54 protein-coding genes and 2 tRNA genes (1 of these 56 only partly in view) are annotated in these 48,470 nt (G+C 74.3%); 34 read left to right on the forward strand and 22 right to left on the reverse strand.

Annotated elements, in window-relative coordinates; translation table 11 throughout:
- Both O2W20_RS13590 and O2W20_RS13595 read left to right on the forward strand, forming a co-directional pair.
- Nucleotides 1-709 carry the 3' portion of an ABC transporter ATP-binding protein gene (locus O2W20_RS13590; RefSeq protein ID WP_269172097.1) on the forward strand. The gene continues 200 nt to the left of window position 1, outside the view, so 709 of the gene's 909 nt are visible here — the last part of the coding sequence; its start codon lies beyond the left edge, outside the window; it ends in the stop codon at nucleotides 707-709.
- A complete protein-coding gene (locus tag O2W20_RS13595; protein WP_269172096.1) occupies nucleotides 706-1,908 on the forward strand; it encodes an ABC transporter permease in 1,203 nt (400 codons plus the stop codon). The genes O2W20_RS13590 and O2W20_RS13595 overlap by 4 nt, the downstream gene beginning before the upstream one ends.
- Nucleotides 1,909-1,960: 52 nt before the next feature.
- On the opposite strand, the gene O2W20_RS13600 is transcribed toward O2W20_RS13595, so the two are convergent.
- Nucleotides 1,961-2,878: an SMP-30/gluconolactonase/LRE family protein gene (locus O2W20_RS13600; protein WP_269172095.1), complete on the reverse strand. Its 918-nt coding sequence runs from the start codon at nucleotides 2,876-2,878 to the stop codon at nucleotides 1,961-1,963.
- Between the two features lie 55 nt (nucleotides 2,879-2,933).
- Between O2W20_RS13600 and ppc the strand changes: the two genes are divergently transcribed.
- Nucleotides 2,934-5,753: a phosphoenolpyruvate carboxylase gene (gene ppc, locus O2W20_RS13605; RefSeq protein WP_269172094.1), complete on the forward strand. Its 2,820-nt coding sequence runs from the start codon at nucleotides 2,934-2,936 to the stop codon at nucleotides 5,751-5,753.
- A 95-nt stretch (nucleotides 5,754-5,848) separates the two neighbouring features.
- Here ppc and O2W20_RS13610 read toward each other — a convergent pair whose 3' ends face one another.
- Nucleotides 5,849-6,979 carry an aminotransferase-like domain-containing protein gene (locus O2W20_RS13610; protein WP_269172093.1) on the reverse strand — a complete coding sequence of 377 codons (1,131 nt, stop codon included), beginning with the start codon at nucleotides 6,977-6,979 and terminating at the stop codon, nucleotides 5,849-5,851.
- Between the two features lie 34 nt (nucleotides 6,980-7,013).
- Complete coding sequence (locus O2W20_RS13615; RefSeq protein ID WP_269172092.1) at nucleotides 7,014-8,441, reverse strand: FAD-dependent oxidoreductase; 1,428 nt, start codon at nucleotides 8,439-8,441, stop codon at nucleotides 7,014-7,016.
- Nucleotides 8,442-8,522: 81 nt separating this feature from the next.
- On the opposite strand from O2W20_RS13615, the gene O2W20_RS13620 reads away from it, so the two are divergent.
- Nucleotides 8,523-8,834, forward strand: coding sequence for a putative quinol monooxygenase (locus tag O2W20_RS13620; protein WP_269172091.1), 312 nt, complete (start codon nucleotides 8,523-8,525; stop codon nucleotides 8,832-8,834).
- Between the two features lie 71 nt (nucleotides 8,835-8,905).
- On the opposite strand, the gene O2W20_RS13625 is transcribed toward O2W20_RS13620, so the two are convergent.
- The 3 genes from O2W20_RS13625 to O2W20_RS13635 form a co-directional block, all read right to left on the reverse strand.
- Nucleotides 8,906-9,715: an Fpg/Nei family DNA glycosylase gene (locus O2W20_RS13625; RefSeq protein ID WP_269172090.1), complete on the reverse strand. Its 810-nt coding sequence runs from the start codon at nucleotides 9,713-9,715 to the stop codon at nucleotides 8,906-8,908.
- 108 nt (nucleotides 9,716-9,823) lie between these two features.
- On the reverse strand, nucleotides 9,824-11,191 hold the full coding sequence (locus tag O2W20_RS13630) for a cryptochrome/photolyase family protein (RefSeq protein ID WP_269172089.1): 1,368 nt from the start codon (nucleotides 11,189-11,191) through the stop codon (nucleotides 9,824-9,826).
- Nucleotides 11,192-11,233: 42 nt separating this feature from the next.
- The gene (locus O2W20_RS13635) at nucleotides 11,234-11,554 is read right to left on the reverse strand and encodes a GNAT family N-acetyltransferase (RefSeq protein ID WP_269172088.1); all 321 of its coding nucleotides are present in this window, start codon (nucleotides 11,552-11,554) and stop codon (nucleotides 11,234-11,236) included.
- Between the two features lie 680 nt (nucleotides 11,555-12,234).
- Between O2W20_RS13635 and O2W20_RS13640 the strand changes: the two genes are divergently transcribed.
- From O2W20_RS13640 to O2W20_RS13660, 5 genes are all read left to right on the forward strand, one after another.
- Nucleotides 12,235-13,494, forward strand: a complete 1,260-nt coding sequence (locus O2W20_RS13640) for a quaternary amine ABC transporter ATP-binding protein (RefSeq protein ID WP_269172087.1) — start codon at nucleotides 12,235-12,237, stop codon at nucleotides 13,492-13,494.
- Nucleotides 13,487-14,485, forward strand: a complete 999-nt coding sequence (locus O2W20_RS13645; RefSeq protein WP_269172086.1) for an ABC transporter permease — start codon at nucleotides 13,487-13,489, stop codon at nucleotides 14,483-14,485. The genes O2W20_RS13640 and O2W20_RS13645 overlap by 8 nt, the downstream gene beginning before the upstream one ends.
- Nucleotides 14,486-14,584: 99 nt before the next feature.
- Nucleotides 14,585-15,511: a glycine betaine ABC transporter substrate-binding protein gene (locus tag O2W20_RS13650; protein ID WP_269172085.1), complete on the forward strand. Its 927-nt coding sequence runs from the start codon at nucleotides 14,585-14,587 to the stop codon at nucleotides 15,509-15,511.
- A gap of 149 nt (nucleotides 15,512-15,660) precedes the next feature.
- A tRNA-Arg gene (locus O2W20_RS13655) sits at nucleotides 15,661-15,736 on the forward strand.
- A 153-nt stretch (nucleotides 15,737-15,889) separates the two neighbouring features.
- Nucleotides 15,890-16,222 (forward strand): thioredoxin family protein, encoded by a 333-nt coding sequence (locus tag O2W20_RS13660; RefSeq protein WP_269172084.1) that lies wholly within the window; start codon nucleotides 15,890-15,892, stop codon nucleotides 16,220-16,222.
- A gap of 450 nt (nucleotides 16,223-16,672) precedes the next feature.
- Here the strand turns inward: O2W20_RS13660 and O2W20_RS13665 are convergent, their stop codons facing one another.
- Together O2W20_RS13665 and O2W20_RS13670 are read right to left on the reverse strand one after the other, a co-directional pair.
- Entirely contained in the window at nucleotides 16,673-17,335 is a 663-nt protein-coding gene (locus O2W20_RS13665) for a potassium channel family protein (protein WP_269172083.1), read from the reverse strand.
- Entirely contained in the window at nucleotides 17,328-18,698 is a 1,371-nt protein-coding gene (locus O2W20_RS13670) for a TrkH family potassium uptake protein (RefSeq protein ID WP_269172082.1), read from the reverse strand. The genes O2W20_RS13665 and O2W20_RS13670 overlap by 8 nt, the downstream gene beginning before the upstream one ends.
- 142 nt (nucleotides 18,699-18,840) lie before the next feature.
- Between O2W20_RS13670 and O2W20_RS13675 the strand changes: the two genes are divergently transcribed.
- The 11 genes from O2W20_RS13675 (at nucleotide 18,841) to O2W20_RS13725 (ending at nucleotide 26,185) form a co-directional block, all read left to right on the forward strand.
- Complete coding sequence (locus O2W20_RS13675) at nucleotides 18,841-19,284, forward strand: hypothetical protein (RefSeq protein WP_269172081.1); 444 nt, start codon at nucleotides 18,841-18,843, stop codon at nucleotides 19,282-19,284.
- A 54-nt stretch (nucleotides 19,285-19,338) separates the two neighbouring features.
- On the forward strand, nucleotides 19,339-19,635 hold the full coding sequence (locus tag O2W20_RS13680) for a hypothetical protein (RefSeq protein WP_269172080.1): 297 nt from the start codon (nucleotides 19,339-19,341) through the stop codon (nucleotides 19,633-19,635).
- Between the two features lie 44 nt (nucleotides 19,636-19,679).
- A complete protein-coding gene (locus tag O2W20_RS13685; RefSeq protein WP_269172079.1) occupies nucleotides 19,680-20,045 on the forward strand; it encodes an ArsR/SmtB family transcription factor in 366 nt (121 codons plus the stop codon).
- Nucleotides 20,042-20,524: an SRPBCC family protein gene (locus O2W20_RS13690; RefSeq protein WP_269172078.1), complete on the forward strand. Its 483-nt coding sequence runs from the start codon at nucleotides 20,042-20,044 to the stop codon at nucleotides 20,522-20,524. Before O2W20_RS13685 ends, O2W20_RS13690 begins: the two co-directional genes overlap by 4 nt.
- A 135-nt stretch (nucleotides 20,525-20,659) precedes the next feature.
- The gene (locus O2W20_RS13695) at nucleotides 20,660-21,709 is read left to right on the forward strand and encodes an ABC transporter substrate-binding protein (RefSeq protein WP_269172077.1); all 1,050 of its coding nucleotides are present in this window, start codon (nucleotides 20,660-20,662) and stop codon (nucleotides 21,707-21,709) included.
- Nucleotides 21,710-21,714: 5 nt separating this feature from the next.
- The gene (locus O2W20_RS13700; RefSeq protein ID WP_269172076.1) at nucleotides 21,715-22,782 is read left to right on the forward strand and encodes a FecCD family ABC transporter permease; all 1,068 of its coding nucleotides are present in this window, start codon (nucleotides 21,715-21,717) and stop codon (nucleotides 22,780-22,782) included.
- Nucleotides 22,779-23,594, forward strand: a complete 816-nt coding sequence (locus O2W20_RS13705) for an ABC transporter ATP-binding protein (RefSeq protein WP_269172075.1) — start codon at nucleotides 22,779-22,781, stop codon at nucleotides 23,592-23,594. Before O2W20_RS13700 ends, O2W20_RS13705 begins: the two co-directional genes overlap by 4 nt.
- 111 nt (nucleotides 23,595-23,705) lie before the next feature.
- Nucleotides 23,706-24,416: a response regulator transcription factor gene (locus O2W20_RS13710; RefSeq protein ID WP_269172074.1), complete on the forward strand. Its 711-nt coding sequence runs from the start codon at nucleotides 23,706-23,708 to the stop codon at nucleotides 24,414-24,416.
- Between the two features lie 57 nt (nucleotides 24,417-24,473).
- The gene (locus O2W20_RS13715) at nucleotides 24,474-25,295 is read left to right on the forward strand and encodes a sulfotransferase family protein (RefSeq protein WP_269172073.1); all 822 of its coding nucleotides are present in this window, start codon (nucleotides 24,474-24,476) and stop codon (nucleotides 25,293-25,295) included.
- A 39-nt stretch (nucleotides 25,296-25,334) separates the two neighbouring features.
- Entirely contained in the window at nucleotides 25,335-25,715 is a 381-nt protein-coding gene (locus O2W20_RS13720) for a hypothetical protein (RefSeq protein ID WP_269172072.1), read from the forward strand.
- A 23-nt stretch (nucleotides 25,716-25,738) separates the two neighbouring features.
- On the forward strand, nucleotides 25,739-26,185 hold the full coding sequence (locus tag O2W20_RS13725; RefSeq protein ID WP_269172071.1) for an SRPBCC family protein: 447 nt from the start codon (nucleotides 25,739-25,741) through the stop codon (nucleotides 26,183-26,185).
- Nucleotides 26,186-26,198: 13 nt separating this feature from the next.
- Here the strand turns inward: O2W20_RS13725 and O2W20_RS13730 are convergent, their stop codons facing one another.
- Nucleotides 26,199-27,206, reverse strand: a complete 1,008-nt coding sequence (locus tag O2W20_RS13730; protein WP_269172070.1) for an ion channel — start codon at nucleotides 27,204-27,206, stop codon at nucleotides 26,199-26,201.
- Nucleotides 27,207-27,390: 184 nt separating this feature from the next.
- Between O2W20_RS13730 and O2W20_RS13735 the strand changes: the two genes are divergently transcribed.
- The 4 genes from O2W20_RS13735 to O2W20_RS13750 all read left to right on the forward strand — a co-directional run bounded on the left by O2W20_RS13735 (nucleotide 27,391) and on the right by O2W20_RS13750 (nucleotide 29,984).
- On the forward strand, nucleotides 27,391-28,236 hold the full coding sequence (locus O2W20_RS13735) for an NAD-dependent protein deacetylase (RefSeq protein ID WP_269172069.1): 846 nt from the start codon (nucleotides 27,391-27,393) through the stop codon (nucleotides 28,234-28,236).
- Between the two features lie 112 nt (nucleotides 28,237-28,348).
- The gene (locus O2W20_RS13740) at nucleotides 28,349-29,299 is read left to right on the forward strand and encodes an MSMEG_6728 family protein (RefSeq protein ID WP_269172068.1); all 951 of its coding nucleotides are present in this window, start codon (nucleotides 28,349-28,351) and stop codon (nucleotides 29,297-29,299) included.
- An 11-nt stretch (nucleotides 29,300-29,310) separates the two neighbouring features.
- A complete protein-coding gene (locus O2W20_RS13745; protein ID WP_269172067.1) occupies nucleotides 29,311-29,598 on the forward strand; it encodes an ArsR/SmtB family transcription factor in 288 nt (95 codons plus the stop codon).
- On the forward strand, nucleotides 29,595-29,984 hold the full coding sequence (locus tag O2W20_RS13750) for a VOC family protein (protein ID WP_269172066.1): 390 nt from the start codon (nucleotides 29,595-29,597) through the stop codon (nucleotides 29,982-29,984). Before O2W20_RS13745 ends, O2W20_RS13750 begins: the two co-directional genes overlap by 4 nt.
- An 8-nt stretch (nucleotides 29,985-29,992) precedes the next feature.
- On the opposite strand, the gene O2W20_RS13755 is transcribed toward O2W20_RS13750, so the two are convergent.
- From O2W20_RS13755 to O2W20_RS13765, 3 genes are read right to left on the reverse strand one after another with little or no spacing between them, the layout of a single operon-like run.
- Entirely contained in the window at nucleotides 29,993-30,865 is an 873-nt protein-coding gene (locus O2W20_RS13755) for a phosphotransferase family protein (RefSeq protein ID WP_269172065.1), read from the reverse strand.
- Entirely contained in the window at nucleotides 30,862-31,263 is a 402-nt protein-coding gene (locus O2W20_RS13760) for a PaaI family thioesterase (protein ID WP_269172064.1), read from the reverse strand. The genes O2W20_RS13755 and O2W20_RS13760 overlap by 4 nt, the downstream gene beginning before the upstream one ends.
- Nucleotides 31,260-31,619 (reverse strand): VOC family protein, encoded by a 360-nt coding sequence (locus O2W20_RS13765; RefSeq protein WP_269172063.1) that lies wholly within the window; start codon nucleotides 31,617-31,619, stop codon nucleotides 31,260-31,262. Before O2W20_RS13765 ends, O2W20_RS13760 begins: the two co-directional genes overlap by 4 nt.
- 103 nt (nucleotides 31,620-31,722) lie before the next feature.
- On the opposite strand from O2W20_RS13765, the gene O2W20_RS13770 reads away from it, so the two are divergent.
- Together O2W20_RS13770 and O2W20_RS13775 are read left to right on the forward strand one after the other, a co-directional pair.
- On the forward strand, nucleotides 31,723-32,280 hold the full coding sequence (locus O2W20_RS13770; RefSeq protein WP_269172062.1) for a YbaK/EbsC family protein: 558 nt from the start codon (nucleotides 31,723-31,725) through the stop codon (nucleotides 32,278-32,280).
- A gap of 20 nt (nucleotides 32,281-32,300) precedes the next feature.
- Nucleotides 32,301-32,450, forward strand: coding sequence for a hypothetical protein (locus O2W20_RS13775; protein WP_269172061.1), 150 nt, complete (start codon nucleotides 32,301-32,303; stop codon nucleotides 32,448-32,450).
- A 7-nt stretch (nucleotides 32,451-32,457) separates the two neighbouring features.
- On the opposite strand, the gene mscL is transcribed toward O2W20_RS13775, so the two are convergent.
- The 4 genes from mscL to O2W20_RS13795 form a co-directional block, all read right to left on the reverse strand.
- Nucleotides 32,458-32,877: a large conductance mechanosensitive channel protein MscL gene (gene mscL, locus O2W20_RS13780; RefSeq protein WP_269172060.1), complete on the reverse strand. Its 420-nt coding sequence runs from the start codon at nucleotides 32,875-32,877 to the stop codon at nucleotides 32,458-32,460.
- Between the two features lie 46 nt (nucleotides 32,878-32,923).
- Nucleotides 32,924-33,550 carry a Flp pilus assembly protein CpaB gene (gene cpaB / locus O2W20_RS13785; RefSeq protein ID WP_269172059.1) on the reverse strand — a complete coding sequence of 209 codons (627 nt, stop codon included), beginning with the start codon at nucleotides 33,548-33,550 and terminating at the stop codon, nucleotides 32,924-32,926.
- A 140-nt stretch (nucleotides 33,551-33,690) separates the two neighbouring features.
- Nucleotides 33,691-34,077, reverse strand: a complete 387-nt coding sequence (locus tag O2W20_RS13790; RefSeq protein ID WP_269172058.1) for an FmdB family zinc ribbon protein — start codon at nucleotides 34,075-34,077, stop codon at nucleotides 33,691-33,693.
- 151 nt (nucleotides 34,078-34,228) lie between these two features.
- Complete coding sequence (locus O2W20_RS13795; RefSeq protein WP_269172057.1) at nucleotides 34,229-35,131, reverse strand: hypothetical protein; 903 nt, start codon at nucleotides 35,129-35,131, stop codon at nucleotides 34,229-34,231.
- 98 nt (nucleotides 35,132-35,229) lie between these two features.
- On the opposite strand from O2W20_RS13795, the gene O2W20_RS13800 reads away from it, so the two are divergent.
- Complete coding sequence (locus O2W20_RS13800; protein ID WP_269172056.1) at nucleotides 35,230-35,712, forward strand: MarR family winged helix-turn-helix transcriptional regulator; 483 nt, start codon at nucleotides 35,230-35,232, stop codon at nucleotides 35,710-35,712.
- 16 nt (nucleotides 35,713-35,728) lie between these two features.
- Here the strand turns inward: O2W20_RS13800 and O2W20_RS13805 are convergent, their stop codons facing one another.
- From O2W20_RS13805 to O2W20_RS13825, 5 genes are all read right to left on the reverse strand, one after another.
- Nucleotides 35,729-36,313: a hypothetical protein gene (locus tag O2W20_RS13805; protein WP_269172055.1), complete on the reverse strand. Its 585-nt coding sequence runs from the start codon at nucleotides 36,311-36,313 to the stop codon at nucleotides 35,729-35,731.
- Nucleotides 36,314-36,428: 115 nt separating this feature from the next.
- On the reverse strand, nucleotides 36,429-37,151 hold the full coding sequence (locus O2W20_RS13810) for an AAA family ATPase (RefSeq protein ID WP_269172054.1): 723 nt from the start codon (nucleotides 37,149-37,151) through the stop codon (nucleotides 36,429-36,431).
- 154 nt (nucleotides 37,152-37,305) lie between these two features.
- The gene (locus O2W20_RS13815) at nucleotides 37,306-38,823 is read right to left on the reverse strand and encodes a carboxyl transferase domain-containing protein (RefSeq protein ID WP_269172053.1); all 1,518 of its coding nucleotides are present in this window, start codon (nucleotides 38,821-38,823) and stop codon (nucleotides 37,306-37,308) included.
- A complete protein-coding gene (locus O2W20_RS13820) occupies nucleotides 38,820-40,061 on the reverse strand; it encodes a CaiB/BaiF CoA transferase family protein (protein WP_269172052.1) in 1,242 nt (413 codons plus the stop codon). The genes O2W20_RS13815 and O2W20_RS13820 overlap by 4 nt, the downstream gene beginning before the upstream one ends.
- Before the next feature lie 68 nt (nucleotides 40,062-40,129).
- Nucleotides 40,130-40,705, reverse strand: a complete 576-nt coding sequence (locus O2W20_RS13825; protein WP_269172051.1) for a 5-formyltetrahydrofolate cyclo-ligase — start codon at nucleotides 40,703-40,705, stop codon at nucleotides 40,130-40,132.
- A 27-nt stretch (nucleotides 40,706-40,732) separates the two neighbouring features.
- Between O2W20_RS13825 and O2W20_RS13830 the strand changes: the two genes are divergently transcribed.
- The 5 genes from O2W20_RS13830 to O2W20_RS13850 all read left to right on the forward strand — a co-directional run bounded on the left by O2W20_RS13830 (nucleotide 40,733) and on the right by O2W20_RS13850 (nucleotide 44,911).
- Nucleotides 40,733-41,677 carry a UTP--glucose-1-phosphate uridylyltransferase gene (locus tag O2W20_RS13830; RefSeq protein WP_269172050.1) on the forward strand — a complete coding sequence of 315 codons (945 nt, stop codon included), beginning with the start codon at nucleotides 40,733-40,735 and terminating at the stop codon, nucleotides 41,675-41,677.
- Between the two features lie 106 nt (nucleotides 41,678-41,783).
- The gene (glp, locus tag O2W20_RS13835) at nucleotides 41,784-43,271 is read left to right on the forward strand and encodes a molybdotransferase-like divisome protein Glp (RefSeq protein WP_269172049.1); all 1,488 of its coding nucleotides are present in this window, start codon (nucleotides 41,784-41,786) and stop codon (nucleotides 43,269-43,271) included.
- 67 nt (nucleotides 43,272-43,338) lie between these two features.
- Nucleotides 43,339-43,890, forward strand: coding sequence for a GNAT family N-acetyltransferase (locus tag O2W20_RS13840; protein WP_269185509.1), 552 nt, complete (start codon nucleotides 43,339-43,341; stop codon nucleotides 43,888-43,890).
- Between the two features lie 177 nt (nucleotides 43,891-44,067).
- Entirely contained in the window at nucleotides 44,068-44,772 is a 705-nt protein-coding gene (gene sepX / locus O2W20_RS13845; protein WP_269172048.1) for a divisome protein SepX/GlpR, read from the forward strand.
- Nucleotides 44,773-44,837: 65 nt separating this feature from the next.
- A tRNA-Ala gene (locus O2W20_RS13850) sits at nucleotides 44,838-44,911 on the forward strand.
- Nucleotides 44,912-45,009: 98 nt separating this feature from the next.
- On the opposite strand, the gene O2W20_RS13855 is transcribed toward O2W20_RS13850, so the two are convergent.
- On the reverse strand, nucleotides 45,010-46,533 hold the full coding sequence (locus O2W20_RS13855) for a dolichyl-phosphate-mannose--protein mannosyltransferase (protein WP_269172047.1): 1,524 nt from the start codon (nucleotides 46,531-46,533) through the stop codon (nucleotides 45,010-45,012).
- A 54-nt stretch (nucleotides 46,534-46,587) separates the two neighbouring features.
- On the opposite strand from O2W20_RS13855, the gene rsmI reads away from it, so the two are divergent.
- Both rsmI and O2W20_RS13865 read left to right on the forward strand, forming a co-directional pair.
- On the forward strand, nucleotides 46,588-47,427 hold the full coding sequence (gene rsmI / locus O2W20_RS13860) for a 16S rRNA (cytidine(1402)-2'-O)-methyltransferase (protein ID WP_269172046.1): 840 nt from the start codon (nucleotides 46,588-46,590) through the stop codon (nucleotides 47,425-47,427).
- A gap of 124 nt (nucleotides 47,428-47,551) precedes the next feature.
- Complete coding sequence (locus O2W20_RS13865; RefSeq protein WP_269172045.1) at nucleotides 47,552-48,436, forward strand: endonuclease domain-containing protein; 885 nt, start codon at nucleotides 47,552-47,554, stop codon at nucleotides 48,434-48,436.
- The last annotated feature ends 34 nt before the right edge of the window (nucleotides 48,437-48,470 follow it).

Raw genomic sequence — 48,470 nt, forward strand, 5'->3', positions numbered from 1 at the left:
GATCGTCCGTCGCAGGATCGGCTACATGCCCGAGGAGCGCGGCCTCTACCCGAAGATGAAGGTCGGTGAGCAGCTGAGCTACTTCGCCCGGCTGCACGGGCTGGACGCCCGCGCCGCCGGTCGCGCCGCCGAGCACTGGGCCGAGCGGCTCGGGCTGGGGGAGCGGCGCGGCGATCGGGTGGAGAAGCTGTCGCTGGGCAACCAGCAGCGCGTGCAGCTGGCCGCCGCCCTGGTCAGCGAGCCCGACGTGCTGATCCTCGACGAGCCGTTCTCCGGGCTGGACCCGGTGGGCGTGGACTCCCTCGCCGAGGCGCTGCTCGAGCAGTGCCGGCGCGGCGTGCCCGTCGTCTTCTCCAGCCACCAGCTGGACCTCGTGGAGCGGCTCTGCGACGCGGTCGGCATCCTCGCCCGCGGCAAGATCGTCGCCAGCGGCACGGTTGACGAGCTGCGCTCCGCGGCCACGGGTCGGCAGTTGCGCGTCGTCGCCCCGGACGCGCCGAACGGCTGGGCCGCCGCCGTCCCCGGCGTGCGAGTGGTCTCCGAGCAGCGCGGCGACACCGTGCTGGAGCTGGCCCCGGGCGCCGACGACCAGCAGGTGCTGGCCGCCGCCCTGGCCACCGGCCGGGTCGCCCACTTCGCCTGGCGCGAACCGACCCTGGTCGAGCTCTTCCGGCACGCCGTCACCGACACCCGGGAGGTGGCGGCGTGACCGCGCCCGCATCCACCGACATCAAGCCGCACAGCCCGACGCAGCTCGTCCGGCTCGTCGCCGGCCGGGAGGTCTCCACCCGGATCCGGGACAAGGGCTTCCTGATCAGCTCTGCGGTGCTGATCGTGCTGATCATCGGCCTGATGGTCTTCCAAGTGATCATCGGCGGCGGGGAGTCGACCAGCCGGATCGGCCTGGTGGGGGGCGACCAGGCCGTCGAGCAGGTGCTGCAGCAGCAGGGCCGGGCGCTGGACACCGAGGTGACGGTGGTCCAGCTGGCCGACGAGGACGCCGCCCGCACCGCCGTGGCCGAGGAGGACGTCGAGGCCGCGCTGCTGGACCCGACCGGCAGCCGCCCCGAGCTCCTGGTGCAGACCGCGGGCGGGAGCGCCGAGGACCTCGTGCAGAGCGCCCTGGCCGCCCTCTCCGTGGCCGACCAGCTCAGCGAGGCCGGGGTGCAGCTCGACCCCGCCCCGGAGGTCGACGTCGTCGCCCTGGAGGGCGCCGAGGACGACCGCTCGCAGGCCACGATCGTCGCCCTGCTCGGGGTGGGGCTGCTGTACTTCCTCTTCATCCTCTTCGGGCAGTTCGTCGCGCAGGGCGTCGTCGAGGAGAAGTCCAGCCGGGTGGTCGAGCTGCTGCTGGCCACCATGCGCCCGTGGCAGCTGCTCGCCGGGAAGATCATCGGCCTGGGGGCGCTCGGGCTGCTGCAGACCGCGGTGATCGCCGTGGTCGGGGTCGCCGGGGCGCTGGCCTTCGACGTCATCGACCTGCCGGGGCAGCTCATCGGCACCGTGCTCAACGTGCTGGCCTGGTTCGTGATCGGCTACGCCTTCTACGCCGCGGTCTTCGCGGTGGCCGCCTCGCTGGTCAGCCGGCAGGAGGACCTGGGCAGCGTGCTGACGCCGACGACCATCCTGCTGGTGGTCGGGTTCGTCATCGCCCTGCAGGCCGCCCAGGACCCGGGCAGCACCCTGGCCACGGTGACCTCCTACGTGCCGGGTCTGTCGCCGATGGTGATGCCGGTGCGGCAGGCCGCGGGCGAGGCTGCGTGGTGGGAGGTCGGGCTCGCCGTCCTGCTGATGGTCCTGGCGATCGCCGTCATCGTCCGGATCGGTGGGCGGATCTACGCCGGGGCGCTGCTCCGCACCGGTGGCCGGCTCAAGCTGCGCGAGGCCCTGGCAGCAGAGAAGGCCTGACGCCTGTCCGCCCCGGGGCAGCGCACTCGACCCGGGGCGGACGGCGGGGCGGTCAGCGCTGGCGCAGGCCGCTGAGCGGACCGCGGTAGGCGTGCGCCGGCGGGCCGCTCACCCCGGGCCGCACGGTGAACAGCCGGCCGGCGTCGGGCTGGGCGGCCCGGGTGGCGTCGTCCATCCCGTGCACCGACGTGCTGATCGCCAACAGGTCGCCGGCGAAGGCGCAGCTGGTGGTGTTCTGCGCGTCGACCTCGACGACCGCGAGCAGCTCACCCTCGGGGGACCAGCGCCGCACCTGGGCACCGCCCCACAGCGCCGTCCAGAGACATCCCTCGTCGTCGACGGTGAGGCCGTCGGCGACGCCGGCCGGGTCGTCGCTGAAGTCCAGCAGCACCCGGCGCTCGCCGAAGGCGCCGGTGTCCAGGTCGTAGTCGAAGGCCCAGACCACCTGCTGCCCGGAGTCGGAGAGGTAGACGGTGCGGTCGTCGGGCGACCAGCCCAGCCCGTTGGAGATCGTGAGGCCGTCGAGCACGGTGCTGACCGTGCCGTCGACGTCGAGCCGGTAGAGGCGGCCGGCCCCGGGCCGCTCGTCGAAGGCCATGGTGCCGGCGAAGAACCGGCCGGCCCGGTCGCAGGCGCCGTCGTTCATCCGGGTGCCGCCCGCGGACTCCGAGCCCCCCTCCCCGGCGAGCTCGATCAGCACCTCCGCCGTGCCGTCGGCGGCCAGCCGGGTGAAGCCCGCCCCGGCGCCCAGCAGCCAGCCGCCGGCGGCCGCCGGGGCGACGAAGCCCACCGTCTCACCGCCGCGGTGCTCGGCCACCGGGACGACGTCGTCACCGCTGACGGTGCCGCGCCGGACGAGCCCCGCGGTGATGTCCACCCAGAGCAGTTCCTGCGCGGCGGCGTCCCAGATCGGGCCCTCTCCGTGCTCGGCCGGGACGGGGCTGGTCGGTGTCGCCTGCAGTCGGATCACCCGCCCATCCTCCCCGGGACACCGGGCCGTCACACCGGTTGCGGATACTGCCCCCGTGTCCGAAGCCACCGTCGACGTTGCCGACCTGCGCCCCTCCGGGGGTCCCACCGACCCGGACGACCGCACCGACGAGCCCTTGCGGGCCGACATCCGACTGCTGGGCCGAGTGCTCGGGGAGGTGATCGGCGAGCAGGCCGGCGCCGACGTCCTGGAGCTGGTCGAGGCCACCCGGGTCGAGGCCTTCCGGATCCGACGCTCCGAGGTGGGCCGCTCCGAGCTCGCCGACCGACTGGCCCAGCTCGACCTGCACGAGGCCAACCACGTCGTCCGGGCGTTCAGCCACTTCTCGCTGCTGGCCAACATCGCCGAGGACGTGCACCACGAGCGCCGCCGCCGGCACCACCGGCGGGAGGGCTCGCCCCCGCAGAAGGGGAGCCTGGCGGCGTCGCTGGACCTGCTGGACGAAGCCGGTCTCGACGGCGACACGGTGGCCCGTGAGCTGGCGGGCGCGCTCGTCGTCCCGGTGGTCACCGCGCACCCGACCGAGGTGCGCCGCCGGACGATCTCCCAGGTGCAGCAGCAGGTGACCGACCTGATCCGGCAGCGGGACGACGCCGGGCCGTACGGGATCGACGAGCGGGCCTGGGCGGCGCACCTGTCCCGCGAGGTGCTCACCCTCTGGCAGACGGCGCTGCTCCGGCTGTCCCGGCTGCGGCTGGCCGACGAGATCGACGAGGCGCTGCGCTACTACGACCTGTCGCTGTTCGAGGTCGTCCCGGAGATCAACACCGAGCTCCGCCAGGCCCTGCGCGCGCGCTGGCCGGACGCCGACCTGCTGGCCACCCCGATGCTGCAGCCGGGTTCCTGGATCGGCGGTGACCGGGACGGCAACCCGTTCGTCACCGCCGACGCCGTCCGCCGGGCGACCACCCGGCAGGCCGAGACGGCGCTGCGGCACCACCTCGCCGAGCTGATCTGCCTGGCCGACGAGCTGTCGATGTCCGACCGGCTGGTGACGCCGACCGACGAGCTGTACGCCCTGGCCGAGGCCTCCGGTGACGACTCCCCGTTCCGCGGGGACGAGCCCTACCGGCGGGCGCTGCGCGGGGTCTACCGGCGGCTGGCCGCGACCGCGCGGCGGGTGCTCGGCTCGGTGCCGGGGGAGGAGCCGGACGTCGACCTGCTGCCCTACGAGCTGCCCGAGGAGCTGATCGCCGACCTCACGACGGTCGACGCCTCGCTGCGCAGCCACGGGGCGGGTGCGCTGGCCGACGACCGGCTGGCCCGGCTGCGCGACGCGGTGGAGGTCTTCGGCTTCCACCTGTGCGGGCTGGACATGCGGCAGAACTCCGCAGTGCACGAGGAGGTGCTGGGCGAGCTGCTGGCCTGGGCCGGGGTGTGCGAGGACTACGCCGCACTCGACGAGGCGGCCCGGGTCGAGCTGCTCACCGGCGAGCTGCAGCTGCGCCGGCCGCTGGTGCGCCCCGGCGCCGAGCTCTCCGAGCTGGCCCGCGGCGAGCTGGACCTCCTGGTGGCGGCCGCCGAGCAGGTGGCGCTGCTCGGCCCACGGGCGATCCCGAACTACGTGATCAGCATGTGCGAGTCGGTCAGCGACGTGCTGGAGGTCGCCGTCCTGCTCAAGGAGGTCGGGCTGCTCGACCCGGGCGCCCAGACTCCGGACGGTGGGGTCGGTCCCACCTGCTCGGTGGGCATCTCCCCGCTGTTCGAGACGATCGGCGACCTGCAGGCCGCCGGCACGATCCTGGCCGCGATGCTCGACCAGCCGCTGTACCGGGCGCTGGTGGCCAACCGCGGCGACGACCAGGAGGTGATGCTCGGCTACAGCGACAGCAACAAGGACGGCGGCTACCTGGCCGCCAACTGGGCGCTGTACCGGGCCGAGCTGGCGCTGGTCGAGGTCGCCCGCGCGAACGGCATCCGGCTGCGGCTGTTCCACGGCCGCGGCGGCACCGTCGGCCGGGGCGGCGGCCCCAGCTACGAGGCGATCCGGGCGCAGCCGCCGGGCTCGGTCGCCGGGGCGCTGCGGATCACCGAGCAGGGCGAGGTGATCGCGGCCAAGTACGCCTCACCCGACCTGGCCCGCCGCAACCTGGAGGCGCTGGTCGCGGCCACCCTGGAGTCGACGCTGCTGGACATCGAGGGCCTCGGCGCGGACGCCGAGGACGTCTACGCGCTGCTGGACGACCTGGCGGCGCGGGCCCAGGGCGCCTACCGGGCGCTGGTGCACGAGACACCTGGCTTCGTCGAGTGGTTCCGCGCCGCGACCCCGATCCGGGAGCTGGCCGAGCTGAACATCGGCAGCCGGCCGCCGTCCCGCAAGGCCGGGGACAAGATCGCCGACCTGCGGGCGATCCCGTGGGTGTTCAGCTGGTCGCAGGCCCGAATCATGCTGCCCGGCTGGTACGGCACCGGGACGGCCCTGGAGTCCTGGGTCGACGGCTCGCCGGAGCGGCTGGCCCAGTTGCAGGACCTGCACCGGCGCTGGCCGTTCTTCCGCACCGTGCTGTCCAACATGGGGATGGTGCTGGCGAAGACCGACCTGGAGCTGGCCGCCCGGTACGCCGAGCTGGTGCCCGACGCGGAGCTGCGCGACCGGGTGTTCAGCCAGATCACCGCCGAGCACGAGCGGACGGTGCGGATGCTGCTGGCGGTCACCGGCGATGAGCAGCTGCTGGCCGACAACCCGTCGCTGGCCCGGTCGATCCGCAACCGGTTCCCCTACCTGGAGCCGCTGCACCACCTGCAGGTGGAGATGCTGCGCCGCCGCCGTGAGGGGGACGACGACGAGCTGGTGCGTCGCTGCATCCAGCTGTCGGTCAACGGCGTCGCCACCGCCCTGCGCAACAGCGGCTGAGGGAGTCCGGGCACGCTTGTGCTCTGCTCACCACCAGTGAGCAGAGCACAAGCGTGCCGACGGGTGGACAGCCGCGCCGGATGGCGCAGCGGCGCTCAGCTGCGGGCGGCCTCGATGGCGGCGGCCAGCCGGCGGACGCCCTCGTCGACGTCGCCGGGCTGCACGGCCGAGTAGGCCAGCCGGAACGAGTTCTCCCCGCCCTCGAGCAGGAAGTCGGTGCCCGGCACGATCGCCACCCCACGGGCGGCGGCCTCGGCGGTGATCCGGGCGACGTCGTGGCCCTCACCCTCGGGCAGCGACACCCAGAGGAAGTACCCGCCCTCGGGACGGCGGAAGGTCGCCTGCGGCAGGTGCTCGCGCAGCGCGTCGTCCAGCAGCCCGACCCGCTCGGCCAGCGCCGACTTCACCCGCTCCAGCGCGGCCGGGAACCGCTCGCCCTGCAGGTAGGCGTACACCGTGCCCTGGGCGACCATGTTCGGCGCGATGTAGGTGTTGGTGGCCCGGACCTGGATCTTCTTGATCAGCGCCGGCGGCCCGACCAAGTAGCCCACCCGGATGCCCGGGCAGACCGTCTTGGAGAACGACGAGGCGTAGACGACGTGCTCGCTGGCCGCGCCGCCGTCCAGCTCCAGCATCCGCGGCAGCGGCTCCCCGCTGAACCGGATGTCGACGTACGGGTCGTCCTCGAACAGCACGAAGTCGTGCTCGCGGGCCAGCTCCAGCAGCCGCTCGCGCTTGGCCAGCGAGAGCGTGTAGCCGGCCGGGTTCTGGAAGTTGGGGATGACGTGCGCCAGCGTCGGCCGCAGCCCGCCGTCGAGCAGGGCGGCGAGCTCGTCGACGGAGATGCCGTCCTCCTCGAGCGTCACCAGGTGCACGTCGGCGCCGCGGTTGCGCAGCCCGAGCAGGGTGCGGTCGTAGGTGGGCCGCTCGGTCACCACCGCGGCGCCCGGCGTGGCCAGCTCGTCGAAGAGGAAGGCGTCGGCCTGCATCGAGCCGTTGGTCACCAACACGTGCTCGACCGGGACGCCGTGCTTCTCGGCGATCCACGTCCGCAGCGGCACGTAGCCGACCGCCGTCCCGTAGCCGGTCATCCCGGCCGGGTCGGAGTCGAACGCGGCGACCGCGGCCTGCTTGAGCCCCTCGACGTCGACGATGTCGGTCGACGGAGCGCCGCGGGCGAAGGAGATCATCGTGGTGGCGGGCGAGGTCTGTGCTGAGCCGGTCACGAGACCGAGTCTGCCGTACCGCGCCACCCCCGGCTCAGCCCTCCTGCGCTGCCGCGGCGGCTCGGACGGCGTCCAGCAACTGCTGTCGGTCGTGCAGCGTGGTGCGGGCCCGGCCGTGGACGGCACCGAGGGCGATCTCGGCGGCGTCGATGGCCCGCCAGTCGGCCAGCAGCACGGGGTGCCCGCCGCGGGCGAGCAGGGTGTCGACCCAGTCGTCGTCCCCGCCGGGCGCCAGCACCCCGGCGGCGACGTCGGCCAGCAGCGAGGCGACGGTCTCCCGGGCGTCGTGCTTGTTGGTGCCGACGACGCCGGTCGGCCCCCGCTTGATCCACCCGGCCACGTACTCGCCCCGGCTGGCCTCGCCGTCGCGGAGCACCCGGCCGGCGTCGTGCGGCACGGTGCCTGCGGTCAGCGGCAGCCCCGGCAGCGGGTGCCCGCGGTAGCCGACCGAGCGCACCACCAGGTCGGCCGGGACGACGTCGAGCTCGCCGGTGCCCACCGCCCGGCCGTCCGCGTCGACCCGCGTGCGCTCCACCTCCACCCCGATGACCCGGTCCGTGCCGAGCAGGCGGACCGGGCGGGCGTGGAAGCGCAGCCGCACGCTCACCGCGCCGGGGGCGGCCTCGTGCCCGGCGTAGTCGGCGAGTGCGGCGAGGTTGCGGGCGACGTGCCGGTCCTCGGCGGCCAGCGCCGCGTCCCCGGCGTCGGTGAGGTCGGCTGGGTCGACCAGCACCGTCGCGGCGGCCAGGTGGCCCAGCTCGCGCAGCTCCTGGGTGGTGAAGCTGGCCTGTGCCGGGCCGCGGCGGCCGAGCACGGTGATCCGCTCGACCGGGGCGGCGGCCAGCGTGTCGAGCACGTGGTGCGGCATGTCGGTGGGGTGCAGCTCGGCGGGGGAGCGGGCGAGCACCCGGGCCACGTCGAGGGCCACGTTGCCCACGCCGACCACCACGACGTCCCGGGCCCGGGACACCAGCTCCTGGACCCGCGCCCGGTCGGCGTCGGGGTGCCCGCAGTACCAGGCGACGACGTCGGTGGCGGCCAGGCTGCCGGGAAGGTCCTCACCGGGGATGCCCAGCGTGCGGTCACCGGCCGCGCCGTAGGTGTAGACGACGGCGTCGACGTGCCGGCGGAGCTCGTCCAGGGCCAGGTCGGTGCCGATCTCCACGTTGCCGACGAAGCGCACCCGCTCGTGGTCCAGGGTGTGGTGCAGCGTCTCGCGCAGTGCCCGCATCTTCAGGTGGTCGGGGGCGATGCCGTGCCGCACCAGGCCGAACGGGGTGGGCAGCCGGTCGATCAGGTCGACGGCGACCGGGACGTCGTCCTGCCCGGCGAGGGCGTCGGCGGCGTAGATGCCCGCCGGTCCGGCACCGACGACGGCGACACGCAGCGGCCGTCCGGGCAGCGATCGGTCGGGCAGCGATCGGTCGGGCAGCGATCGGTCGGGCACAGTGGGTTCGGCCACGCCCGCATCGTCGTCCCGATGGCGGGTAGGCGCCAGGGTGAACCCGGGCAGCCGTGCCCGACCACCGCTGAGGAGCCCTGCGTGTCCATCACGATCGTCGCCACCATCTCGCCCAAGCCCGGCCGCGCCGACGCCGTCCGGGAGGCGTTCACCGCCGCCGTCCCGAAGGTGCACGAGGAGCCCGGCTGTGAGCTGTACGCCCTGCACGAGGACGGCTACGGGTTCGTGATGATCGAGCGCTGGGCGACCCAGGACGACGTCAAGGCGCACGGGGCCGGCGAGACGTTCAACCAGCTCACCGAGAGCGTCAAGGACGACCTGACCGAGCCGATCGGCGTCCGGCTGCTGCAGGCGGTGCCCGCCGGCGACGAGGCCAAGGGCGCCCTCCGCTGAAGGGGGCATAGGAGGCTCTTCACCCGGTTTCGCGCCGCAGACCGGGTGAAGAGCCTCCTGTGCCTCGTCCCCTAGACGGCCTGGCAGGTGGGGCACCAGAAGAGGTTGCGGCCGACCATGACCTCGCTGCGCACCTCGGTGCCGCAGATCCGGCAGGGCAGGCCCTGGCGGCGGTAGACGTAGTGCGCGTCCTCCCGGAGCGCCGGGCCGCGCCGGCGTTCGCGGTCGGCGCGCTCGGTGGTGACGATCCGGCCGGCCTTGACCCCGGCCTTCATCAGCGTCACCAGGTCGGCCCACAGCCGGTCCCAGAGCTGGGCGTCGACGTCCCGGCCCAGCCGGAAGGGACTCAGCCGCTGCCGGAACAGGACCTCGGCCCGGTAGACGTTCCCCACGCCGGCGAGCACGGCCTGGTCCATGAGCAGCTGGCCGATGGTGGTCCGGCTGCGGGAGATGCGGGCGAACGCCTTCGCCGGGTCCGACCGCCGGCGCAGCGGGTCCGGGCCCAGCCGGTCGAGGATCAACTGCACCTCGCCGTCGGTGATCAGGTCGCAGGCGGTGGCGCCGCGCAGGTCGGTCCACACGCCCTCGCCGTCCTCGCCCGGTCCCTCCCAGCGCATCCGCAGGGCGCCGCGGGGCGCGGGCGGCAGGCCGGTGCCGGAGGTGAACTTCCCGTAGAGCCCCAGGTGGACGTGCACGACGTCCGGGCCGAAGAAGGCGAACAGGTGCTTGCCGTAGGAGGTCACCTCGTCGAGCACCCGGCCGTCGAGCAGCTCGGCCTGAGCGGCGAAGCGGCCCTGTGGGCTGGTGACGTGCACCTCGCGGCCGGCGAACGCGGCCTGCTGCTCGCGGGCCAGCCGGAACAGGGTGTGGCCCTCAGGCACCGACGATCACGCCGCCCAGCTTCACCCGCGCGGGCCTCGTCCGCCACGACGGGCCCAGTGACCCAGCCGACACTGCTGGGGCCAAAGTCGCGACTTTGGCCCCAGGGTCTAGCGGGCGCGGACGGCGGCGTAGCGGTCGAGGGACACCTGGCGCTCGTGGGCGTGGTCGACGACCGGCTCGGGGTAGCCGGCCGGGACGCCGCCGGGCGCCGTCCACGGCTCGTGCACGTGCCTGGGGTCCAGGTCACGCAGCTCGGGCACCCAGCGCTTCACGTAGGCGCCGTCCGGGTCGAACTTCTTGCCCTGGGTGATCGGGTTGAACACCCGGTAGTACGGCGAGGCGTCGGTGCCGGTGCCGGCGACCCACTGCCAGCCGTGGTTGTTGCTGGCCAGGTCGCCGTCGACGAGGTGCTGCATGAAGTACCGCGCGCCGCGGGTCCACTCCTGGTGCAGGTCCTTGACCAGGAACGAGGCGACGATCATCCGCACCCGGTTGTGCACGTAGGCCTCCCCGAGCAGCTGCCGCATCCCGGCGTCGACGATCGGGAAGCCGGTGCGGCCGGTCTCCCATGCGCGCACCAGCTCCTCGGCGTCCGGCCCGGAGTCGTAGCCCATGCCCTGCAGCTGCGGGTTCAGGTACTCCCGGGCCGAGTCGGGCTGGTGCCACAGGACGTCGGCGTAGAAGTCGCGCCAGGCCAGCTCGTCGGTGTAGCGGCGCACCGACTCCGAGCCCTGCTCGGCAGCCAGGTCGGCGAGCAGCGTCCGCGGGTGGATGCAGCCGTACTTCAGGTACGCCGACAGCCGGCTGGTCCCGTTGGTGCCGGGGCGGTCGCGGCCGGCGTCGTAGCCGAGCAGCCGTTCGTCCCGGAACCGGTGCCAGGCCTCCAGGGCCGCGGCCTCGCCGGCCGGGGGGAGCTGGACGTCGTCCAGGTCGGGCCGCGGCGGAGGCTCCTCGGAGCGCACGCCGTGCTGCCACGGGACCGGGTCGGGGCGGACGGCGGGGGAGTGCCAGCCGTGCTCGCGCCAGGCGCGGGCGAACGGGGTGAACACCCGGAACGGCGTGCCGTCCCGCTTGACCACCCGGCCTGGCGCCACCGCGTACGGCGAGCCGGTGCGCACCAGCGGGACGTCGCCGAGTGCCCGCTCCACCGCCTGGTCGCGCCGCCGTCCGTACGGGCCGGCGTCGGCGGTGACGTGCACGCTCACCGCGTCCAGTTCGGCGACCAGCCGAGGGAGGACGGCGGCCGGGTCGCCGGTGCGCGTGACCAGGGCGCCGCCGGTCGAGGCGCCGAGCTCGGCCAGGCAGTCGAGCAGGAACCGCCGGCGCGGCTCGCCGGAGGGGCCGTAGAGCCGGTCGTCGAAGACGAAGACCGGGACGACGGCGCCCCCGAGCCCGGCGGCGTCGACGGCGGCGAGCAGGGCCGGGTGGTCGTCGAGGCGCAGGTCGCGGCGGAACCAGAGCAGGGCGGTGGGCACCCGGTCGAGCCTAGGAAGCCCCCGCCGGCGCCGCTGGGTGGATCAGCTGTGGGCGGGCGCCAGGCCGAAGGTGGGCCGGTCGGCCTCGGCGACGAGGTCCAGCTGCTCGGGGTGGTCGACCAGGTACTTGCGGATGAAGGAGCAGTAGGGGAGCACGTGCAGGCCGCGGTCGCGGGCGGCGCTGAGGACGGTGCCGACCAGCTGCGTCCCGAGGCCTCGGCCGCCCATCGCCGGGTCGATCTCGGTGTGCGGCAGGGTCATCACACCCTGGTCGACGTGGTAGCTGGCCAGGCCGACGACTCGCTCGCCGTCCCGGATCTCGAAGCGGCCCCGCTCGGGGACGTCGACGACCGTGATCTCCATCTGTGTTCTCCACCTCCCGCGCCTCCGGCGCCGTTGCCGGGGCTCGTACGTGCTGACACAAGGTAACGGTTGCGACACGGTGCCGCCCGCATCTCCTCCCACGCGTCGGGGACCCCACAGGTTCCCGGTACCACGCCCACCACAGTCGTCGATGCGGCGATCGGCTCGGGCTGAATGGCACTCCGTCGGGTGCCACATGGAGATCTGATGACGATTCCATGACATTGCGGCAACACGATTCTCGGTTGCCTTCGGGTCGCGCTCCACTCCAAATACCCGCAGCTCAGGCTGGTGACACCTGCCTGACGGTGCCGATCGCGACCATGCGGCGGAATTGTCGTTGTGCTGTTCGACACCCCATGCGCGTCACGACCGCATAACGGTGTTGCCGGATGGCCTGGAAGTGTCATTTGTGTCCATCAATTGCTGTTAGCGTCCTGCTCTGAGATGGGAGCGGGCCTGCCCGCCCCACCCCGGCTCGCTGACCGGCGCACCGCGACGTGCGTGCCGACGCCCCAGCGTCGTGGCCGGCGAGCTGCACCCGCGCCGCATGGCGTCCGCCCGAGGGGTGGTTCGCCCGGTGGCACGACACGGACAGGTGACGAGCGCTCCGCGGAGCTGCGCGCCCCTGTTCGTCGTGCCGTCAGGCCGGGGTCCTGTCCGCCGACGAGAGGTTGCCCGTGCCCGCAGTACATGCCGAGGGGTTGTTCAAGGTCTTCGGCCGGCGGACCGCCGAGGCGGTCGACCGGCTCCGGGACGGCGCCTCCGTGGCGGACGTGCGGGAGCGCGGCGCGACGCCGGCTGTCATCGACGTCAGCCTCACCGTCGAGCCGGGCGAGATCTTCGTGGTCATGGGGCTGTCCGGTTCGGGCAAGTCGACGCTGCTGCGGATGCTCAACGGGCTGCTGGAGGTCACTGCCGGCACCGTGCGCGTGGGCGACGCCGAGCTGACCGCACTGGACGACAAGGCGCTGCGCCGGCTCCGGCAGGAGCAGATGAGCATGGTGTTCCAGCACTTCGCGCTCTTCCCGCACCGCAGCGTGCTGGACAACGCCGCCTACGCCCTCGAGGTGCGCGGCGTCGACCGCGCCACCCGCCGGGCCAAGGCACAGGAGGCCCTTGCGCTGGTCGGGCTCGACCAGTGGGCCGACCAGAAGCCCGGGCAGCTCTCCGGCGGCATGAAGCAGCGGGTCGGCCTGGCCCGCGCGCTCGCCGCCGACACCGACCTGCTGCTCATGGACGAGGCGTTCAGCGCGCTGGACCCGTTGATCCGCCGCGAGATGCAGGACCAGCTGCTGGAGCTGCAGGCCTCACTGGGCAAGACGATCGTCTTCATCACCCACGACCTCAACGAGGCCATGCGCCTCGGTGACCGGATCGCGATCATGCGCGACGGGCGGATCGTGCAGATCGGCACGCCCGACCAGATCCTCGAGGACCCCGCCGACGACTACGTGCGGCAGTTCCTCGCCGACGTCGACCGTGGGCGGGTGTTCACCGCGCGGCACGTGATGGTCGAGGCCCCCACTCTGGTCGCGCCGACGGCTGCCCCCGCACACGTGCTCCAGACGATGCAGGCACACCGCACCGGTTCCGTCCTCGTCGGGGACGGCGACGGACGGGTGGCCGGGGTGGCCACCGAGGACGCTGTCCGGACCGCCGTCGCGACCGGGGCACCGTCGCTGGCCGGGGTCGCCCTGCTGCCCCCGGTCGACGTCCGGGCGACCACGACGCTGAGCGACCTGCTCGCCCCCGCCGCCCAGGACGAGGTGCCGGTGACCGTCGTGGACGACGACGGCCGGCTGCTGGGGGTGGTGCCCCGCGGGGCGGTCCTGGCTGCCCTGGGGGGCGTCCCGCGCCCCGCGCCGTCCGCTGCACCCGCACCGGCCGACCCGGTGGGCGCCTCCGCCGTGGCGACGAAGGAGACCATCCGTGGCTGACACCGTGTTCCGGGCCGCCGAGGACGGCGCCCTGCCGCAGATCCCGGTGGGCGACTGGATCGACTCCGGCTTCGACTGGGTCACCGAGAACTTCTCCCCGGTCTTCGACGTGATCAGCGCCGGGACCGAGACCGGCGTGGAGGGCCTGCGTGACGCGCTGCTCTTCCCCCCGTCGATCCTGCTGGCCGTGGTGCTGGCCGTGCTCGGTGGCGTCGTGCGGTCGGTGCGCTTCGCCGTCGTCTCGCTGCTCGGCCTGCTGCTGCTGATCAGCATGCGGATGTGGGAGCCGGCCATGGCCACGCTGGCACTGGTCCTCGTGTCCGCGGTCATCGCGGTGGCGATCGGCATCCCGATCGGGGTGTCGGCCGCCAAGAGCGACCGGGTCAGCGCCGTCCTCCGACCGGTGCTCGACTTCATGCAGACGATGCCGGCCTTCGTCTACCTCGTGCCGGCGGTGACGTTCTTCGGCATCGGCCTCGTCCCGGGTGTCGTGACCACGATCATCTTCGCGATGCCGCCGGCCATCCGGCTCACCGAGCTGGGCATCCGGCAGGTCGACCCGGAGCTGGTGGAGGCCGGGCACGCCTTCGGCAGCCCGCCCGGGAAGATCCTGCGCGGCATCCAGCTGCCGCTCGCCCTGCCGACGATCATGGCCGGGGTCAACCAGGTGATCATGCTTGCGCTGTCCATGGCGGTCATCGCCGGGCTGATCGGCGCGGCCGGGCTGGGTGGCGTCGTCGTCACCAGCATCTCCCGGCTGGACGTCGGGCTGGGCTTCGAGGGCGGCCTGTCGGTCGTCATCCTCGCCATCTACCTCGACCGGTTGACCAGCGCGTTCGGCCAGCAGCGCGGTCGCCTCGGCGGGATCCCGAGCTTCCTCAGCCGCGGCGGCACGGTCGGCAAGGCCGGCCTGGGCGCCAGCAGCCGGTCCGCCGATGCGGTCACGCCCGTCGGGACCGACCAGAACTCACCGAACCGACCTGCCCGGTAGCCGACCGGCGCGGCCCTCCCGGGCCGTCGCCGCGGAGCCGGAGCACCAACGGTGCGCGGGGCAGTCGACCGCCACCAGATGTAGGAGAGGAACGACCGCATGAACAAGCACCTGACCACCCGAGGCGCACGCCTGGCCGCCGGCCTCGCCGCCGTCGCACTGACCGCCACCGCCTGCGGTGGGGACGCCGAGGAGGACACCACCGCCGCCGGTGGGACGTCGGCCGGCGGCGACTGCGAAACCGTCAACCTGGGCTTCATCCCGTCCTGGACCGACGGCCTGAGCATGGCCCACCTGTGGGACGGCGTCCTCGCCGAGAAGGGCGTCGAGGTCGAGATGACCGAGATCTCCGAGGCGGCTCCGCTGTACGCCGGCCTGGCCGGGGGCGACGTCGACGTCTACCCGTCCGCCTGGTCCGAGGTCACCCACGCGGCCTACATGGAGGAGTACGGCGACCAGCTCGAGGACCTCGGCGCCTGGTACGAGGGCGCCAAGCTGACCTTCGCCGTCCCGGAGTACACCGACATCGAGTCGATCGCCGACCTGGCCGGCAAGGCCGAGATGTTCGACGGCCGGATCGTCGGGATCGAGCCCGGTGCGGGCCTCACGGCCACCACCAAGGACAGCGTCATGCCGACCTACGGGCTGGAGGAGGACTACACGCTGGTCGAGTCCTCCACCACCGCGATGCTGGCCGAGCTGCAGGCGGCGACCGACGCCAACGAGGACATCGTCGTCACCCTGTGGCGCCCGTTCTGGGCCAACAGCGAGTTCCCGGTCAAGGACCTCGCCGACCCGGAAGGCGCCCTGGGCGACTCCGAGGGCCTGCACACGCTGGCTCGTGAGGGCTTCGCGGCCGACTGCGCCGACGTGGCGTCGATGATGGAGAACGCGACCCTCACCGACGAGCAGTACGGCTCGCTGGAGAACATGGTCGTCAACGAGTACGGCGAGGGCCGGTACGACGAGGCCGTCGACGCGTGGCTCGAGGCGAACCCGGACTTCATGGAGTCCCTGCAGAGCTGATCCGGCTCTGCGGCGCTCGCTGAGCGAGCGGCGCACCGACCCCAGGGGCCCGACGGCGCGTGCCGTCGGGCCCCTGGGTCGTCCGATACCCTCTCGTCGGCAACCGGGCCCGCGCAGCGGCCCGGTGGCGGTGCAGCCGCACCGCCGCGGCCCCCGTAGCTCAGGGGATAGAGCATCGGTTTCCTAAACCGTGTGCCGCAGGTTCGAATCCTGCCGGGGGCACCAAGAAGCACCTGCTCAGACCTGGTGTTCACGCCGAGTGATCGGAACGACGGCCGGATCTGGACTCGACTTGGGCACGCGAGTCCCGCGGGCGGCGGCATCGAGACGGTCGGCGACGGCTGCTTCGGTTGAGCGGTGCAGGCTAGGTTCCGCCGCATGGACGTCGCCCTGCTCTACTTCGACGGCTGCCCCAACTGGACGGTGGCGGACGCACGTCTCCGCGACGCGCTCGCGGAGATCGGGTGCGGCGAGGTCCAGGTCGAGCACCGCGTCGTCAGCACGCCCGAAGAAGCGGAAGCGGCAGAGTTCCGAGGTTCTCCGACCGTGCTGGTGAACGGGCAGGACCCCTTCCTGGACCGGGACAGCCCCGTCGGGCTGTCCTGCCGGGTGTACCGGACAGCGGACGGCCTCGCTGGCTCACCGACCGTCCGCCAACTGATCGGAGTGCTCCGTGAAGCTGTCAGGTCGTCGCTCGACTCCCGCGGCTGACGAAACGGTGACCTGTGGCTGCTGCCAACGGGAGCGCCCGTCGAGGGCAGCCCATGAGCTCGGTGGCACGCCCGGGGTGTACATCTGCCGGACGTGCGCCGCCTGGGTCGTCGGGAGAACGCTGCGCGGCAAGCGCCAACTCCACTGGCCGCTCGCGCCCGGGCGCGACCCCCTCCGGGGGCGGCGACGCCGGACGCCGGACGCCCGCCCCGGCTGACGGCGAGCCGACCGCCGTCTGGAGCTGGACGGCCCGGCTGCTCGGCCGTCTCGTTGCAGACCGACTCCGTGGGCGCGACCTTGGCGCGCGACGGCAAGCGCCGAGGACGACTGCCGACAGCCAGACGCCAGGTAGAGGCCCTGGCTGGCGCCTCCCTGCCGGTTGCGGAACCGCCTGCAGCGCTTTCCCCAACCGTGTGCCGCAGGTTCGGGTCCTGCCGGGGCACCAGCTGGTCACTGCAGTTCGACGAAGCGCTCCACGTGGGCCGGCCGGCCGGCGATGACGATCTCGGCGCCGTAGGTCAGCACGGTGTCGTAGTCGGCGTGGGTGTAGCTCGCCGTGTTCTCCGGCTTCACCGACACCACCGTGACGTGGTGCTTCTTCCGCAGGCCGGTCTGGCCGAGCGGGACGCCGACGATCTCCCTCGGCGGCTTGGTCTTGGCGAACACCCACTGCGGGTCCAGCTCCACCCAGTCCAGCAGCCGGCCGGCGACCAGGTGCGCGATGCGCTCGCCCATCTCCTGCTCGGGGAAGACCACGTGGTGGGCGCCGATGCGGCTCAGGATGGTCGCCTGCTGCCGGGTCACGGCCTTGGCCCAGATGGTGGGGATCTCGAGCTCGGACAGCAGCGCGGTGGTGAGGATGCTCGCCTCGAGGTGGCCGCCGATGGCCACGACGACGCGGCTGAAGTCGGCGATGCCGATCTCGCTCAGCGCGTCCGCGTCGGTGGTGTCGGCGATGACGACCTGGCCCAGCTGTCCGGACAGCCGCTGGACGATGTCGGGCCGGTTGTCCACGGCGAGCACCTCGGTGCCACCGCGGGCCAGTTCCAGGGCGAGTGCGGTGCCGAATCGGCCCAGGCCGAGCACGGCGACGGGGTCCTTGTGGCTAGCCAACGATGGTCCTCTCCTCGGGGAGCTGGTGCCGGCGGGCGCGGTCGCGGAGCGCGAGCCCGGACGCCAGGGTGAGCGGGCCGATCCGGCCGACGTACATGAGCAGCACGAGCAGGAGCTGCCCGGCTGCGGGGACGTCGGCGGTGATGCCGGTGGACAGGCCGACGGTGGAGAACGCGGAGACGACCTCGAACAGCACCTGGTCGAAGGTGAAGTCGGTCAGCGCCTCCAGCACGAAGGTGGAGACGGCGACAACGCCGATGCCGAGCAGTGCGACCGCCAGCGCCTGGCGCTGGTTGGTGCTCGGCACCCGGCGACGGCCGACCTCGACATCAGGGTCACCGCGCATCTCCGCCCACAGGACGTAGGCCAGCAGGCCGAAGGTGGTCACCTTGATGCCGCCGGCCGTGCCGGCGCTGCCGCCGCCGATGAACATCAGGGCGTCGGTGAGCAGCAGCGTCTCGGGCTGGTAGGCGGCGATGTCGAGGTTGTTGAACCCGGCCGTGCGCGGCATCACCGCCGCGGTGAACGCAGCCAGCACGGTCGCCCCGGCGCTCAGCGGACCCAGGGTGCCCGGGTTGCCGGCCTCGGCGAGCAGGAACAGCAGGGTCCCGCCGACGAGCAGGACGACGGTGACGATGACGGTGATCCGGGTGAGCACCGACCAGTTCTTCGGCGTCCGCCACTCGCGGACCAGCTCGAAGACCACCGGGAAGCCCAGGCCGCCGGTGATGACGGCGACGCAGATCGTCAAGCTGATCCACGGGTCGGCCACGTACGGGATCAGGTTGGCGGGGTCGAGCCCGAACCCGGCGTTGTTGAACGCCGAGATGGCGTGGAACACGCCCTGGTAGGCGGCCGTCGCCGGCGGCTGGTCGTAGCCGGTCGCGAACCGGATCCCGAGCACGACGGCGACCACGGCCTCGATGCCGAGGCTGAAGAGCACCACCCGACGGATGACCCGGCGGACGTCCGCGGCGGAGAGCGCCTTGGTCTCCGCCTGGGCGATCAGCCGGGCCCGCAACCCCAGCCGGCGCGACAGCACGAGCGCGACCAGGGTGGCCAGCGTCATGATCCCGAGGCCGCCGGCCTGGATGAGCAGCAGGATCACGCCCTGGCCGAACCCCGACCAGTAGGTGCCGGTGTCCACGGTGACCAGCCCGGTGACGCAGACCGCGGACGTGGCGTGGAAGAGCGCCGTGAGGAGGTCGGCGCGCCCGGGGCCGGCGACGGCCACGGGCAGCGACAGCAGCGCGGTGCCGATGGCGACCGCCACGGCGAAGGCACCGGCGATCACCCGCCCCGGGTGGTGGAACCCGCGGGCGGGGATCGAGCGGCCGGCCGGGTTGCGGATGCCCTGCGTCATCGCAGGTCCGTCGGGCGGACGCAGGCGCGGGCGGGCACCGCGACACCGTGCCACACCCGGTCGTCCCGGCAGCCCCGCTCCGTGCGGCCACGCCGACCCGCCGGTCGCATCGCTCGCCACCGCACCGGCGACACTGGGGGGCATGACCGCTGCTGATCCCGGGCCGCGGGCCGGCCGGACCCCCAGGCCCCTGAGCGGCGACGCGCGTGACCTGCTCGACGCGCTGCCCGCCCACGACTTCCTCGGCGTCGCCGAACTGCGTACCCAGGTGGGGAGGGCCACCGCCACGGCGGGCTGCCGCTGCGGGTGCGGGACCCTCGACCTGCAGGTGCCCGACGACGTGCCGGCCGCGCCGGCCAGCGGGCCGGCGCCGGTCGAGGGAACGGTCGTCGGTGCCGACGGGGCCCCCGTGGGCGGAGTGCTGCTGTTCGTCGAGGACGGCCGGCTGAGCCGGTTGGACGTCACCTCCCACGGTGACCCGCTCCCGCTGCCCTCCCCGGACCGGGTCACCTGGGGTCCCACCCGCTGGGCACGCGAGGACACGGTGCGGCGGCCCGCCCGGTTCCGTCGGGGCCAGCCGGGCTGACGACACGGCGAGCCGCCCGTGTCGCCCGCCTCTGCGACGGGTAGCGGGCGCCGCATGGGATCGCGCAGCGCGGCGGTCGCAGCCGCCGACCAGTGGACCGACCCTGACGACGGCGTCCGGTACCCCGCCGGCGAGGTGCACGCGTGGTCGCCGGGGCACAACGAGACCGTGTGCGGGCTCTCCCTCAGCAGGTCGCGGCTGACCCGGTTCCCGCACGTCACCTGGGGCGACGTGCAGCCCGAGTCCGGCCGGCACGCGGAGGGCGTGCAGGCCGTCTGCCGACGCTGCCGTGCGGCTCAGGGCGCCCGCCGGGACGAGCGCGGCTGGACCCGGACGAACCCCCGCCCCTGAGCGGAGGCCTTGACCGAGCCAACCGTAAGTCGTAGCTTACGTTCGTGGCTGCTCACCAAGAACGCGACGGGTGGGAGGCGCTGGGTGACCCCACCCGGCGCGCCATCGTCGCGTCGCTGGCCGAGCGGCCGCAGGCCGTGGGGGAGCTCGCCGACGAGCTGCCGATCAGCCGTCCGGCGGTCTCCCAGCACCTGAAGGTCCTCAAGGACGCCGGACTGGTCATCGACCGCGCAGCCGGCACGCGCCGGGTCTACCGGCTCAGCCCCGAGGGCCTCGGCGCCCTGCGGGACCAGCTCGACACGTTCTGGCGCCGCGCGCTGGACGGCTATCAGGACGTCGCTGAGCAGGGCGTCGCAGGACAGGACGTCGTGCACGACCCCGATGGACACCCGACGCAGGAGGACTCATGACCGAGACAGCCGCCCTCGTGGTCCGCAGGCAGATCGTCGTCCAGGCCCCGATCGACCGGGCCTTCGCGACGTTCACCGAGCGGCTCGGCGACTTCAAGCCACCGGAGCACAACCTGCTCGCCGTCCCCATCGCCGAGACCGTGTTCGACCCGTTCGTCGGCGGCCACGTCACCGACCGGGGCGTCGACGGCAGCGAGTGCAGCTGGGCGCGGGTCCTGGCCTTCGACCCGCCCGACCGCGTCGTCTTCAGCTGGGACATCAGCCCGCAGTGGCAGGTGGAGACGGACCCCGAGCACACCAGTGAGGTCGAGGTGCGCTTCCTCGCCGAGGGGCCGGAGCGCACCCGACTGGAGCTGGAGCACCGCCACCTCGACCGGCACGGCGACGGCTGGGAGGCCGTCCGCGACGGGGTCGCCGACGACGCCGGCTGGCCGCTGTACCTGGCGCGGTACGCGGACCTGGTCTCCCACGGCAGCTGATGCAGCCGGGGTCGGGTCTCCGATGGGCTGCGGGTAAGTTAGGCAAGCCTCAGCACGCCTCCGGTGTGTGCCCGGCCCACTGACGGCACGTCAGACCGCGGCCGCGTACCCGGACCCATCGACAGGGACCCCAGCATGCGCACGTCCTCCGGCCGGGTGGGCCGCACCGCCACCGCCATCGCCGCCGCCCTGGCTCTCGCCGCCTGTGGTGCCTCCGAACCGGTCCCCGAGGCCGAGGTCGCGAGCGGGGGCGAGAACGCCACCGCCTACCCGCTGGTGGTCGACAACTGCGGCGAGTCGATGACGTTCGAGGCCGCGCCGCAGCGGGTCGTCTCGCTCGACCAGGGCTCGACGGAGATCCTGCTCGCGCTCGGCCTGGGCGACCGGGTGGTCGGCACCGCGTCCTGGACCGACCCGGTCCTGCCCGAGCTCGCCGAGGCCAACGCCTCGGTGCCGCGGCTGGCCGACAACGCGCCCAGCTACGAGGTCCTGCTCGGCGCCGATCCCGACTTCGTGACCGCCTCCTTCGCCCGGCACTACCGCACCGGTGGCGTGGTCGAGCGGGCGCGGCTGGCGGAGACCGGCGTCGACGCCTACCTGTCGCCGGCCGACTGCGAGGGTGAGCTGCTCATCAACGGAGGCGGCACCCGCACCCGGCCGCTGGAGATCGACTCCGTCTACCAGGAGATCCGGGAGCTGGCGGAGATCTTCGACGTCTCCTCCCGTGGGGACGAGCTCATCGCCGACCTGCAGGAGCGCGCGGACGCCGCGACCGACCGGATCGAGGCGAGCGACCGCACGATCGCCTTCTGGTTCGCCGACACCAAGTCCCCTTACGTGGCCGGGGGCCTCGGCGGGGCGAACCTGCTGGCCACCACGGTGGGTGCGGAGAACGTCTTCGCGGACCTGGACGACGACTGGACCGCGGTCGGGTGGGAGACCGTGGTCGAGCGGGACCCGGACGTGCTGGTCCTGGGAGACCTGCAGCGCGACCGGTTCCCCGGTGACCGGCTGGCGGACAAGGAGGCGTTCCTCGCCTCCGACCCGCTGACCAGCACGATGCAGGCCGTCCAGGAGGAGGACTACATCGCGCTGCACGGTGCCGAGATGAACCCCTCGATCCGCTTCGTCGACGCGCTGGAGAAGCTGGCCGACGGCCTGGACGAGATCGGGCAGGCACCCTGACCGCCGTGACCACCCCCGTCACGGACGGGGCTCGGAGCGCGTCCGGGACGTCGCCCCGGAGCACGCTCCGGGTGGTGCTGCTGCTCGCCGGCGGGCTCGTCGCGGTGGCCCTGTCGGTGGGTGCCGCGATCACGCTCGGGCCGGCGGACGTCTCCCTGGTGAACGTCCGTGACGTGCTGCTCAACCACCTCGGGCTCGCCGACATCCCGGTCCGGGTGGTGAAGGACGCGATCGTCTGGGAGGAGCGGCTGCCACGCGCGCTCACCGCGGCGGCGGCCGGCGCCGGCCTGGGCATCTGCGGCGCGGTGATGCAGTCCCTGCTGCGCAACCCGCTGGCCGACCCGTTCCTGCTGGGGATCTCCTCCGGCGCCTCCACCGGCGCGGTGGTGATCGGCGTCCTCGGGGTCGGCGGGTCCGTGCTCGGCCTCTCCGGCGGGGCCTTCATCGGTGCGCTGCTGGCCTTCGCCCTGGTCATGCTGCTGGCCCGGCTGGCCGGCGGCGGCACCGACCGGGTGATCCTGGCGGGCGTGGCGAGCACCCAGCTGTTCTCCGCACTGACCTCCTTCGTGATCTTCGCCTTCGCCGACGCCGACGAGACCCGCGGCGTCATGTTCTGGCTGCTGGGGTCGTTGGAGGGCGTGCGCTGGGACGACGTGGCGCTGTGCGCCGTCGTCGTCGCCGTGGGCATCGCGGTGTGCCTGGCCTACGCCCACGCGCTGGACGCCTTCTCCTTCGGCGACGAGATCGCCGCCTCGCTGGGCATCGCCGTGGCCCGGGTGCGGCTGGGCCTGCTGGTGCTCACCGCGCTGATCACCGCCACCCTGGTGAGCGTCACCGGCGCCATCGGCTTCGTCGGCCTGGTCCTCCCGCACGCCGCCCGGTTCCTCTTCGGACCCCGGCATGCCGCGCTGATCCCGGCCACCGCGCTGATCGGCGCCGTCTTCATGGTGTGGGTCGACGCCGTCTCGCGGGTGGCGTTCCAGCCCACGCCGCTGCCGGTCGGGGTGGGGACGGCGCTGGTCGGGGTGCCGGCCTTCGTGCTGATCCTGGTGCGGAAGCGGCGGGCACCGTGACGCTGCGGGCGGAGCGGGTCGTGTGGCACCGCGGCGGCGCGCTCGTCGTCGACGACGTGACCCTGCGCCCGGCCCCGGGGACGACGATCGGCCTGCTGGGGCCGAACGGCTCGGGCAAGTCCTCGCTGCTGCGGCTGCTGGGCGGCACCGCCAAGCCGGACTCCGGGGTGGTCACCCTCGACGGTGCCGAGCTCCGCTCCCTCACCAGGCGCGACATCGCCCGGGCTGTGGCCGTGGTGAGCCAGCACGCCGACACCGACGTCGACATCCGCGTCCGGGACGTGGTGCGGCTCGGCCGGATCCCGCACCGCGGCTCGTTCGGCACCGCCTCGGCGACCCGCGACGTGGAGGCCGTGGCCGAGGCGCTGCGGCACACCGGGCTGACCGACAAGGCCGACCAGCGCTGGGACACCCTCTCGGGGGGCGAGCGGCAGCGCGCCCACATCGCCCGGGCGCTCGCCCAGGAGCCGCGCGAGCTGCTGCTGGACGAGCCGACCAACCACCTGGACATCCGCCACCAGCTGGAGCTGCTGTCGCTGGTCGCGCGGCTGCCCGTCACCAGCGTCATCGCCCTGCACGACCTCAACCTGGCAGCCACCTTCTGCGACGAGGTGATCGTCCTGGAGCGCGGCCGGGCGGTGGCCGGCGGGACGCCGCGGGAGGTGCTCACCGCGGAGCTCATCGCCCGGGTGTACGGCGTCCGGGCCCGGGTGGGCGTGGACGAGCGAGGCCGGCTCACCGTGCTGTTCGAGCCCGGCCCGCTCGACGAGTCGGCCGAGCTGACCCCGGAGGACGCGCCCTGGCCGCGGTGACCCCGCGTCACCGCCCGGAGAAGTCTCTTCTGCAGAAGTGCTCAAGCAGTCCGTTCACCCGGTCGATCTACTGCTCGTCAGTCGATGACCCACAGTGAGCGGAGACCGAACGTGTCCACCCCGATGGCCAGCACGCCCCGCGGCGTCACCCGCGTCCTGATCCTCGCCGACGCCCCGGTCCTGCGCCGTGGGCTGGTCGGCATGATCAACGAGACCGCCGGCATGCAGGCGGTGGGCAGCCCGGGGGAGCCGCGTCGTGCGCTGACCCTGGCCGAGGCCGCCCGCCCCGACGCGGTGGTGGTGGAGCTGGGCACCGGCCGGGCGGCCACCCTGAACGCGGTGCGGGACCTGCGTCGCCGGTTCCCGCAGCTGGCCGTCGTCGCCCTGGCCACCTCGGAGGACCCGGGTGTGGTGAACGAGGCGCTGGCGGCCGGGGTGCGTGGCTACCTGCTGATGAACACCTCCCCGACGCTGCTGGGCTGGGCGGTGCTCGCTGCCCGGGCCGGGCGGACGGTGGTGGACCCGCAGATCCGTCGTGGTGAGGGGGCCGAGGCGCCGGTGTCGCGGGAGCTGACCCCGGAGGTGCCGTTGACCCGCCGGGAGTCCGATGTGCTGGACGAGTTGATCCAGGGGCAGTCGAACCGGGCGATCGGGAAGAACTTGTTCATCTCCGAGGACACGGTGAAGTCCCACGTGAAGGCGATCCTGCGCAAGCTGGGTGCCCGGGACCGGGCGCACGCGGTGTCCCTGGTGCTGTCGGCGCGCAACCCGGGCTGTTCCTGCGGGGCGCACCGGCTCACCGAGGCCACGGCCGACGTCTGACCGGAGACGCTCCAGGGTCCTCGAGCGGGGTGTCCGGGCCGGGGATAGGTTCCGGCGGTGCCTCCGACCGCCGTCGCCAGCCGGTTGTTCGTGGTGGGCTGCCCGCGGTCGGGCACCACGCTCCTGCAGTCCTTCCTGGCCGCCCACCCCGACGTCCACTCGTTCCCGGAGACGCACTTCTTCTACCGGCTGGAGGCGGTCGGCGACCGCCGCCGCCAGGGCCTGATCAGCCGTGAGCTCACCGCCGATCTCCCGCAGGTCGCCCGCTTCCTGGGCCGGCCGGAGCTGGCGTGGCCGGAGCCGGCGACGGTGCAGGCGACGGCCGAGGCGTTCGTGGCCGCCGCCGACGCGGTGACCGTGGCCGCGGGCGCGACGACCTGGGTGGAGAAGACCCCGGCCAACCTCTACGCCATCGACCTCATCGAGCGGCTGGTGCCTGGCGCGCGCTTCCTGCACATCGTCCGGGACGGCGCCGATGTCGCCGCCAGCCTGTGCTCGGTCGCCGCCGGCTGGGGGAGCTCCTACACGCCGGAGGAGGCGGTCGACCTCTGGGCGGAGTCGGTGGAGATCACCGCCGCCCACCACGGGCGCCCCGGTCATGCCGTGCTGAGCTACGCGGCACTCGCCGAGGACCCCGACCGGGCACTGGCCGCGGCGTGCGCCGTGGTCGGCCTCCCCTTCACCCCGGCGATGGTGACCGGGCGGGCCGCCGCCGCGCAGGGCCTGATCAAGGACTTCGAGGCGTGGAAGGGCGCCAACACCGGGCCGCTCCAGCACCGGCCGCGGGCCCGGTTCACCGAGGTGTTCGACGCCGCGACCCAGCGCCGGGTGGAGGCGCGGGTGGCCGAGGTCGTCGTCCCCGAGCTGCTGCCTGGTTGAGCCCCGGCCGGCGGGCGGATCCGGGACTACCGTTGCGACATGGTCGGGATCCTGGCGGCTGCGCTGCTGGTCCTCGTGCTGGCCGGGCTCGTGGCCTGGGCGATGTCGGTGCCGCAGACCACGGTGACCGGCCCGGACAGCTGGCGGTTGCCCGCACGCGACCGGGCCCGCCAGCAGTCGGCGATCGCCGCAGCCCGCTGGACGGCCGGCCACGACGAGGTCGACGGCGTCACCCGGGTGCTCCTGCAACGCACCTGCATCGGCCTGGACGGCCGGCCCGACGTGCTGGAGGAACGGGTCTTCGACAGCTTCCCGGCCCGTGACCCGCTGTGGGAGGCCCGCTTCACCGAGGCGATGGCCAACGCCCGGTTCCGCTGCCGGTACCTCAACGCCGAGGAGGGGCACCCGGAGCAGCCGTAGAGCCCGAGGCGGAGGATGGCGCCATGGGTCAGGTCGTCGCCACCGCAGAACACGTCGTACACGCACCGGCGGACGTCGTCCGCGCGGCGCTCGCCGACTACGAGGTCACCCGTCCGAAGGTGCTGCCGGAGCAGTACAGCCAGTACCGGGTCGACGCCGGCGGGCAGGGCGCGGGCACGAAGGTGCACTGGCGCCTGCAGGCCACCTCCAAGCGGGTGCGCGAGCAGGACGTCGTCGTCACCACCGGGCCCGACGGCGCCCTGGTGGAGAGCGACACGAACTCCTCCATGGTCACCACCTGGACCGTGCACCCGGCTGACGCCGGCGCGAGCACCGTGCGGTCCCGCACCACCTGGACCGGCGCGAGCGGGATCGGCGGCTTCTTCGAGCGCACCTTCGCGCCGAAGGGGTTGGCCCGCATCCAGGGCGCGATGCTGGAGCGGCTGGACCAGGAGCTCGCCGCCCGCTGAGCCGCCGGCGAGCTCAGGCCGCGCGGGTGCCGGGCCAGTCGTAGCTGGCCGCCGCGATCCGCCGGGACAGCTCGTCGCGCAGCTCGGCGCACGCCGCGGTCTGCTCGGCGAGCTGCGCTGCGTCCACCGCCAGGCCCTGTCGACCGGTCTCGCCGGCCTCCAGCTCCGGCGCCGGCGGAGCCTGCTCGCCCCCGACCGTGGGGGCGTGGGCCACGTACTGCTGCACGGCGGACAGCACCGACCGGCGCACCCCGGGCGGCAGCCGGTCGGCCGGGTCGGCCGCCGACGACAGCACCAGCACCGCGTCGAGCAGCACAGCGACCGCAGGCGCGGTGCCGAGTTCCGGTGTCCGCGGCCGGTAGGCGTGCAGCAGGGGATAGGCCCGGTGCTGCTGGGCCAGCGTCGTCAACGTCGAGGACAGCGACGACAGGGACACCACCGCCGGGACCGTGGTCCCCGGCACGGCCAGGCCCGCTGCCATCTCGGCGCCGGTGCGGCCGAAGCCGGTGACCTGGGAGGCGAAGCTGCGCTTGCCGACCACCGCGGAGATCACCGAGGTCAGGTACGAGACCCCGAGGGTGAGCAGCAGCATCCCGCTGAGCGCGGCGGCCACGGTGACCAGCTGGAAGCCAGCACCGGACGGCTGGTACGCACCGTTGCCGAGGGTCACGATGCTGTACCCGGCGAAGTAGAAGCGCTCCCAGACCGAGGCCGGTGCGCCACTGGACGAGCTGACCACCGCCTCCTCGTCGCCGAGGAGGACCAGCGACCAGCCCAGCCAGAGCAGGGTGAACCAGGCACTGACGGTCGCGGCGACGAGGAGCACGCCGGGGCCGCCCACCACGCGCATCGGCGCGGAGTCCGCCACGGCGGGCCGCCGGGCGATCCGCCACATCGCTCGGGTGATCAGCTGGGTCAGCGGGCCGGGACCGCTGGCCACCGCCAGCGTGGTCCGCGCCTCGTCGACCACGGCGAACGCGACGAGGGTCAGGCCGACGACGTCCCACCACCACCCGATCACCGGAGACCCGGCCGACGGTCGGTGGTGTGGTCGTGGACGCGAACCAGGACGGTGGCCTCCTCGGACGGGCCCCAGGGGGCAGCGGACGGTGTGCCACTGGGGTGACCTCGCAGGTCGCCGGCTACACACGGGAGCGTTCCGCGGGCTCGCGACGCATCCGCCGTCGGGCAGGGACGATGGGGCGGTGACCGCAGCGACCCCCACCGTCGAGGGGCTCTCCGAGCTCGCCGGCCTGCTCGCCGACGGCAGGGCTGTCGTCCTCTCCGGCGCCGGCCTGTCGACCGACTCCGGCATCCCCGACTACCGCGGCGCCACCGGTTCGCTGCGCCGGCACACGCCGATGACCTACCAGACCTTCACCCGTGACCCCCGCGGCCGGCACCGCTACTGGGCGCGCAGCTACGTCGGCTGGCGGCAGATCGCCGGGGCCCTGCCTAACGCCGGCCACCGCGCCGTCGCGGCGCTGCAGCAGGTCGGGGCGGTCGGCGAGGTGATCACCCAGAACGTCGACGGGCTGCACCAGGCCGGTGGCGCCCGCGAGGTCCTGGAGCTGCACGGCGGGCTGGACCGCACCGTCTGCCTGGCCTGCGGTGACGTTGCCTCCCGTGCCGACCTCGACGTCCGGCTGCGGGCGGTCAACCCCGGGTTCCGGCCCGAGCCGACCGACGAGGTCAACCCCGACGGCGACGTGGAGCTCCCCGAGGAGGAGCTCGACGGGTTCGTGATGGTCGACTGCCTGGCCTGCGGCGGGGGGCCGCTCAAGCCCGACGTGGTCTTCTTCGGCGAGACCGTGCCCCGCGACCGCGTCGACACCTGCTTCGCCCTGGTGGACGCGGCCCGGTCGCTGCTGGTCCTTGGTTCGTCCTTGACCGTGATGAGCGGCTACCGGTTCGTCATCCATGCGGCCAAGCGGGGCACGCCGGTCGCCATCGTCAACTCCGGGTCCACCCGCGGCGACGCGAAGGCCACGCTCAAGGTCGACGCGCCGCTGGGTGTCGTGCTGCCCGAGCTGGCCCGCCGGCTGGGCTGAGCCCCGAGGCGGTGCGGGGGAGCTCGACGACTGAGGGGCCGAAGTCGCGACTTTGGCCCCTCACGTCGCCCGGGCGGTTGGCCGTTCGGCGGCGCGGGCAGGAAGTCCGGCGATGCAGACCTTCCTGCCGGTCGCCGACTTCACCGAGTCCGCCCGGCTCCTGGACAACCCCCGGCTGGGCAAGCAGCGGGTCGAGTGCCTGCAGGTGCTGCGCGCCCTCGAGCTGCCCGACTACGGCTGGGCCAACCACCCGGTCGTCACCATGTGGCGCGGGCACACCGCCGGCCTGGTCGTCTACTCGCTGGCGATGGTGCGGGTCTGGCGCGAGCGTGGGTTCGCCGACAGCACCGAGACGCTGATCGCCGAGTTCGCCCCGGACGCCGCCCGGCTGACCCAGACCGAGGCGGCCGACGCCGGCCTGCTGCCCAGCTGGGTGGGGGACGAGGAACTGCACCGCTCGCACCGGTCGAACCTGCTGGCCAAGGACCCGCCTTTCTACCGATCGCGGTTCCCCGGCGACCCCGACGACCTGCCCTACGTCTGGCCCGGGGCCGACGACGTCCTCCGGGCGCCCGATCCCGAGGGGGTGCCGGTCTGGGTGGTGCGGCCGCGGGCGCACAACGAGCTCGGCGCGGCGCTGGCCACCGGCGTGGTCGGGCTGGGCACCCAGTCGGGGATCGACGTCGACGCGACCGGCCAGTCACCGGCCGAGCTGCGGGCGCTGTCCAAGGAGCTCTCCGGACGCCGTCCGGCGAAGGACCTGCGCCAGCTGTCCACCTTCCTGGACGAGGTGGCGCCGGGCGACCTGGTCGGCCTGCCGATCGAGCGCGGCGCGGGACTGCTGCTCGGCGAGGTGGTGGGCGACTACGCGTTCGCCGGACGGGAACTGCTGCCGCACCGCCGTCCGGCGCGGTTCGAGTCGGTGGTGCCGCGGACGGCGGCCCGGCCGCCGGCGACCCTTCAGGACCCGCGGGCGCTCTTCCGTGTCGTGCTCGATCCGGACGCGGTGCCGGCGGGGCTGCGGCGCGACAACCCGTTGACAGGCAAGTCGCTGCTTGCCTAACGTCTCCGGGCGTGGGGGACGTGTTCAAGGCGATCGCCGACCCCACCCGCAGGGCGATCCTCGACGAGCTCACGGACCGGGACGGGCAGACGCTGTTCGAGCTCTGCTCCCGGCTGGCCACGAAGCACGGCATGGGATCGAGCAGGCAGGCGGTCTCCCAGCACGTCGACGTCCTCGAGTCCGCCGGGCTCGTGCGCCGGCGCCGGGAGGGTCGCTACACGTTCCACCACCTCGACACCGCGCCACTGGGCGAGATCGCCCGCCGGTGGCCGGTCCCCGACCCGGAGGAGGACCCATGAGGGTCAACGTCATGAGCGTGATGGTCGACGACCAGGCCAAGGCGCTGCGCTTCTACACCGAGGTGCTCGGCTTCGTGCCGAAGCGGGAGATCCCGCTGGGGGAGCACTCCTGGCTCACCGTCGTCTCACCCGAGGAGCCCGACGGGACCGAGCTGTCGCTCGAACCGGACGAGCACCCGGCAGCTCGGCCGTTCAAGGAGGCGCTGGTGGCCGACGGCATCCCGTTCACCTCGTTCGCGGTCGCGGACGTGGCCGCGGAGTACGAGCGGCTGCGCGCGCTGGGCGTGCAGTTCACCCAGCCACCGACGGACATGGGCGTGGTGACGACGGCCGTGCTCGACGACACGTGCGGCAACCTCATCCAGATCGCGGCGATGAAGGGCTGACCCGGGCGTCACCGCAGACCGGTGCCGACCTCCTCGACCGCAGCGGCCAGCCGCTGTCGCGCCTCGGGCAGGTCGGTCGGCTCCCGAGCCGCGTGCACGAACCACCAGGCGCCCGCGTAGAGCTCCCGCAGCCAGACGAACGGCGCCAGCTCGGCATCGCTCACGGGATCGGGCATCGCGTCCAGCGCCGCCCGGCCGTCGAGGCGGGCGGTGGTGCGCAGGCTGGCCAGGTCCCAGTGCCGCGGGCCCCGGCTGGTGTCCTCCAGATCGGTCCAGCGCAGCCCTTCGTTGGTGACCAGGAGGTTGCCGGGGTGGGTGTCGCCGTGCAGCGTCATCTCGGGGCCGGCGAGCCGTGGCCGCAGGGCGGCCACCAGCTCGCCGACCTCGCGGAGCAGTGCGGGGTCCGCGCCCAGCCCGGTGCCGGAGGCGACGAAGACCGCCAGGTCCTGCAGCGGCCGGTCCAACGGCGACCCGGTCCACAGCTGCGGCAGCGTGCCGAGCACCTCGTGCAGCTCGGCCAGGGAGCGGCCGGCCTGCGCCGCGGTCGGTCGATCCGGCGACACGTCGACATGTCGCCAGAACGACACGGTGAGCCCGTCGTGCTCGTGTGGGCCCGGGGGCACCAGGTCCGACGGCGCGACGACGGCCGCCCCGGCCGTGGTCAGCGCCGCGGCGAGCGCCACCTCCCGGGTGAACGGCCGGCCGATCTCCGGACGGAGCAGTGGCGTGTACACGGCCACCCGGGCCACCACCGGCGCCGGGCGAAGGTGCACCACGGCGTTGACGCCCCAGGACAGCAGCGCCGGGTCGTCGACGGGGAGGCCGTGCTGCCGGGCCAGGGCGACCGCGGCGGCGACCGCCTGCTCGGCCGACGCCGTCACTGCGCGGGCAGCGGCACGTTCTGCAGTCGCACCTGCCCGCGGGCGACGATCTTGCCGTCCTCGCGGGTGAGGGTGACCAGCCACAGCTGGAGCGTCCTGCCCTGCTGCACCGGCTCCGCGAGCACGTCGAGCCGACCGGCGGTCATCGGGCGCAGGAAGTCGGTGCTGTTGTTCACCCCCACCGCGAACTGGCCGCGCTCGGCGACCGCGGCGCTCGCCCCGACGCTGGCGGCGCCCTCCACGATCGTGCAGTAGACGCCGCCGTGCACGACGCCCCAGGGCGTGTGGTGCTCCGGACCGACCTCGACGTGCCCCGTGACCCGGGTGCCGGTGACCTCGGCCAGCTCGAACCCGGTGGCCGCGACGAACGCGCTGGCGGCCGTCAGGTCCGGCGTCACGCGGCGTCCCAGACGAGGCAGAACGGGTGCCCGACCGGATCGGCGTAGACCCGGAAGTCCCCACCGCCGCCGGGCAGCCGGCGGGCGCCCAGCTCGAGCACCTGCGGCTCGGCGACGTCGACGTCGGCGACCCGGATGTCCAGGTGGAACTGCTGGGGGCGGGAGGGGTCCGGCCAGTCGGGCGGCTGCAGGTCGGGGGCCTGCTGGAAGGCGATCCGGTAGCCGGCGCCGGTGACCACCACCCAGTCGTCGCCGGGCTCGCCCGTCACCTCCATGCCGAGCAGGCCGGCGTAGAACGTCGCCAGGGCGTGCGCGTCGGGGGCGTCGATGACCACGGAGTGCAGCTGACCGATCATGGCGGCCATCCTCTCCCGGCTCCGCCTGACCCCACCAGCAGGCCTCCGGCGCAGCCGACCCCCGCGCGGTGACCGGCCTCGACCGTGTCGCACGATCAGGGGCATGGCCACACCCGACTCCGCCCCGCAGCTCGGCACGTTGACCTGGCTCCCGGCCGCCGACCACCCGGAGCTGCTCGGGCAGCCGGTGGCCGCGGCGCTGCCCTCGCTGACCGGGCCGGCCTGGGTGGCGGTGATCGACGACGAGGCCGCCGACACCGCGGCGTTCAACGACGTCTACGCCGTCCCGGCCGCCGCCTCGGCCAACTGCGTGGTGGTCGCCGCGCGCCGGTCGGGGGAGACGACGCTGGCCGCCTGCCTGGTGCTGGCCACCACCCGCGCCGACGTCAACGGCCTGGTCCGGCGGCACCTCGGAGCACGGAAGGCCTCGTTCGCCCCGCAGGACGTCGCGGTCGCCGAGAGCGGGATGGCCTACGGCGGGATCACCCCGGTCGGGCTGCCGGCGTCCTGGCCGGTGCTGGTCGACGCCGCGGTGGCCGCCAGCGAGCTCGTGGTCATCGGCTCGGGCACCCGGGGGAGCAAGCTCGCCGTCCCCGGTTCGGTGCTCGCCGGGCTGCCGGGCGCGGAGGTGCTCGAGGGGCTGGGCCAGCCGATCGGCTGACCCTGCCTACCCTCGGTGGCGTGTCAGAGCAGGAACAGCCACCCGCCGCACCGCGCCGCGAGCGGGCACCCGACGACAGCGACGTCGGCTGGGGTGACCGGTCGACCGACCCGGACGACGACGACCGCCGCTACCTGGAGGACCGCCCGCCGCACTGGGGCAGCGACTGAGCGCTGCTCAGGCGCGGTGCCGGGCTTCGGAGTCGGCCGCCGGCGGCGGGCCGTGCTGGGCCTGCAGGAGGTCGCGGATCTCGACCAGGAGCTCGGTCTGGGTGGGCAGCACCGGCCCGGTCTCCTCGCCGCGCTCGCGGCGCTCGAACAGCGCCTTCATCGGCAGCACGACCACGAAGTAGATGACCGCCGCGGTCAGCACGAAGGTGATCAGCTGGTTGACGAAGTCGCCCCAGGCGAAGGTCTGCCCGTTGACCTCGAACGAGCCGCCCTGCACGCCACCGCCCCCGACCAGGCCGATCAGCGGGCGCAGGAACGCCTCGGTGAACGAGGTGACCACGGCCGTGAACGCGGTGCCGATGACCACCGCCACCGCGAGGTCGATGACGTTCCCGCGGAGCAGGAAGTCCTTGAAGCCCTTGAGCACGAACGGCACCTCTCGGTCGCGGGGAGCACCCGGCGTGGCCCCATGATCACGGCCGGCCGAGCGTAACGGTGAGCGTCGCGGTCGCCGCGGCAGCGGCCAACCGGGCCGCGGTGTCGGGGGAGACGGCCAGCACCAGCAGCCCGCCGCCGGCCGGGGCACCCGCTGCCGGGCCGTCGGCGACCGCCGGCGTCGGGGCGGCGAGCACCAGCGCGCCGGTGGCGACCACCTCGACGGCCGGCGACGGGGTCGGGCCGGCAGCGCCGGCGGCCAGCACGTCGACCCGGTCACCGGCGCGCAGCAGCGTCGCCACCGCGAGGTCGGCCAGCCGCACCGGCGCCGCGACCTGGCCGTCGGGCACCGCGGACCACAGCCCCGGCCCGACCAGCCGGACGTCGGTCACCGGTTCCCCGGCGCGCACCGGCGCGGCCAGCAGCTGGCCGGTCAACCCGGCGGCGTCGGCCGTGCCGCCGGACGGGAGCAGGCCGGTCGGCAGCTCGGCCTCGGCCAGGTCGCCGACGGTGAGCACCGTGCCGGCCGGGAGGTCAGCCGCGGCGACGACGACCGGGCTGGTCGCCGCGACCGGCCCGGCCGGGCCCGGCGGAGGGGGACGCAGCGCCAGGACCAGCGCCAGGCACACGAGCGCCGCCGCGGCCACCTGCCGCAGCAGGTGCACGGGCGAGTGTGGACGGCGGAGTCGGGGCACACGGCGACGCTAGGAGCGGCGGGGGTTCCCCTCCCGTCGCGGCGTGGACCTGTGGACCGCGGGCCCGGCTGTGGACCGGCGGCAGCGCGCCGCCGTCGTCCGTGCGCCGGTCAGTTCGCGGCCTTGCCCCCGCTGCCACTGGACGAGGAGCTGCTCGACGACGACGCCGTGCTGCTGGCCTTGCTGCCGGAGTCCTTGGTGCTGCTGGACTCCTTGCTCCCGCCGGAGTCCTTGCTGCTGGAGTCCTTGTTGCTGCTGGACTCCTTGCTCCCGCTGGAGTCCTTGGCGCCGGAGCCGGTGGACGCACCTTCGCCCTTGCGGCTGTCGGTCCGGTAGAAGCCCGAGCCCTTGAAGACCACGCCGACCGAGCCGTAGACCTTGCGCACCGGCGCCTCGCACTCGGTGCAGGTGGCGACGGCGGGGTCGGTGAACGACTGCACGACCTCGAACTCGTGCTTGACCTCGGGGTTGGTGCAGGCGTACTGGTAGGTGGGCACGGTGCTGGAGCTCCTCGTCCGATCCGAGCCGGGCTGGCACTCTGCCCCGGCGACTGCCAATGATGCGCCGCGCGGCCCGGTCACGTCCATGTCTGCCGGGCGAGTGTGACGTTCGCGTCGGGAGTGGGCCTGCGCGATGGCCCCTCGACGCCTACGGCAGCACCTCGTCCAGCCAGGCGTCGTACTCGTCCCCGGTCATGGGCCGCGCTCCGTCGAGCGCCGTGTCGAGCAGGCCCGTGGGCTCGTCCGGGGCGGTGGCGACCCACACCCAGGCGTCCCCCTCCCGACCGAGCAGGACCTGCGAGACGTCGGTCGTGACGGACCAGCGGTGCTCGGCCACCTGGCGGCAGGAGCGGAGCGTCTCGACGGCGAGGGCGCGCGGTGCGGCCCCGGCGGCGCACGGGTCGCCCTCGACGGCGGTCGCGGCGTCGCGGAAGAGCTGGAGTTCGCCGCCCCGGACTCCGTCCACGGGCAGGTGAGGGGTCACGATCAACTCGCCGCCGGTGTGCTGCGGCGACTGCCGCACGTACCCGTCCACGGTGGTGACCCAGGGTCGCTCCAGGGTGCCGACCTCGGTGAGCACCCGTTCGTCCTGCCAGCCCTGCCGTGCCCCGGGGAACCACGCGGCAACGGAGGCGGCCACGCACGTGACGATCACGAGCGTCGTCCCTCTCCGGACGACACCGGGCCACTGGAGCGCGGCCACGCACGGGAAGGGCAGTGCCGCGGCGGCGAGGAGCAGGGCGTCGGGCAGCGCCGAGCGCAGGTCTGATCGGACCACCACGACGCCGACCAGCGCGGCGGCTCCCGTCCCCACGAGCCCGAGGGTGACCCCGCGCGCGAAAGAGCCGAACGGATCCGGGTCGGGCGGGCCGGTCACCCGGTCGATGCCGATGGCCAGCGTCACCGCGGCCACGGTCACCAGCCCCAGGACGAGCAGCACGGCGGTCCCCCCACCGAACGACGACGCGATGACCATCGGCGTGCCGATCAGCGCAGTGGCCACTCCGAGGACAGCCGCCGAGGCGACGTGCCGGATCGTTCGCGCGGGCACGCGCGAGGGCTCCGGGCGAGGAGCCGACGGGGCCTGCACGCGGGGAGTGTGGCAGGCCGGCGGTCGGCTGGGCGGCAGCCGCCGGATACCGTTCGACCGTGGCCTCCCCGTGGCTCGACGACCAGCAGCAGCGCACCTGGCGGGCCTGGCTGGCCGTCGCGGAGCTGCTGCCGCGCACCCTCGACGCCCAGCTCCAGCGGGACGCCGGCCTCACCCATGCGGCCTACGTGGTGCTGGCGATGCTGTCCGAGGCCCCCGGCGGCAGCCGCCGGATGAGCGACCTGGCCCGCACCGCCAACCAGTCGCAGAGCCGCCTCTCGCACACCGTGGCCCGGCTGGAGGAGCGGGGCTGGGTGTACCGCGAGAAGGCTGCCGAGGACCGCCGCGGGAACGTCGCCGTGCTCACCGACGCAGGCCGCGAGGTCGTGGAGCGGGTCGCGCCGGGGCACGTGGCCGCCGTCCGGGAGGGGCTGTTCGCCGCGCTGACCCCAGCGCAGACGCAGGCGTTCGGGGAGGCGCTCGCCGCCGTCCTCGACCGGCTGGACCCCGAGGCCACCCTGCGGGTGCACGAGCCCGACTGAGCACGGGCCTCGCGGCTCAGGCGGCGCGGAAGACCGCCGCCTTCACGCTCGTGAGGCCCGCACCGACGGCGCCGCGTACGGTGGAGGAGGTCCGTTGCTGCTCACCCTGCTGGGCGGCCAGCACGATGAGGACGCCGGTCAGCGCGGGGTTGACCCACTGCAACGGCTTCTGCCCCTTCTGCGCGGCGGCGACGTCCGGCGGGGTTCCCGGCCCCGGGTCGGTCGCGGTGTCGCTGGGCACCGGTGCCTTGGCCCCGATCTTGGCGCCGAGCACCCCGCTGGCCACGGACGTCCCGATCGCGGCCGCGGTCAGCGCGGTCTTGAGCACGGTGTTCGCCGTCGCGCCCGGCCCGGTCGCCACCCGGCCACGGTCGGCGCGGAGCATCCCCACCGAGCCGATCAGGTGGGCCGCCATCGCGGCACCCTGCACCGGCCACCACGCCGACCAGCCGACCGAGGACAACCGGGTCCGCTCGGTGCTGTCGCGTGCGGCGGCCGCGGCCTTGTTCAGGCCGACAGCGCCCATCAGGTTGCCGCCGAACCAGGTGGCCAGGCCGAGGTCGTGCATCGAGCGCAGGACGGTGTGCTGATCGCGGGACATGGGATCTCCTCCGGTGCTGCCCGCCACGGGCGGGACCAGGTGACCGGACGGGCTCACCGGTCTTGACGCCGATGCCCGCTCCGCGCCGGGGGCAACCCACCGGGCGCGGCCGCGATCAGCGCAGGTGGCGCAGGAAGGCGGCCGGGTCGGCGAGGAACTGCCGCCAGTGGACGGTGAGCTCCAGCTCGTCCCAGCGGGCCGGCCGCAGCCCCCAGTCGCCGACCTCGACCAGCTGGGCGCCCGGCAGCGCAGCGACGACGGGGGAGTGGGTCGCGACGACGACCTGCGCGCCGGACGTCACGAGGTCCAGCAGCACCGTGACCAGCGCCAGACTGCCGCCGAACGAGAGCGCCGCGTCGGGCTCGTCGAGCAGGTACGTGCCGCCCCCGCCGCCGGCCCGCCGGGTCAGGACCTCCAGGAACGCCTCCCCGTGCGAGAGCTCGTGGTACTCCGGGTCGGGTCCGCCGAGTTCCTCCAGGTGGCTGTACAGGCCGTGCAGCGTCTCGTCGCGGAGGAAGCAGCCCCACCGGGAGGCGCCGGGGCTGCGCTCGACGACCAGCCCGAGCGACTCCGGCTCGCTGGGCCGGGTGCTGAAGCGGGTGTTCACCGTGCCGCCCTCCGGGTTGAGGCCCAGCGTGACGGCGAGCAGCTCCATCACCGTCGACTTGCCCGACCCGTTCTCCCCGACCAGCACCAGGGCGCCGTGCGGCAGCTCCAGGCCGGTGTCGAGCAGCTGGGCGACGGCGGGCACGGTCAGCGGCCACCGTGCACGCTCGTCGTCGGTCGGGTCGGGCCGGCCGGGGTCGGGCCGGAAGCGGCGGATCGGTCGGCTGTCCACGCCGATCATCCTGGCGGGCGGGTACGACGGTCAGGACGACGTCCCCCGGCTCCTCGGGCCGTCCCCTGCACCAACGACTGTCCCCCCGCACCAACGCTGGCGCGGGGGGACAGTCGGTGATCAGGTGACCTGATCACCGCTGCGGACAGCGGCGTCAGTGACCCAGGTGCCGCCAGCGGCGGGTGCGGGAGCGCATCCGCTCGACGTCGTCCCGGCCGAGCAGCCCGGCCAGCTCCTCGGCCAGCACCCGGCCCAGCCGCTGGCAGAACTCCACCGGCTCGTCGGCGGCGTCGGGCCGCTCGGGCACCACCCGGTCGACGATCCCGGCCCGCCAGAGGTCGGTGGCCCGCACCCCCTGCGAGGCGGCGAGCTCGTCGGCCCGGTCGACGGTGCGGTGCACGATCGCCGACGCGCCCTCCGGGGGCAGCGGGCCCAGCCAGCCGTTGGCCGCGGCCAGCACCCGGTCGGCCGGCACCAGGGCCAGGGCACCGCCGCCGGTGCCCTGGCCGAGCAGCACGGCCAGGGTCGGCGCCTTCAGCACCACCATGTCCTGCAGGCAGCGGGCGATCTCCCCGGCCAGCCCGCCCTCCTCGGCGTCGACCGAGAGCGCCGCGCCCGGGGTGTCGATGAGCGTGAGCAGCGGCAACCGGAGCTCCGCGGCCAGCCGCATGCCGCGCCGGGCCTCGCGCAGCGCGCCCGGGCCCAGCGGCGCCGACAGCGACTGCCCCCGCCGGTCCTGGCCCAGCACGACGCAGGGCGCGCCGCCGAAGCGGGCCAGCGCCAGCAGCAGCCCCGGGTCGGACTCGCCGGCGCCGGTGCCGTTGAGGGTGACGACGTCGGTCGCCGCCGTCCGCAGCAACTGGCGGGCCCCCGGGCGCGACGTCCGTCGGGACGCGGTGACCACCTCCCAGGCGCTGCGGCCGTCCTCCGGGTCGTCGGCCTGCGTGCCGTCGCCGGAGACCGGGCCCTCGACCGAGGCGGCGCGGTGCCAGGTCTCCCGGGCGGCCAGCACGCGCAGCGCCCGGTCGGCGACGTCGGCCAGCTCGTCGACCGGGACGACGCCGTCGATCAGCCCGCGCGAGGCCATGTTCTCCGCCGTCTGCACCCCCGGCGGGAAGGGCTCGCCGTACAGCAGCTCGTACACCCGGGGGCCGAGGAAGCCGATCGCGGCGCCCGGCTCGGCGATCGTCACGTGCCCCAGCGAGCCCCACGAGGCCAGCACCCCGCCGAACGTCGGGCCGCGCAGGTAGACCAGGTAGGGCAGCCCGGCCTCCTTGTGCCGGGCGATCGCCGCGGTGATCCCGATCATCTGCAGGAAGGCGACGGTGCCCTCCTGCATCCGGGTGCCCCCGGACACCGGCGCGGCCAGCAGCGGCAGCCCCTCGTCGGTGGCCCGCTCGACCGCTGCCATCAGCCGCTCGGCGGTGGCGACGCCGATCGACCCGGCCAGGAAGCCGAACTCCCCGGCCACGACGGCCACCCGCCGGCCGCGGAGCGTGCCCTCGCCGGTGACGACCGCCTCGTCCTGGCCGCTCTTCTCCGCCGCGCGGGTCAGCTCCGCGGCGTAGGCGTCCTCGACCTCGCGCGGGGGCACGCTGGAGTCCCAGGACCGCCAGGACCCCGGGTCGAGCACGATGTCCCGCAGTGCCCGGGCGTCCAGCCGGGAGCTCACGTGGCGTGCCCGTCCTCGACGTCGGCGCCCTCGCCGGCCGGCTGCGGCACGCCCTCGGCCGGGCCGGACAGCCAGGCCCGGATCGCCTCGCCGTCGGCGCCCAGCACCGGCGGCGGGGTGTGGTCGCGCCGGGTCGTCTCGGTCTCGCCCTCGGTGCCCGGGGCGAAGAAGCGCAGCGGTGGCCCGGGCAGGGTGAGCGGCCCGGCGGTCGAGTGGTCGACGGAGATCGCCAGCCCCTGGGAGAGCGTCTGCTCCCAGGCGTAGACCTCGTCCAGGGTGCGCACCTTGCCGGCCGGCACCCCCGCGGCGGCCAGCCGGGCCAGCAGCTCCTCGGCCGGGATCTCGGCGAACGCGCTCTCCAGCAGCTCGATCACCCGATCGCGGTTGCCCACCCGCTCGCCGTTGGTGGCCAGGCCGGGTGCCTCCGGGTCGAAGCCGAACTCGGTGCAGAGCCGGCGCCACAGGCCCTCGCTGCCGCAGGAGAGCTGCACGCTCCCGCCCGCGCAGCGGAACAGCCCGTAGGGGGCGATCGAGGGGTGGTGGTTGCCCTGCCCGCGGTTGACCTGGCCGGCCACGGTGTACGCCGTCCCCTGGAAGGCGTGCACGCCGACGACGGCGGCCAGCAGCGAGGTGCGCACCACCTGGCCGACCCCGGTGCGCTCCCGCTCGAACAGGGCCGCGAGCACCCCGTAGGCGCCGTACATGCCGGCCAGCAGGTCACCGATCGGGACGCCGACCTTCTGCGGGTCGTCCGGGCCGGAACCGGTCAGCGACATCAGCCCGGCCTCGCCCTGGGCGATCTGGTCGTAGCCGGCGCGCTGGCCCTCGGGGCCGTCGTGGCCGAAGCCGCTGATCGACAGCTGGACCAGTCGCGGGTTGAGCTCGGCGAGCACGTCGGTGCCGAAGCCGAGGCGGGCCAGCGTGCCGGGCCGGAAGTTCTCCAGCAGCACGTCGGCGCGGCGCACCAGCTCGGTCAGCACCGCCTTGTCCGCGTCGTCCTTCAGGTCGAGGGTGATCGACTCCTTGTTGCGGTTGGCGGAGAAGAAGTACGTCGACTCCCGGCCGGCGCCCTCGGGCTGCACGAACGGCGGGCCCCAGCCGCGGCTGTCGTCACCACTGCCCGGGCTCTCCACCTTGATCACCCGGGCGCCGAGGTCGCCGAGCATCATCCCGGCGTGCGGTCCGGCCAGGGCGCGGGTCAGGTCGACGACGAGGACGCCGTCCAGGGGGCCACTCACGAGGGGGTTGGTCCTTCCAACGAGACGACGGAGACGTCGGTCACCCTCTCACCGGTCCGCCGGGCGCGTCAGTCGAGCTGCCACCAGCCGGCAGACGGGGTGACGACGGCGGTCACCCGGCGGTCGTGCGGCCCGGCGGGCAGCTGGTCGACGAACTCCTCGTCGAACAGCACCGCCACCAGCGTCGCGCCCGGTCGGGCATGCGCCAGCGCGCGGTCGTAGTACCCGCCGCCCCGCCCCAGCCGGGTGCCGTCGGCGGCCACGGCCAGCGCCGGGACGACGACCACGTCGGCCTCGGCCAGCGCACCCGGCGGCAGCCGCGGGCCGGTCGGCTCCTGCAGTCCGAAGCGGCCGGGAACCAGCCGGCCGTCGTGCTCGGCCCAGGACAGCTCCCGCCCACGCGCGGGCACGACCGGGAGCAGCAGCCGGCCGGGCAGCGCGTCGGGCAGCCGGCCGGCGCCGGGCTCCTCGGCCGCCGGCACGTAGGCGGCGGTCACGGAGGTCCCGGCGAGCCGGCCGGCGAGCGCCGTGGCGAGCGCATCGGCGGCTGCGGCGCGGGCCGCGGGGGAGCGGTCCGCACGCCTGGCCAGCAGGGTCGCGCGCAGCGTGGCCTTCGCCCTCACCACCTCGGGGGACTCCGCCATGCCGGCAGGCTAGCTACGCTGCCCGGCATGTCGACTCCGTCCGCCCCGAGTCCGCGCCCGGCCAGGAAGTCCGTCATCCCGGTCGCCGGGATGGGCACCCGCTTCCTCCCCGCGACCAAGGCCGTCCCCAAGGAGCTGCTGCCGGTGGTCGACCGGCCGGCCCTGCAGTACATCGTCGAGGAGGCCGCCCGCGCCGGCGTCGGCGAGGTGCTCATGGTCACCGGGCGCAACAAGGGCAGCATCGAGGACTTCTTCGACCGCACGCCGGAGCTGGAGACCGCCCTGGAGGCCAAGGGCGATCAGAGCCGGCTCGACGCGGTGCACGAGTCCACCGACGTCGCGCAGGTCTTCTTCGTGCGCCAGGGCGAGGCGAAGGGCCTGGGCCACGCCGTCCTGCAGGCCGCGGCCTTCATCGGGGACGAGCCGTTCGCGGTGCTCCTCGGTGACGACATCATCGACGCCCGCGACCACCTGCTCGAGCAGATGCTGGCCGTGCAGGCCGAGCACGGCGGCGCGGTGGTCGCGCTGCTCGACGTGGGTGCCGACAACATCTCCAAGTACGGCGCGGTCGCCGTCGAGGAGGCGAAGGTCTCCGGGGACGCCGCCGGCGACGAGGTCTTCCGGGTCACCGGCATGGTGGAGAAGCCCCCGGCCGACGAGGCCCCCAGCACGCTGGCGATCATCGGCCGCTACGTGCTGCCCCCGGAGGTCTTCCCGGCCATCCGGGACACCCCGCCCGGCCGCGGCGGGGAGATCCAGCTGACCGACGCGCTGCTCAAGCTGGTCGAGGACGGCATGCCCGTCCACGGCGTGGTCTTCTCCGGCCGCCGGTACGACACCGGCGACAAGCTGGACTACCTGAAGGCCGTCGTCCAGCTGGCCGTCGAGCGCGAGGACCTCGGCCCCACGTTCGGGCCGTGGCTGCGTGACTTCGTCGCCGACCTGCCCGCCGAGGGCGCGTCGCCCGCCTGAGCGGACCCTCCAGAGGGCACCATCGGGCCCAGGTCCGTCATCGGCGGCCGTGGCCGGCGACCCGGCCACGGGGAAGGCCCGATGACGGGGGACGACGGTGGTGGGGATGAGCGACGACAGCACACGCGGGTGGATGTCCGGCGGAGGTCGGGACACGACGCAGCTGGACCTGGCGAGCGGCGGGCTGGTCCCGTCTCCACGGGACAACCAGCTGCTCTCCGGTCCGGCGCCGGTGGTCACCCACGACACCGTGCAGGTCGACCGATCGGTGTTCTCCTCCGACCGGGTGCCCTCCCCGGCGATCGCCACCGGCGACCGGGCACCGGACCCGATGGCCGACACCGGCTCGGTCGACGTGTCCGGGGTCCGGCTGCGCCCGGTCGAGCACCACCTGGACGAGATCCTCGGCGCCGTCCCGCAGCCGGACCCGATCGAGCTCGCCGTCCTCGACGCCCAGGGCCTGCTCTGCGCCGAGCTCGTGACCAGCCAGCGGTCGTTGCCCGCGTTCGACCAGGCCGGCCTCGACGGGTACGCGGTCCGCTCGGAGGACATCGCCACCGCGACCGTGGAGCAGCCCGTCGACCTCGCCGTCGTCGGTGAGACGGCCGCCGGTGCGGCGGAGCAGGCCACGATCAGCGCCGGCCTCGCGCAGAAGGTCGCCGTGGGCGCGATGCTGCCGGCCGGCGCCGACGTCGTCGTCCCGGCCGCCTGGACCGACCAGGGCGTCGCCCGGGTGCAGGTCTTCGCCGCGCTCGCGCCGGGCAGCTACGTCCGCCGGATCGGCGACGACGTCGCGACCGGAGACACCGCGGTCGAGATCGGCACCCCGATCGGGCCGGCCCAGATCAGCCTGCTGGCCGCCGTCGGGCGGGAGCGCGTGGCGGTGCGCCCGCGCCCGCGGATCACGGTGCTGTGCGCTGGGAACGAGCTCGTCGACGTCGGCGCGGTGGCCGGCCCCGGCCAGCAGGTCGACGTGAACAGCTACGCGCTGGCCGCCGCGGCGCGGGACGCCGGCGCCGAGGCCTACCGCGCGGGGATCATGCCCAACGACCGGCGGCGGATGGTCGAGCTGCTGGAGGGCCAGATGCTCCGCAGCGACGTCGTCCTGGTCGCCGGCACCTTCGCCAACGGCGGTCACGACCTGCTCCAGGAGGCGCTGGACGAGCTGGGTGGGCTGACCTTCACCCAAGTCGCCATGCACCCCGGCCCGGTGCACGCCTTCGGCAAGCTCGGCCCCGACGCCGTCCCGGTGATCTGCGTCCCCGGTGAGCCGGTCGCCGCCCTGGTGGCCTTCGAGGTGTTCGTCCGTCCGGCGATCCGGCTGATGCTCGGCAAGCGCCAGCTCTTCCGGCGCACCGTGCAGGCGGTCTCCGCCCAGCAGCTGCTCTCGCCGCTGGGGTACCGGCAGTACCTGCACGGCCAGGTGATGCGCCACCCGGACGGCGGCTACGTCGTCGAGCCGATCGGGGACGGCGACCAGGCCATGCTCGCCCGGATGGCCCGCGCCAACTGCCTGATCGTGGTCGACGAGGACGTCACCGAGGTCTCCGCCGGCGGGCTGGTGACGGTCATGCCGATGCTGCTCGGGGGCTGAGCTGGACCCGGCACCGCACCCGGGCTGGCCGGCGCGGCTGGCGTGGGGGCCGGTCGAGCTGCACCCGCTGCGCCGCGAGGACGCCCGGGAGTGGTCCCGGCTGCGCACCGAGAACGAGTCCTGGTTGCTGCCCTGGGAGCCCTCGACCGGGTTGAGCTGGTCCGAGCGGCACACGCCGGCGGCCTACCGGGCGATGCGCCGGGCGGCGTCCCGGCGGGCCCGGGTCGGGACGTCGCTGCCCTTCGCCGTCCGGTACGAGGGGCGGCTGGCCGGCCAGGTGACCGTGGACAACGTCGTCCGCGGGGCGCTGCGCTCCGGGAGCCTGGGCTACTGGGTCGACCAGGCCGTGGCCGGGCGGGGAGCGGCCTCGCTCGCGGTGGCGCTGGTCTGCGACCACGCCTTCGGGCCGGTGGGGCTGCACCGGCTGCAGGCCGACATCCGGCCGGAGAACCGGCCGAGCCGGCGGCTGGTCGAGCGGCTGGGGTTCCGGCAGGAAGGGCTCTTCCGGGACTACCTGGACATCGACGGGGCCTGGCGGGACCACCTCGGTTACGCCCTGCTGGCCGGGGAGGCACCCGGCGGGGTGCTGGCCCGCTGGCGCGCCCGCACACCGCGCTGAGCCGCCGGGTGGGGACGCCGACACGTCGATCTGCCGGCGACGCGCCGACACACCGGGAGATGTCCCGGGTATCGGCAGTGCCCGCCCTTACCTTGACTCCCGAGTGACGGATGTGACTCGTGTGGCCCCAGGGATGGGGTCGTTCCGCTGGGCCAGGGATGGATCGGGGTGTTCGAGATGGGATCGGGCGTACTGCTGGCCGCTCTCGTCGTGCTGTGGTTCGTGGTCCTGGTGCCGATGGTGGTCACCCGGGGCGACACACACGCGGCGAACGGTGCAGCCAACTCAGGGCGGACCCTGCAACGACGGCGGCCGGTGGACCCGGTGGTCCACGCCGAGACCGAGCGGGTGAGCATCGACCGCGCACAGCTGCGCAGCAGCGGTGAGCTGCAGGTCGACGTGCACGCGCGGCGTCGCCGCACGCTGGCCGGGCTCGTCGCCCTGGCCGTGCTGGCGCTGGTCGGTGCGCTGGCCTACCGGTCGTGGCTGTGGGCTCCGCAGGTGCTGCTGGACCTCGCCGTCGTCGGTTACCTCATGGTGACCGCTGCCGCGGCCAAGCGGGAGCGGCGGACCGCCGCCCGCCGTGCGGCCCGGGCCGCCCAGCGTCCGCCGATGCGGGCGCCGCACGCCCGCCCGGCGCAGCCGCGCCCCGCGGCTGCCGACCCGGCGCCCGCGCCGGCCCCGGTGGCGGCCGAGACCGGCCCGGTGCACCCGAGCCTGCCGCTGGCCCCGGTGCACCCGCTGCGCCCCGGCCGGGTGGTCGCGGCCCGCACGCCGGCCCCGGCCGGCTGGCAGCACAGCGCCGTGGTCGGGCTGGACGACGACGACATCGGCTTCGCCGACATCGACGTCTACGCCCCGAAGCGCGTCGTCAACGGCTGAGGGAGGACCTCCGGCGCTGCCCCCGTGCAGCGCCGGAGGAACCGGACGGTAAGCTCTCCGTCCGAGGGGCTGTGGCGCAGTCCGGTAGCGCACCTCGTTCGCATCGAGGGGGTCAGGGGTTCAATTCCCCTCAGCTCCACCCCGGTCAGGCCGGGCCCACCAGGGCCCGGCCTGACGCGTTTCCGCAGGTTCCGGCTCGCCTCCCCGGTCACCGACCCGGAGCACTGACCCCAGTGGTCAGAACCAGGAGGGGAACCACATCCGCTGCAGCCACTCCGCCTGCGACAGCGGTTGCCCGGTGAGCACCGGGTGGAAGAAGACGAACGTCAGCACGACCACCGCCACGTAGAGGCAGACGACGCCCAGCCCCACCTGGCGGCGCAGCGCAGAGGCGCCCGTCGGGCCCAGCACGTCCTGCAGGACGAGCACGACCGCCAGCACGAAGAACGGCAGCGCCGGGGCCATGTAGAAGAGGAACATCGTCCGGTCCAGGTTGATGAACCAGGTGCCCCAGCCGGCCGCGATCGCGGTCGCGGCGACCACGGCTGCCGGGTCGCGGCGGGCGACGATCCGCCAGACCAGCCACAGCAGCGCCGGGACGAAGAGGAACCACAGCGTCGGCGTGCCCAGCATGAGCATGTACCGGACCACCTGGTCACCCGCGGCGTCGGTGAGCCCCTGCGGGTTCCACAGCAGGATCGGTCGCCCGCTCACCAGCCACGACCACGGCCCGGACTCCCACGGGTGCGGGCTGGACAGCCCGCTGTGGAACTCCAGCCACTCCCCGTGCATGTGCCAGAGCGACCGCAGCGCATCGGGCACGAAGCCGAACGAGGTGTCCGGGTTCTCCGACGCCCAGTGCCGGCCCTGGGCGTTCTCCCCGCGGAACCAGCCGGTGAACGAGGCCAGGTAGGTCAGCACCGGGACGACGGCGAGCGCCCAGGTCGCCCCGGGCAGGCCGCGGCGCAGCGCCGTCCAGGTGGGCCGGGGGACCCCCGCCTCCCGCCAGGCCGCCCGGTCCCAGAAGAGCGAGAGCACCGCGAAGGCGGCGAGGAACCAGACCCCGCTCCACTTCACCGCGCAGGCGCAGCCGAACAGCACCCCGGCGGCGATCCGCCAGCCCCGCGGGCCGAGCCGGAACCCGGCCGCGGTCACCTGATCAGCGCCGTCCCGGACCCGCTGCCGCACCCGGTCCCGGTCGACCACCAGGCAGGCGACCGCGCTGACGACGAAGGCCTGCAGGAAGACGTCCAGCAGGCCGATCCGGCCCAGGGTGAAGGAGAAGCCGTCCACCGCCAGGAGCAGGCCGGCCAGCAGGCCGAGCAGCGTGGAGCCGGTCAGCCGGCGCGTCAGCCGGGTGAGGACGACGACCGCCACCGTCCCGGCCACCGCACTCGGCACCCGCCAGCCCAGGGGCCCGTACCCGAACAGCTGCTCGCCCGCAGCGATCAGCCACTTGCCCAGCGGGGGGTGGACGATGAAGGTGTAGCCGCGGTTGTACTCGTAGCCGAGCTCCAGCAGCTCAGCTCCCTCGGGCGGGTAGTACGCCTCGTCGAACACCAGCTCGGTCGGGTAGCCGATGTCCCAGAGCCGGGCCGCCAGGGTCGCCAGGCCCAGGACGGCGGTGAGCACCGCGGCCAGCACCCGGTCGGTCGGCAACCGCGGGGTGCCCTGCCGTCGGCGCGGGGGGAGCGGCGGGAACCGGCGGGGAGCAGGTGCCTGGACCGCTGACTCCGTGCGTTCCGGGACCAGCACCGCCATGCCGGCCAGGGTATGTGGCGGAGCTGGGCGGGCCGGCGTGACAGGCTCGGCCGCATGACCGGACGACTCGTGCTGGGCGGCGCGCCGCTGGGACAACCCGGCGACGTCGGCCCGCGGCTGCGCCAGGCGATGGCCGACGCCGACGTCCTGGCGGTCGAGGACACCCGGCGGCTGCACCGGCTGGCCAAGGACCTCGAGGTCACCCTCACCGGCAAGGTGGTCACCTTCCACGAGACGGTCGAGCGGTCACGGCTGCCCGGGCTGGTCGCGGCGATGACCGAGGGCCGCACCGTGCTGCTGATCACCGACGCCGGCATGCCCTCGGTGTCCGACCCCGGCTACACGCTGGTGCGGGCGGCGATCGAGGCGGGCATCGAGGTGACCTCGGTGCCCGGGCCGTCCGCCGTCGTCACGGCGCTGGCCGTCTCCGGGCTGCCCTGCGACCGGTTCACCTTCGAGGGGTTCCTGCCGCGCAAGGGCGGGGAGCGTCGGTCGGCGCTCGCGGCGCTGGCGGCCGAGCCGCGCACGATGGTGTTCTACGAGTCGCCGCACCGGCTGGCCGACGCCCTGACCGACGCGGCCGGGACCCTCGGCGCCGACCGGCCCGCCGCGGTCTGCCGGGAGCTGACCAAGACCCACGAGGAGGTCCGCCGCGGCTCGCTGGCGTCGCTGGCCGAGTGGGCTGCCGAGGGGGTGCGCGGCGAGATCACCCTGGTGGTCGCCGGCGCGATCGCCGGCCCGGCCACCCTGACGCCGTCCGAACTGGCCGCCGAGGTCGCCGTCGAGGAGGCCGCCGGCGCCGACCGCAAGGAGGCGATCCGCACGGTCGTGGCCCGAACCGGCCTGCCCCGCAGGACCGTCTACGACGCCGTGGTGGCCGCCAAGACCCCCTGACCTCCCCGCCGTTGTGCGCTGACCGGGGTCAGACCCAGCCCGTCACCCCGGTGAGCGCACAACCGCCGCTGCTGCCTGTGGACGGCGTCAGCGGGCGGGTGCTCGTCTCGGGGACGGTGCTCCGGTGGCCCGCGCACCCCGCATCCCGGATGAACTGCGTGGCCGGGTGTTCCGCGGATCTGTGGCGTTGCGGCGCGGGTGGCTGACGCCGGACGAACTCCGCGGGCCCACGTGGCGGGCGCTGTTCCACGACGTCTACGTCGAGGCGAGCCTGCCGGTGAACCACGCCCTCCGCGCGCACGCCGCTGCGGCCGTGCTCCGGCCGGGCGGGGTGGTGACCGGTCGCAGCGCCGCGGTGCTCTGGGGCGTCGACCTGGCTGCCGCGACCGACGACGTCGAGATCACGCTGCCGCCGGGCGCCCATCCGGTGCGGTTGCCCGGCCTCCGAGTCCGGCGGGCGTTGCTGGACGACGGGGATGTCTGCCTCCGTCGGGGAGTCCGGGTCACCGTGCCGGAGGCGACTGCAGTGGCGCTGGCCCGTTCACTGCCCCTGGACGACGCCGTCATCGCCGTCGACCAGCTGACCAGCGGTGGGCTCGCTTCGCTGCCCCTGGTCCGGGAGCTGGCGGGACGCGCCACCGGTGCCGGTTCCCGTCGCGCGCGGCAGGCGTGTGCGCTCGCGGACGGGTTGGCCGAGTCGCCACAGGAGACCCGGCTGCGGCTGGTCATCGTCCGCGGCGGGCTGCCGGCGCCGGTCGCCCAGCTGCGGGTGGTGCACGAGGGCCGCTTCGTGGCGCGGGTCGACTTCGGTTGGCCAGTGCAGCGGGTAGCGGTCGAGTACGACGGTCTGTGGCATGCCGAACCCGGGCAGTTCGCACGCGACCGTGCGCGGCTGAACCGGTTGCAGGCGGCCGGTTGGAGGGTGGTCTTCGTGACCGCCGCGGACCTGAAGGACCCGCCGCGGCTGATCGCCACGATCGCTGCGGCACTGACCGGGGTTGTGCGCTGAGCGGGGTCTTCGGCGTCGCGAAGCCCCGCTCAGC

The sequence above is a fragment of the Modestobacter sp. VKM Ac-2982 genome (genome assembly GCF_026967935.1).
Classification (GTDB): Bacteria; Actinomycetota; Actinomycetes; order Mycobacteriales; family Geodermatophilaceae; genus Modestobacter.

Excerpts from the sequence above, each read along its gene's own strand:
- O2W20_RS13650 (WP_269172085.1), top strand. The coding sequence starts at position 14,585 with ATGAACAAGCACCTGACCACCCGAGGCGCACGCCTGGCCGCCGGCCTC.
- O2W20_RS13765 (WP_269172063.1), bottom strand. The coding sequence starts at position 31,619 with ATGATCGGTCAGCTGCACTCCGTGGTCATCGACGCCCCCGACGCGCAC.
- rsmI (WP_269172046.1), top strand. The coding sequence starts at position 46,588 with ATGACCGGACGACTCGTGCTGGGCGGCGCGCCGCTGGGACAACCCGGC.
- O2W20_RS13725 (WP_269172071.1), top strand. The coding sequence starts at position 25,739 with ATGGGTCAGGTCGTCGCCACCGCAGAACACGTCGTACACGCACCGGCG.
- O2W20_RS13680 (WP_269172080.1), top strand. The coding sequence starts at position 19,339 with ATGGGATCGCGCAGCGCGGCGGTCGCAGCCGCCGACCAGTGGACCGAC.
- O2W20_RS13675 (WP_269172081.1), top strand. The coding sequence starts at position 18,841 with ATGACCGCTGCTGATCCCGGGCCGCGGGCCGGCCGGACCCCCAGGCCC.
- O2W20_RS13635 (WP_269172088.1), bottom strand. The coding sequence starts at position 11,554 with ATGGAGATCACGGTCGTCGACGTCCCCGAGCGGGGCCGCTTCGAGATC.
- O2W20_RS13690 (WP_269172078.1), top strand. The coding sequence starts at position 20,042 with ATGACCGAGACAGCCGCCCTCGTGGTCCGCAGGCAGATCGTCGTCCAG.
- O2W20_RS13720 (WP_269172072.1), top strand. The coding sequence starts at position 25,335 with ATGGTCGGGATCCTGGCGGCTGCGCTGCTGGTCCTCGTGCTGGCCGGG.
- O2W20_RS13670 (WP_269172082.1), bottom strand. The coding sequence starts at position 18,698 with ATGACGCAGGGCATCCGCAACCCGGCCGGCCGCTCGATCCCCGCCCGC.
- O2W20_RS13750 (WP_269172066.1), top strand. The coding sequence starts at position 29,595 with ATGAGGGTCAACGTCATGAGCGTGATGGTCGACGACCAGGCCAAGGCG.
- O2W20_RS13855 (WP_269172047.1), bottom strand. The coding sequence starts at position 46,533 with ATGGCGGTGCTGGTCCCGGAACGCACGGAGTCAGCGGTCCAGGCACCT.
- sepX (WP_269172048.1), top strand. The coding sequence starts at position 44,068 with ATGGGATCGGGCGTACTGCTGGCCGCTCTCGTCGTGCTGTGGTTCGTG.
- O2W20_RS13770 (WP_269172062.1), top strand. The coding sequence starts at position 31,723 with ATGGCCACACCCGACTCCGCCCCGCAGCTCGGCACGTTGACCTGGCTC.
- glp (WP_269172049.1), top strand. The coding sequence starts at position 41,784 with ATGAGCGACGACAGCACACGCGGGTGGATGTCCGGCGGAGGTCGGGAC.
- O2W20_RS13740 (WP_269172068.1), top strand. The coding sequence starts at position 28,349 with ATGCAGACCTTCCTGCCGGTCGCCGACTTCACCGAGTCCGCCCGGCTC.
- O2W20_RS13660 (WP_269172084.1), top strand. The coding sequence starts at position 15,890 with ATGGACGTCGCCCTGCTCTACTTCGACGGCTGCCCCAACTGGACGGTG.
- O2W20_RS13805 (WP_269172055.1), bottom strand. The coding sequence starts at position 36,313 with ATGTCCCGCGATCAGCACACCGTCCTGCGCTCGATGCACGACCTCGGC.
- O2W20_RS13695 (WP_269172077.1), top strand. The coding sequence starts at position 20,660 with ATGCGCACGTCCTCCGGCCGGGTGGGCCGCACCGCCACCGCCATCGCC.
- O2W20_RS13825 (WP_269172051.1), bottom strand. The coding sequence starts at position 40,705 with ATGGCGGAGTCCCCCGAGGTGGTGAGGGCGAAGGCCACGCTGCGCGCG.
- O2W20_RS13830 (WP_269172050.1), top strand. The coding sequence starts at position 40,733 with ATGTCGACTCCGTCCGCCCCGAGTCCGCGCCCGGCCAGGAAGTCCGTC.